Here is a 55,983-nt window from a genome sequence, read left to right on the forward strand (position 1 = left end):
AGGCGGCCGGACGCCGCCCCGTGCCGGCCGCATACGATGGCCTCATGAGCAAGCAGCGGAGTCCTTTGCGCGAGGCCCCGGAGCCCCTGGAGGCCAATGACGTGGCGACCGTCACGGTCGGCACGATCGTGTGGTTCGCGCTGTTCCTCGCGCAGCTCCCGTTCTACGGGTGGTACTCCGACCACGGCCACGCCTGGTGGATCTGGACCTGCCTGACCGGCGGCTGCCTGGGCCTGGTCGGCCTGCGGTACGTGACGGCCCGCCGGAACGCGATACGCCGGGCCGCCGCCGCCAGGACCGGGGCGGACGGCGGCCCCTCCGCCGCCTGACCCGCGGGCGGCGTCGGCACGGGCATCGACGGGCGCCCGCTCCCGGCGGCACGAGGGGTGGCGGCGGGCCCGCCCACGTACCGTCGGAGCATGGCCGAAAGCGCGGACACCCAGGTCGCCGCCCGCGGCCCGGGGCTCAGCGCGGCCGAGGTGGCCGAGCGGGTCGCCCGGGGCGAGGTCAACGACGTACCGGTGCGGTCCTCGCGGTCCACGGCGGAGATCGTCAGGGCGAACGTCTTCACCCGGTTCAACGCGATCATCGGCGTGCTGTTCCTGGTCATCCTGGTGGTCGGCCCCATCCAGGACGGGTTTTTCGGGTTCGTCGTCGTCGCCAACACCGCGATCGGCATCGTGCAGGAGCTGCGGGCGAAGCGGACGCTGGACAGCCTGGCGGTGATCGGCGAGGCGAGGCCGACGGTGCGCAGGGACGGCGTGCCGGTGCGGATTCCCACCGCCGGGATCGTGCTGGGCGACCTGGTGGAGCTCGGGCCGGGCGACAAGGTGGTGGTCGACGGCGAGACCGCCGAGGCGGCCGGGCTGGAGGTGGACGAGTCGCTGCTGACCGGGGAGCCCGACCCGGTGCTCAAGCGGCCCGGGGACCGGGTGATGTCCGGCAGCTTCGTCGTGGCGGGCGGCGGGGCCTTCACCGCGACAAAGGTGGGCCGCGAGGCGTACGCGGCACGCCTCGCGGAGGAGGCCTCGCGGTTCACCCTGGTCGACTCCGAGCTGCGCGGCGGCATCAACCTCATCCTGAAGTACGTGACGTGGGTGATGGCGCCGACCGCGGTGGGGCTGGTGATCAGCCAGTTCACGGTGGAGAGGCACGACTGGCGGGAGGCGGTGCGCCGGACGGTGGGCGGCATCACGCCGATGGTGCCCGAGGGACTGGTGCTGCTCACGTCGATCGCGTTCGCGATCGGCGTGATCCGGCTGGGCCGCAAGCAGTGCCTGGTCCAGGAACTGCCCGCGATCGAGGGCCTGGCCAGGGTCGACGTGGTGTGCCTCGACAAGACGGGCACGCTCACCGAGGGCGGCATGGACGTCGCCGAGCTGCGGCTGCTGGACGACGCCGACCGGGCTCGCGCGGCCGGGGCGCTGGCCGCGCTCGGAGCGTCGGATCCGCGGCCCAACGCCAGTCTCCAGGCCGTGATCGCCGCCTTCCCGCCGGAAGGCGCGGACGGATGGCGGTGCACGCGAGCGCTGCCGTTCAGTTCGGCGCGCAAGTACAGCGGCGCCTCCTTCACCGAGCCGGGCGGCGAGGCGAGCACCTGGCTGCTCGGCGCGCCCGACGTCCTGCTGTCGGGAGGCCATCCGGCGCTGGCGGAGTCCGACCGCCTGAGCGCGCGAGGGCTGCGGGTGCTGCTGCTCGCCCGCGGCGGGCGCGCCCTGGACGACGGCCCGCACGCCGCCGAGGGAGCCGACCCGCAGGCACTGGTCGTCCTGGAGCAGCGGCTGCGCCCCGACGCCGCGGACACCTTGCGGTACTTCGCCGAGCAGAACGTGCAGGCCAAGGTGATCTCGGGGGACAACGCGGTGTCGGTGGGGGCGGTGGCGGGCAAGCTGGGGCTGCCGGGGGCGCAGCGGCCGGTCGACGCGCGGCGGCTGCCCGGGGAGCGGGACGCGATGGGCGGCGCGCTGGAGGAGGGCTCGGTCTTCGGCCGGGTCACGCCGCGGCAGAAGCGCGACATGGTCGGCGCCCTGCAGACCCGCGGGCACACCGTGGCGATGACCGGCGACGGCGTCAACGACGTCCTCGCGCTGAAGGACGCCGACATCGGGGTGGCCATGGGCAGCGGCTCCGAGGCGACCCGGGCGGTCGCCCAGATCGTGCTGCTGGACAACAGCTTCGCGACGCTGCCCTCCGTGGTCGCCGAGGGCCGGCGGGTGATCGGCAACATCACCCGGGTCGCCACGCTGTTCCTGACCAAGACGGTGTTCTCGGTGCTGCTGGCGCTGCTGGTGGTGCTGTGGCAGCTCCCGTACCCGTTCCTGCCGAGGCACCTGACGCTGCTGTCGACGCTGACCATCGGGGTGCCGGCGTTCTTCCTGGCCCTCGCGCCCAACAAGGAGCGGGCCAGACCCCGGTTCGTCCGGCGGGTGCTGCGGTACTCCGCTCCGGCCGGGGTGATCTGCGCGGTGGCGTCCTTCACCGCCTACTTGGTGGCGAGGCACTACTACACCGGGCCGGGCTCGCTGGACGCCGAGACGAGCGCGGCGACGCTGGCGCTGTTCCTGATGGAGGTGTGGGTGCTGGCGATCGTGGCCCGCCCGTACACGTGGTGGCGGATCGCGCTGGTGCTCGCGATGATGGCGGGCTTCGGGGTGGTGCTGGTGGTGCCGTCGCTGCAGAGGTTCTTCGCGCTGCGCCTGGTGGGCGACCAGGTGCCCTGGACCACGGTGGGCATCGTGGCCGTCGCCGGCGTGGTCCTGGAGGCGTCCTGGGCGTGGGTGCGGCACCGCGAGAGGCGCGCCCCGGCCCCGCGGGGCGCCTGACCTGGGGGTACGCGGGCCGGGGGTACGCGGGGAGGCTGACCGGCGGCCGGGCCGGGCCCGGCCGAAGGTCAGCCGGCCCGGCGCGGGGTGTCCGGGCGGGCCGGTTCAGTCGAACCAGCGGGCCTCGGCGAGTTCGTCGGTGCGGGTCGGGTCCTCCAGAAGGGCGGCGAGTTCGAAGCGGCGCTGCCAGTGGCCGGTGGCCCAGGCGAGGCCGGCGGCGAGGCCTTCGACGGTGGAGGCGTGCAGGGTGCCGTCGATCCATCGCCAGTCGACCTCGACACCGCCCGTGACCAGCAGTTCCTCGTGCTCGACGTAACTGGTGGGGGCGCCGGGCAGCAGGTCGTGGACGGCGGGCAGCACTGCGTGCGGCTCGCCCTCGGACGTCACCGCGGCCTCCACCGCCTCGCTGAGCCGGCGCACCTGGAAGAGTTCGGCGAGCGCGCCCGCCAGCCTGGGAGGTACGGGCAGCAGGGCCCGGCCGGCGGTCAGCGGCAGCAGGTCGGGGGCGTCGGCGACCAGCGCGTCGGCGGCGTCCACGACGGCCGGCGCGCCGTCCACGACCGCCCGCAGCTCGTCCGGGAGCAGGCTGACCTGCTCGGGGTCGAGTTCGGCCAGGGCCGCGTACAGGCCGTGCAACTGGGCCGGGGTGACGGTGCGGGCCGGATCGGCGAGCCGGGCCAGCAGCTCGGCGGGGCCGCCCGGCTCGGACAGCAGGGCCGGGACGGAGGTGCGCACCCCCAGGGCGCGCAGCACCTGCTCGTCCACGGCGGCACCGGTCTCGGCCTCGTCGTAGAGGCCGGCCAGCAACCGGTCGCCGCCGGCCGTGCGCAGGCCGACCGGGCGGCGGCCGTCGAGGACCGGGTGGTCGCGCAGCCACCAGGCGGCGTAGGGGCGGACCGACTCGGTGGTGCCGTCCGGCAGCAGGACCCGCACCGGAGCGGTGATGGCCTCCCGCAGCGGCGGCCGCGACAGCAGGGCGAGCGCCCGCGGCCAGGCGTCGTCGTCGACCAGGTCCAGGTCGCGGACCCCGACCACCTCGGTGGCGACCGGCGGCACGTCGGTCTCGGGCAGCTGGTCGAGGACGTCCTCGCACCACACGTCGACGGCGTCGAGCAGGCCGGCGTCGTCGGGTTCGGCCCAGTCGCTGTCGCGCGGTTCGAGGTCGTCGGGGTCCAGGACCACGTCGGCGGCCCGGACCAGCGCGAACGTGGCCAGAACACCGACGGCGGTGAGCGGCTGTTCGCCCCAGCGGCGCGCCAGTTCGGGGTCGACGGCGGCGAGTTCGCCCTCGCGCAGCACGTCCTCAAGGGGGCTGCCGGGGAGCACCAGTTCACCGGCGGGCGCGAGTTCGCCGTCCTCGTCGGGCAGGGCGAGCGCGGACAGCCACGGCTCGTCGCCGGGCGCGAGACCGGCGGCGCGGGCCAGGGCCAGTACGGTGTCGGCCAGTTCGTCGGCGTCCAGGCCGGCCTCCTCGTCCCAGCCGGGGCGTTCCTCGTCGAGGGAGGCGGCGACGGCGGCGCGCACCTGGGGGCTGGTCAGAACGGCCCGGGGGGTGGCGGGGGCGGCGCCGAGCTTCTCCAGCAGCGGGTGGGCGGCGTCCGGATGCGCGACCCGCAGGCCGAGCCGGGCCAGGACCTCGGGCTCCACGTCGGCCGCGTCCTCGCCGCGCACCGGCAGCAGCACCTGCCGCGGACCGACGACCGTGCGGCCGTCTCCGAGCGGTACGGGCAGGCCGCTGAGCACGTCGGCGTCGGTGCCGGTCAGGGCGTCGTAGAGGCGGTACCACCAATCGGCGGGGCGTTCGGCGCCGGCGAGGCGGTCGACGGCATCGGCGAGGGAGAGCCGGGCGACGCCGAGCTGGCGCAGGGCGGGGCGCCGTTCCAGGGCGGACGGCACCAGGGTGGGCAGCACCTCGGCCAGTACCCGTACGGCCTCGGCGGTGGCGCCTTCCACGACCTCGGCCTCGACCGGCCGCAGGGCGCGGCCCTCGCCGGCCAGCGGCCCGCCGTCGTCCCAGGTGTCGACGGCGTCCGCACCCCCGCCCGCGGTGAACGGCGACTCGGCGGTGGTTTCGGCGGCGCGCGGCAGGAAAGCAGTGCGGGGCAGCTCGGCGAGGATGCGGCGGCGCAGTTCGGCGTCCAGCTCGCCCTTGCCGAGCGGGCCGGGCACGAGGTCCACGACGCCGGTGGAAACCGGGCGCCAGGTGGCGAGCAGCCGTACGTACGACTCGGCGGCGCGTTCCAGGAGGAAGTCGGTGAGCGGGCCGGGGGCCGTGTGCCGCCGGGTGGGATCGAGCGGGAACGTGGCCAGCAGCAGGGCGGGCAGGCCGAGCGGCTCGTCGGTCGGCGTGGGCGCGTGCACCACGTCGGCGGTGAGGGGCGCGGCCGGCGCGCCGTCGGCGTCGACGGGTACGGCCCAGGTCACCGCCCAGGCCGGGCGCAGCCGCTCCTCCACGGGCCGGTCGGCGAGGAGCTTCGCGTCCAGTGCGCCCGCCGAGGACGTCACCCGCCACCGTACGGGGGCGGTCCTGGCGGTGTCCTCGATAAGGACGTCGCCGCTCCCGGCGGCCCCGCTCCCAGTGGCCCCGCCCCCGGCGGCACCCGCGTCCTCGGCCTGACGGCGCGTCAGCGTCCTTACGCCCGCAGGGGTTTCGATCACGACCTCGGTGAGTCCGGGCAGCGCCAGCAGCAGGGCGTCGTCCACGGCCGCGAGCAGCCGGGCGGCCAGGTCCTCGGCGGAGCCGTCGCGCAGCGGGAGGATCACAACGGTGTCGTACGAGTCCGGGGCGCGGCCCTCGGCCGGGAAGGGCAGGCGCAGCAGCGGGACGTGGCCGTCGCGGCGCCGCAGTTCGTCGGCCAGGCCGGGGACGGCTGCGGCCAGTTCGCGGGCCTCGGCCAGGGACCAGCGGACCCCGCCGGTGCGGCTGACGAGCGCGGGTTCGTCGCTGACGGCGAGGACCGCGGCGAAGCCGACGCCGAAGCGGCCCACCGCCGACGGGTCGTCGTCCCGTTTGGCGGAGGCGCGCAGGGTGGACAGGGACTCGACGGCGGCCGGGTCGAGGGGGGCGCCGGTGTTGGCGGCGGCCAGGACGGCGGGACCGTCGGCCCCGGCCTCGTGGAGGGTCAGCCGCAGGCGGCCGGGGACACCGGCGCGGACGGCGGCGTCGGCGGCGTTCTGGGCGAGCTCGACCACCAGGCGGTCGCGGTAGCCGCCGAGGGCGAGGTCCTCCTCCGCGTTGGCGTCCTCCCGGAAGCGAGCGGCCGAGGCGGACCACGAGGTGAGGACCGCCTGGCGCAGCGCTGCCGTACGGAAGGGGTCGGGGTGGCCCTCCGGGGAGATGCGGGTCACGGCTGCGCGGGTCACGTACGGCCTTCCGTCGGGGGGATCCGGCCCCTCGCGGGGCCCCTGCAACGGTGACGGTACCGCCATTCGGGCCCTGCGTGATCCAGCCCTCGTGCGCCCGGCGGTCGCCGGGACCCCACGGCGGCCGGCGGGCGGCGCCCGCTGCCGTTACGAGTGCCCGAGGTCGTCCTCCGGCGCGGCCCCGGCCTCCTCCTCGGCGTCCACGGACGAGTGGCGGTCGGGGTGCAGCGGCATGGGCTCGGTGTCGTGGAACTCGTCCAGGACCATCGGGACCGGGTGCGGGGGCTTGGGCATGACGGCAGCCTCGGAGTGGGCGCCGCAGCCGTAGGCGAGCGAGACGACACGGCCGTCGGCCGGCGAGAACTCGTTGGCGCAGATGCCGAAGGCCTGGCTCAGCGAACCGGCGACGGGGACCAGGAACCCGCAGCTCACGCAGTGCGCGGGGGCGGCCTGCGCCATGGGCGCCTTCGGCCCGAACTGCTCGTCCCAGCGGTCGGCGGCGGTGTGCAGGCCGTACCGGGACAGCACCCTGGGCCGGCCCATCCCGATCTCGGCGGCGACCGAGGCGATCTCGGCGATCGCGGGCAGCTCGACCACGTACGCGGCCTGGTCGCCGGGCCCGCCCTCCTCCGACACACCGGCCTCACCGGCCTCACCGGCCCCGCCCGCCTCACCGGCTCCACCGGCTCCACCCGCAGCGCCGGCCTCACCCGCCTCGCCCGCTCCGGCGGCACCCGCACCTGCCGCGTCCGTGCCCTCCTCCGGAACCGCGCCGGCCCAAGCGGCACCCGCCACCTCGGGCGCCCCCGTCCAGCCAGGCTCCAGCCGGAGGTCGTCGGCCTCCGTCGGCAGCAGGTCGCCCGGTCCCAGGTCGCCCGGGCGCAGCCGGTCGCTCCAGGGCACCCACTCGGGGGCGAGGACGGCGTCCGGCCCGGGCAGCAGCACCGTTTCGTCGATGGTCACGTTCTTGGCCCGCGAGGCGCGGGTCAGCGTGGTGGCCCACCGCCAGCCGCGATAGGCGGGCTCCTCGCAGGCGAAGAGGTGGGTGACGACGCGGTCGCCCTCGGCGCGGACGCCGAGGTGCTCTCCGACGGAGTCGGGCCCGGCCGCCTCCTCAGTCGCGGCGAGCGCGACGTCGACCGCCTCGGCGCACAGACGGTCTGGGGTACGGCTTCGCATCGCTGGGCTCACAGATATCGTTTCTCTCTCTACGCCGTCTCACGTGTGCGCTCGCGGGCCGACGGCCCGGCGGACCGGGACGGACGAGGAGGGGCGGCGGAGCGGACCTGCGGGCCGCTTCAACGCGCGTCGTTCCTTGCATCCCCGGTCCGCCCGAGCGTCCCCGGGCGCACCTGTTGACTCCATTCTGCGCGATCGCACGCTACCGGTGCGCACCACGTGCGCAAAGGATGGGGGTGCGTACGCTCCCGATTGGGGCAGGATTGCGTCGTGGCACGAACGCTGGACGCGGGTCCCGGACCCGCACGCAGAGCCGGACGCGCCCTCGCCGGTGGCGTGGGGCGGTCGGCCCGTGCCGTGCTGCGCCGGGTCAGGCGGTCCACCCACGCGGGCGGCGCGGGCGAGTCGGGCCTGTCCAAGCTGATCGAACTGCACGCGGTGAACTCGGCCGGCGACATGCTGATCACCGTCGCGCTGGCCAGCACGGTGTTCTTCTCGGTGCCCACCGGGCAGGCGCGCGGCCGGGTGGCGCTCTACCTGCTGGTGACCATGGCGCCGTTCGCCCTGCTCGCTCCCGTGATCGGCCCGCTGCTCGACCGGCTTCAGCACGGCCGCCGGGCCGCCATGGCCGCCTCGATGATGGCCCGCGCGGTGCTGGCCTGGACGATGGCCGGGGTGGTCGCCACCGCGGGCCTGGGCCTGTACCCGGCCGCGCTGGGCGTGCTGGTGGCCTCCAAGGCGTACGGGGTGGTGCGCAGCGCCGTGGTCCCGCGGCTGCTGCCCGGCCGGACCACCCTGGTCAAGGCGAACTCGCGGGTCACTCTTGCGGGCCTGCTCGCCACCACGTTGGCGGCACCGCTGGGCGGCGGCCTGCACGCCATCGGCCCGCAGTGGCCGCTGTACGGGGCCTTCGTGGTCTACATGGGCGGCGCGCTGCTGTCGATGTCGCTGCCGCACAAGGTCGACTCGGCGCGCGGCGAGGCCGGGGCCCGGCTGTCCGCCGCCGAGGATCCCGGGGACGCCGACGGGAAGCCGGGCCGCAAGGCCGGGCTGCTGGGCGTCGGCTCCTCGGTGCTGCACGCCCTCCAGGCGAACGCGGGCCTGCGGGCGCTGTCGGGGTTCCTCACGATGTTCCTGGCGTTCATGCTGCGCGAGCACCCGCTGGGCGGTCTGACCCCGGCGATGTCGCTGGGCGTCGCGGTGGTCGCGGCCGGGGTGGGCAACGGGCTCGGCACCGCGCTCGGCTCCTGGCTCAAGACGCGCGCGCCCGAGGTGACGATCACCGCGATGCTGGTGCTGGCGCTGTCCATCACGACGGTCGCGGCCGGCTGGTTCGGCCTGATCACCGTGGCCGCGGTCACGGCGGTGGCGGGCATCTCGCAGGCCCTGTCCAAGCTGTCCCTGGACGCGCTGATCCAGCGGGACGTCCCGGAGGAGGTCCGCACCTCGGCGTTCGCCCGCTCCGAGACCGCGCTCCAGCTCTCCTGGGTGCTCGGCGGCGGCATCGGCATACTGCTGCCGCTCAACGGCTCCCTGGGCATGTCGGTGGCGGCCTGCGTGGTCCTGCTGGCGTTCGCCATCTCGGTACGCGGCCTGCTCGGGGCGGCCCGCCGCGGCAGCTCGGCCCGGGCCCGCGTGGCCTGAGCCGCGCCCCCGCACACTGACCCCCTGTCCCCCGTCCCCCCGAGGCGCTGCCCCTGAGCCCCCGGTCCTCCGACGCCCTGCCCCCTGAGCCCCCGTCCCCGCCTCCTGACACGGCGCCCACCCCCGCGCGGGCCTGCGGCAACCGCCCGGTAGCCTCACCCCATGAGCATTCGCCGCGCTGTCACCGCCATCGGTGCCCTCTCCCTCGGGCTGGTCGCCCTGACCGCCTGCGACAAGCCGACCCCGCTGGCAACGGTGACCGTGGGCACCAAGTCCGTGACGGCCGAGGCCGCCACGGCCGGCGTCAAGTGCTACGAGAACGGCAAGAAGCTGCAGCGGACGATCTTCCAGGCCTGCCTGGCCGCGGCGCCCAAGCACCACATGACGGTCGGCATCGGCGACCGGGTGCGCATCGGCGTGGACCCCAAGATCGCCAAAAAGGGGTGGCTGATCGCGGCCGACAATCAGCTCAACCCGCCCGAGGTGCTCAAGGACAAGACCTACTGGAGCCTGGACAGCACCTCGCTGTTCGAGGAGCAGGACCCGCAGACCGGGCAGACCGTCCATCTGAAGGAAGTCATCCTGAACATCGTGGAGTCCTCCGACACCTCGGGTGACAACACCTACGGCGTGTGGAAGATCAAGCTCGTCAAGGCCGGCTGACCGGCGGCGGCCCGGACGCGGCATGACGCGCAGCAGCACTCCCGCCCCCGCCCCCGCCCCCACGCGGCTCCTCGTGGTCACGGCCGTTGCGGCCGAGCGTGACGCCGTGGCGGCGGGTCTGGACGCGGCGCGCACGCCCGCGGACCGGGCGACGGTCATCGCGGCGGGTGTGGGCCCGGCGGCGGCCGCCGCGGGCACGGCCACCGCGCTGGCACTGGCGTCCGCCGGCGCGGACCCGTACACCCTGGTGGTCTCGGCCGGGATCGGCGGCGGGTTCGCGCCGCTGGCGCCGGTGGGCTCGGTGGCCGTGGCCGAGGCGATCGTGGCGGCGGACCTGGGTGTGGCCACCGACGACGGCTTCATCCCGCTCGACGAGCTGGGGTTCGGCCGGTCCCGGCACTCCCCCGCGCCGCTGAGCCGGGTGGTCGCGGACCGGCTGGGGGCCGCGTACGGGCCGGTCCTGACCGTCTCCACGGTGACCGGCACCGCCCGCCGGGCCGAGGAGCTGAGCAGGCGCCATCCCGGTGCGGTCGCGGAGGCGATGGAGGGGTTCGGGGTGGCGGAGGCTGCCGCGGCCCATGGCGTACCCGTGATGGAACTGCGTACGGTGTCGAACGCCGTCGGGCCGCGCGACCGGGCGGCGTGGCGGATCGGCGAGGCACTGGCCGCGCTGACGACGGCGTTCGGGAAGCTCCCGGCCGCGCTGGAGGTTGAGGCGGACCATGAACACCACACCGGACACAGCTGAGTCGGGCACCGGGGGCGGCGGACCCGGCGACCGGCTGCGGATCGCGTACTCCCCGTGTCCCAACGACACATTCGTCTTCCACGCCTGGGCGCACGGCCTGGTCCCGGAAGCGCCCCCGCTGGACGTGACGTTCGCGGACATCGACGTGACGAACGGCATGGCAGAGCGCGGCGAGCTGGACGTGCTGAAGGTGTCGTACGCGGTGCTGCCGTGGGTGCTGGACGAGTACGCCCTGCTGCCCTGCGGCGGCGCCCTCGGCCGCGGCTGCGGGCCGCTGGTGCTCACCCGGGAGCCGGGCGCCGATCTCACCGGCAGGACGGTGGCCGTGCCCGGCGAGCGCTCGACGGCGTACCTGCTGTTCCGGCTGTGGGCGGCGGCCGAGGTGCCGGACGGGGTCGGCCGGATCGTGGTGCTGCCGTTCCACGAGATCATGCCCGCCGTGCGCGACGGCCGGGTGGACGCCGGCCTGGTGATCCACGAGGCGCGCTTCACGTACCAGGACTACGGCCTGCACAAGCTCGCCGACATGGGTGAGCACTGGGAGTCCCGCACCGGGCTGCCCATCCCGCTGGGCGCGATCATCGCCAAGCGGTCGCTGGGCAAGGAGCGGCTGCACGCGCTGGCCGAGGCCGCGCGCGCCTCGGTGCGGATGGCCTGGGACGACCCGGACGCCTCCCGCGGCTACGTACTCGCGCACGCCCAAGAGATGGACCCGGCGGTGGCCGACCAGCACATCGGCCTGTACGTGAACGAGTTCACCGCCGACCTGGGCGAGCAGGGCTACGCGGCGGTACGGGGGCTGCTGACCCGGGCCGCCGCCGAGGGCCTGGTGCCGCCGCTCGCGGCCGATGCCCTGGCTTTCTGAGGGTTCCGGATTCCGGCCGGAATTCCACCCGGCCCATTGGCGGAAAACGCTTTACCGGAGGACCTTCCTCCGGTAAAGCGCCGCCCAAAAACCTCGTCGGGCGAAGGAGTTCAGACGTCGAGTTGGTCCGCGACCACCCGCAGCACCGAAGCGATCTTGTGGCCGTGGGCCTTGTCGGGATACCGGCCGCGCTGCAGCGAACGCGCCACGTCCTCCAGGAGGGTGGTGAGGTCCTGCACGATGGGCAGCAGCTCGTCGGGCTTTCTGCGCTGCGCCGCGGCGACCGAGGGAGCGGGGTCGAGCAGGGTCACCGAAAGCGCCTGATCACCGCGCTGACCTGCGACGACGCCGAATTCCACGCGCTGGCCGGGCTTGAGGGCCGCCACCCCGTCGGGCAGCACCGAAGAGTGCACGAAGACGTCGCCGCCGTCATCGCGGGAGAGAAAGCCGAAGCCCTTCTCGCTGTTGAACCACTTGACCTTGCCGGTTGGCAAAGCACACACCTACTTCCCATCCACAAGGCCAACAACCCTGCACAGCCTACCGGGGCTCTCCCCAGCGCAAGGGCCGAGGAAACGAGAGAGCCCCTGCAAGTCTCGGCAAGGGCTCCGAGGGGCGCAACAGAGTCCAAGTACGGGTGGCTGTGCGGTGCGGGTGACTCCGGGATCCGTGGCCGTGCCCCTCTTCCCCCTCGGGCCGCCCGGCAGCTCTTGGACGCGCCCGGCGTCAGCGGGAGGGCCGCGCGCCGCCGCCTGCGGCCCGCGGACCTACCCTGGTCCGGTGAGCAGACGAACCATGGGCGCCGGAGACCTCCTCGTGCGGACCGGCGCGATCGTGTTCATCGTCGGTGCCGTGGGCACGGTGGCGACCGTGGCGCCGCTGCTGCTGCACACGCGGCGGCTGCCGACGCCGGCGTACTTCGTGTCCATGCTGATGGGCGTCGGGTTCGCGATCGCCCTGGTGGGGCTGCTGCGGACGGCGATGGCGCAGCGCACGCCGCCGGAGAGCGGGGACGGCACGGACGGCGGGGACAGCGCGGCCAGCTGGGACAGCGGGGACGGCTCGGTGGGCTCCTCGGCCCCGACGGCCTCCGCCCCGACCGCCGCGGCCCCCGCGGTCCCCACGGTCCCCGCGGCCATTGATCCGGCCGCCGCGGACACCGTTCAGGCGGCGGCGGAGCTGTAGTCCGCGAACCACTCCGGGAACTCGGTCAGGTCGCGCAGGACGACGTCCGCGCCCGCGGCACGCAGTTCCGCCGCGCCGCACGGCCCGGTGGCCACCGCCACCGACAGCGCGCCGGCCGTGCGGGCGCCGCGCACGTCGCCTGTGTGGTCGCCGACGTAGACGGTGGCGCCGTACTCGATCAGCGCCTGTGCCTTGGCCTCCGCCCACTGATCGCCGCGCAGGTCGGCCTCGATGCCGACGTGGTCCAGGTGGAGCCGGGCGTTCGGGGCGTACTTCGCGGTGACCACCAGGGGGCGGCCGCCCGCCGCCCGTACCGCCGCGACCGCCTCGACCGCGCCCGGCATGGCGGGGGTCGGGGCGATGGCGTGCGCCGGGTAGAGGGCGCGGTACCGCTCGGCCATCTCGGCGACGAGGTGCTCGGGGAACCAGTGGGCCAGTTCCTCCTCGAGCGGCGGGCCCAGCCGCGTGACGGCCAGGGCGGAGTCGACGAAGGTGCCGGTCTCGGCGGCGAGCAGGTCGTACACCGCCTTGATCCCGGGGCGGGAGTCGATGAGGGTCATGTCGAGGTCGAACCCGACGGTCAGGCCGCCGGCGGCCGCCGGGAAGGGGGTCAGGGGGCTGAGGTCGGTGGTCACGGCAACCATTCTCGCCCGGGCGGTCAAGGGGGCCGCGGGCGGGGCCGGGCGCCGCGGGGACCGCGCCGGGCGTTCAGGCCGAGCGGCGGGCCCGGTAGAGGAGGAACAGGGCGGAGGCGCAGGCCGCGAGGCGGACGGTGCCGGGCAGGGCGTCCTGGACGGCCTGCCCCAGGTGGCCGTGCGGGACGGGGGTGCCCCACTTGCCCTGGTCACGGCCCCACAGCCAGACGAGCAGCCCCGCGGCGGCGGCACCGGGCAGGCCGAGGACGCCGAACTTCTTCTGGGCGGGGGTCAGGCGGCGGGAGAACCAGGCCAGCACCCAGCCGAGCCCCAGCGGGATCCAGGAGCCGATGACGGCCCCCGCGATCAGGAGCAGGGCGGCCAGGACGAGGCTCGGACTGCCCCAGCCCCGGGTCACGCCGCCGAGCCGGGGCAGTACGCGCCTGGGCCCACGGGCCGCGGCCGGCGCCGCCTCCTGCGGCGGCTCCTGCGCGGCCTCGTCAGCGGTCTGCTCGTCCGCGGCCTTCCTGGGCGGCTCCGGTTCGCGGCCGGCCAGTTCCTCGTCGTCGACCGGGATGAAGACACCGCCGGTCATGCCGGGCAGTCCGGCGAGTTCGTCCCCGGGCCGCAGACCGCCGAACCCGCCGGTGCCGCCGAAGCCGCCGGTGCCGCTCCCGCCGAATCCGTCGCCTCCGTCGGGGCCGGGCGAGGTCCGCCGCCACGCGCCGCCGTCGCCCTTGCGCGCGCCGCCGCCTCCCGCGCGCGGCCCGCGCGCGGCGTACGGGCCGTACGAACCCGGCGGCGGCTCGGCCCCGCCCCCCGGGGCGTCGGTGGCCGCCGTACCGCTCCCGCTTCCGCCCGCGGACGCCCCGGCCGCCGAAGGGGCCGACGAGGACGACGGGGACGACGAGGCCGCGGCCTCCACCACCTCGTCGGGGGTCCCGATGCGGCTCAGGATGCGCCGGACCGCGGCCGGGCTGTCGGCGCCGCGCCGCCCGCGTTCGCGGTCGATGTCGGTTCGCAACTGGGCGACCAGTTCCCTGCGCTCGACCGCGGGAAGGGCGGTCTGCGCCAGGTCGCCGACCCGGCTGAGGTAGTCGAACACCATCCGGTCGCTCTCGACGCCCACCGTCAAGCCCCCTTCCCCTGCCGCGTATTGGCCTCCCGCCGACGGTACCGACCGTACCCGCCCGGCGGCGGCCTGTCGTCACCCTGCGGAGGGCACGGCAGGCGTCGCCGTACGGGGAGGCCAAGGCCGGTCCGCGCCGCCCGGCGCGGGCCCGGCCCACCCCCCGTCGGGCGGCCGCTCACCCGCCGGAACGCTTCCGGCTACTGTGGGACGGATGACGGACGGGAGCCGAGGCATCTCCCCGCGCACGCTCGCGGAGGACCTGCGCGCACGTGACGACGACGCGCTGGCCCTCCTGCTGCGTGCCCGGCCCGACCTGCTCACCCCCGTGCCGCCCGACCTGACGCAGCTCGCCACGCGCGCCTCGACGCGGGCGTCGGTGCTGCGCACGCTGGACCGCCTCGACCAGTTCACCCACCAGGTCGCCGAGGCCCTCGCGGTGGCCCCCGACCCGTGCCCGTACGAGACGCTGCGCGGCCTCATGACCGGTACGGCCCCGCCGGTCCTCCCGGCGGCCGGCCCCGCGACCGACACGGACACGGGCACGGCCGCGGACACGGACACGGACACCGAAGCCGCCACGGACGCGGACGCGCGCGCCGCCGCCCGTATCGCCGGGAGCCCGGGCGTCGCGGAGGCGCTGCCGGCGGCCGTGCAGGTGCTGCGGACGCGCGGGATCGTGTGGGGCGGTGACGAGGCGCTGCACTTGGTGCGGACCGCGCGTGACGTGCTCGCACCCGCCGCCGGGGGTACGTCGGGCACGGGCCTGGGGCCGTCGGTGGGCGAGGCGACCGCCGGGATGTCGCCGTCCAGGCTGCAGGAGATCGTGGCGGACGCGGGTCTGCCCGCGACGCACGACCCGACGAGCGCGGTCCGCGCGCTGAGCGAGCTCTTCGCGGACGCGGAACGGATGCGCGATCTGCTCGCCCAGGCGCCGGAGGGCGTGACGGGGCGGCTGGAGCGGCTGGTGTGGGGGCCGCCGTACGGCGAGGTGCGCGACGCGACGGTCGCGGTGCGGGCGGCGGACGCGGTCACGCCCGTGCAGTGGCTGCTGGCCCGCGGCCTGCTGCTGCCGGCCGGCCGGCGCAATGTGCTGCTGCCGCGCGAGGCCGCCCTGACCCTGCGCGGCGGGCGGGCGCACCGGGCGCCCGAGCCGGGACCGCCGCCCGTCGAGCCGGTCGTCCGGCCGGAGCGCACGGTGGACCGTACGGCGGCGGGACAGGCGTTCACCGCCGTGCGCACCGTCATCGAGCTGCTGACGCAGTGGCAGGCGGGCGGGCCGCCCGTGCTGCGGGCGGGCGGTCTCAGCGTCCGGGACCTCAAGCGCACCGCGTCCGCGCTCGACCTGTCCGAGCCGGAGACCGCTTTCTGGCTGGAACTCGCCTACGCGGCCGGGCTGATCGCCTCCGACGGGGAGGTGGACGAGGCGTACGCCCCCACGCCCGCCTCCGACGAGTGGCTGAAGCTGCCGGCCGAGCGGCAGTGGACCGCGCTGGCGGCGGCGTGGCTGACCGCGACGCGCACGCCCGGGCTGGTCGGCACCCGCGACGCCAAGGGGCGGGCGCTGGCGGCGCTCGGGCCCGACCTGGACCGTCCCCTGGCGCCGCGGGTACGCCGCCGCACGCTGCGGCTGCTGGCGGAGCTGCCGCCGGGCTCGGCCGCGGTGCCGCGGACCCTGCTGGCCAGGCTGCGATGGCTGCGGCCGATGCGGGCGGGCGCGGACGCCCTGCGGGAGGAGCTGCTCGGCTGGACGCTGCACGACGCGGAGACGCTGGGCGTCACCGGCCGGGGGGCACTCGCCGCGCACGCCCGCCCGCTGCTGGACCCGGTGGGGCACGGCGGCCCCGAGGGGGCGGCCGCCGAGGCCGCCAGGCTGCTGGGGCCGCTGCTGCCCGAGCCCCTGGACCACGTCCTGCTCCAGGCCGACCTGACCGCGGTGGCGCCGGGGCCCCTGATCGCACCGCTCGCCGAGACGCTCGGGGTCCTGGCGGACATCGAGTCCAAGGGCGGGGCCACGGTCTACCGCTTCACGCCGGAGTCGGTACGGCGGGCCCTGGACGCCGGGCGCACCGCGGCGGAGTTGCAGCGGTTCCTGACGGAGCACTCGCGCACTCCCGTGCCGCAGCCGCTGAGCTATCTGATCGACGACGTGGCCCGCCGGCACGGCACGCTGCGGGTCGGGGCCGCCTCGGCGTATCTGCGGTGCGACGACGACGCGCTGCTCACCGAACTCCTCGCCGACCGCCGGGCCGCCTCCCTGGGCCTGCGCCGGCTCGCCCCCACCGTGGTCGCCGCCCAGGCCGACCCGTCCACGGTGCTCGAACGGCTGCGCGCGATGGGCCTGGCGCCGGCCGCCGAGTCCCCCGACGGGGACGTCCTCATCACCCGCCCCGACGCGCGCCGCACCCCTCCTCGCACGCCGCCCGTCCCCGTCAGCGACGGCCCGCCCGTCCCCGACGCCGCCCTCCTCGGCCTCGCCGTCAAGACGATCCGGGCGGGGGACCGCGCGGCGACCGCCGTCCGCCGCCCCGCCCCCGAGCGGGCCGCGGGCCCGGGCCTGCCCCGCACCAGCAGCGCCGAGACCCTCGCCACGGTCCAGGCGGCGGCCCTTGCGGGCGGAACCGTCTGGATCGGCTACGTCAACGCGGAGGGCTCCGCCAGCCAGCGCGTCATCGTCCCGGTCCGCGTCGAGGGCGGCTACGTGACCGCCTACGACCACACCGCCGACGAGGTCCGCACCTTCGCCCTCCACCGCATCACGGGCGTCGCCGAACTGGCGGAAGCGGACGACCACCCGGCCTGAGACGCGGCCCGGCCGGTACGGACGCAGGTACAGGCGCCCGTACGGCTCGGCGGGCGCGGAGCCGGCTCTCAGCCGCGCTGCGGCACGAGCGCCCCGGGGTCGACCTCGACGGCGAAGGGCTTCTCGACGAGCGTGCGGGACCCGGCGCGCGCGACCACCCGGTCCACGTATCGTCCCGCTTCCAGTGCGGCCACGACGAGAACGGGCGAGGGCTCCAACTCCAGCCGCCAGAGGTGTTCGATGCCCGCCTCGGCGTAGTACGGGGGCTTGAGCAAGCGGTCGATGCGCGAGGCCGTGGCGGACGGCGAGACGATCTCCACCACGAGGCGGACGGCATCGCTGCCGAAGGCGGTCATGTCCCGATCGGCGGCCGTGACGTCCACCACGACGATGTCCGGGACGAAGAGTCCGCCGGGAAGCACGATGTTCGCAGCGCCGAAGACCTCGACCTCCGGGGACGCCCCGGCGGCGCTCGCGGCCGATTCGAGCAGGCGCCGCAGACGCGAAAGGGCCCGCTGGTGCCTGGTGGCCGGGCGCGGCGTCACCAGCAAGGAGTCACCTATGAGTTCCCGCCGCCGCCGGCGGTCCTCGCCCAGGGACAGCACCTCGGCCTTCGTCCATGGTCCGTGGTCGTCGTCGTACGTGACACGCATGCCCCCTCCTTCGCGAAGATCCGCCCCCTGCGGCCCCCTCTCCCATGATCACCGGTTGTCCGAACATGTGGACCCATGGGAACTCCCTTTCACCCGAACGAGGGACCAGGGAGCAGGCTCATGAGCGGTGGCGCAAGCGGTGCCACCAGGTGTTGCGGCGGGGGTGGAAGGCGTGGCCGAGGCGGCGGCCGATGAGGAGGTAGCCGAGGAGCGCGCCGAGGGTGTTGAGGATGACGTCGTCGATGTCGAAGGCCCGGCCCTCGACGATCGCGCCCTGGGCGGACTCGACCAGGATCATGACCAGGGCGGTGACGGCGGCGGTGCGCACCAGGCCGCGGGCGCGGGGGAAGAGGATCGGGAGCAGGATCCCGAAGGGGACGCCGAGAAGGACGTTGCCGCCGATCTGCTTGGCCGAGTCGCGGACGGTCGGCTGGTCGAGGTAGGCGCGGATGGAGGCGCCCGGCCGCAGGTTGGTGTGCACCAGCGCGTCCGAGGAGGGCGACGGCACGAGGGTCACGCGCGCGAGGGCGACCGCGAAGGCGGTCATCGCCACCACCGCCACTGCCAGAAGTGCGGCGCGCGCCAGGACCGGGCCGAGGGTGCGGCGTTGCAGCAGCGGCGGACGCGGCTCAGGCGCACGGGGGGCCGGGCGCCCGGCCCGCGGCTTCGTGCCGGCCGCCGCCCCGGACCCGCGCCTCGCCCAGAAGCCGGACCCGGAGGTGCGCCCCGTCCTCGTCCTGGGCTGCGGCACATCCTTGGACGCGGGTTTGGCCGCGGCCTTTGTCGCGGGCTTGGCCGCCGCCTTCTTCGCGGGCTTGGCCGCGACCTTTGTCGCGGGTGTGCCCGCGCGCTTGCCCACGGCCTTGGGCAGCGGCTTGGTCCTGCCGCTCGTGGCCGCCGCCTTCGATGTGGCCGATACCGTGCGGCCCTTGGGCTTGGCCTTGCGTTCCGGGACCACCCGGAACAGCGCCGTCCGCACCGCCATGAACCGCGACCCCCTCAGGTAGGCACCGTCCTCGAATCGGCTACCCGGGTCCGGCCGCCGTACGCAATGCGGCACGTACGACGGCCGGAAATCGCCGTAAGGGCGGAGGGACTTGAGGGGCGCCTAGCTGTGCCGTCCGCGGCGCCTGGACGCGACGACCAGCGCGCCGCCCGTACCGAGCACGCCCGCCGCGGCGGCGGCCGCCCACCCCACCGACGCGCCGGTGTGCGGCAGGTGCGGCCGGTGCTCCCTGGGCGGTGCGGTGGGAGACGGCGGCGGGAACGTGGGTGACGGCGGTGGGAACGTGGGTGAGGGAGGCGGAGTGGTGGGCGGGGTCGGGTGCGTGGTCGGGGGCTTGGTGGGCGGAGTGGTCGGGGGCGTCGTCGGGGGTTTGGTGTACGTGGGCGGGCAGCTCTCGCTCGGGGTCGGCGACGTCGGGTGTCCCGTCGGCCAGGTCGGGTGGCCGGTCGGCCACGTGGGGTGCTCCGACGGCCAGGTGGAGTGCTCCGACGGCCAGGTCGGGTGCTCGGACGGCCGGCCCGCGGTCACCGTCGGCCAGTCGGTTCCGGGCCGGTGGTGACCGCCCGCGTACCCGCTCCCGGAGTGCTCGCCCTGCGCCGCGGACGAGGCGTCGTCCCCGGGCCGGACTGCGTCCTGGCCTTGGCTCTGGTCCTGGCTCTGGGCCCCGTCTTGCTCCTCGGCCTGGCTCTGGTCCTGGCTCTGGCTCTGGTCCTGGCGCTGGCTCTGGTCCTGAGCTTGGCTCTGACTCTGGCCCTGGTCCTGACCTTGGCTCTGGCTCTGGCCTCCGACCGCCTGCGGGTCCTCACCCGCCTGCTGCCGCCCATGGTCGGGCCGCCGGCCCTGACCCTGGCTCTGGCTCTGGTCCTGAGCCTGGCCCTGGCCCTGGCCCTGGCCCTGGCCCTGGCCCTGAGCCTGGCTCTGGTCCTGGCTCTGGTCCTGATCCTGGCCCTGGGCCTGATCCTGACTCTGGCCCTGAACCTCGTCCTGGCCCTGAGCCTGATCCCGGCCCGCCTGGCCCGCGGACTGGTCGTGGCCGGTGGTCAGGCCGGCGACCTGGCCGGCGACCTGGCCGGCCCAGCCGAGGTGGCCGAAGACGGTGAGGGGGCCCTGGGAGCCGGCCGGACCGTCGTGCCTCTGCGGGAATCCGGCGTTGCGCCATCCGTCATCTCTGGGCGCCGCACTCGATGGCGAGGCGGGCAGCAGCAGCCCGGCCGCGGCCAGTACGGCCGCTCCGGCGACTGCCGTGGACGCCGCGACAGCACGGGCTTTCCCCCGGCCGCGCGGCTCAGCGGGGGGAAGCGTCTCCTGAGGGTGATCCATAGGGGCAGAAAACATCAAATACGACAATCCGCCGTAGGCGCCACGGCCGGCCCGCGCCGGTTTTCCTCCGATCGGCCCCATCCCGCCGGCCCCCGCCCCCCGGGGGGACGTGATCCGCCCCACGCGTCCGCCCCGCCCGCCCGACGTACAATTCTTCGTTCCCCCGTACGCCACAAACCGCCGGAGGCACCGGGTGTCCTGCCTGATCGTCCAGAGCGACAAGACGCTTCTCCTGGAGGTGGACCACGAGGACGCCGACGCCTGCCGCCGGGCGATCGCGCCGTTCGCCGAGCTGGAGCGGGCGCCCGAGCACATCCACACCTACCGGCTGACCCCGCTGGGGCTGTGGAACGCCCGGGCGGCCGGCCACGACGCCGAGCAGGTCGTCGACGCGCTCATGGCGTACTCGCGCTACCCCGTGCCGCACGCGCTGCTGGTGGACGTCGCCGAGACGATGGCCAGGTACGGGCGGCTGCGGCTGACCAAGGACCCCGCGCACGGGCTGGTGCTGACCAGCACCGACCGCCCGGTGCTGGAGGAGGTGCTGCGCTCCAAGCGGGTGCAGCCGCTGGTGGGCGCGCGGATCGACGAGGACACCGTCGCGGTGCACCCCTCCGAGCGCGGCCAGATCAAGCAGGTGCTGCTGAAGCTGGGCTGGCCGGCCGAGGACTTCGCCGGATACGTGGACGGCGAGGCGCACCCGATCGAGCTGCGCGAGGACGGCTGGGCGCTGCGGCCCTACCAGAAGCAGGCGGTCGAGGGGTTCTGGCACGGCGGCAGCGGCGTGGTGGTGCTGCCGTGCGGCGCGGGCAAGACGCTGGTCGGGGCGGGCGCGATGGCGCAGGCCAAGGCGACGACGCTGATCCTGGTGACCAACACGGTCTCGGCCCGCCAGTGGAAGCACGAACTGGTCCGGCGCACCTCGCTGACCGAGGACGAGGTCGGCGAGTACAGCGGGACGAGGAAGGAGATCCGCCCGGTCACCATCGCCACGTACCAGGTGCTGACCACCAAGCGGAAGGGCGTCTACCCGCACCTGGAGCTGTTCGACTCCCGCGACTGGGGCCTGATCGTCTACGACGAGGTGCACCTGCTGCCGGCGCCGGTCTTCAAGTTCACCGCCGACCTGCAGGCCCGCCGCCGTCTGGGGCTGACCGCCACGCTGGTGCGGGAGGACGGGCGCGAGTCGGACGTGTTCTCGCTCATCGGCCCCAAGCGGTTCGACGCGCCCTGGAAGGAGATCGAGGCCCAGGGCTACATCGCGCCCGCCGACTGCGTCGAGGTGCGGGTCGACCTGACCGACTCCGAGCGGCTGGCGTACGCGACGGCGGAAACCGAGGAGAAGTACCGCTACTGTGCGACGACCGCGACCAAGCGCCGCGTCACGGAGGCCCTGGTCGCCAAGCACGCCGGGCAGCAGACGCTGGTCATCGGGCAGTACATCGACCAGCTCGACGAGCTGGGCGAGCACCTGGGCGCCCCGGTGATCAAGGGCGAGACGTCCAACGCCCAGCGGGAGAAACTCTTCGACGCCTTCCGCCGGGGCGAGCTGTCGGTGCTGGTCGTCTCCAAGGTCGCCAACTTCTCGATCGACCTGCCCGAGGCGACCGTCGCCATCCAGGTGTCCGGCACCTTCGGTTCCCGGCAGGAGGAGGCCCAGCGCCTCGGCCGCGTCCTGCGGCCCAAGGCCGACGGGCACGAGGCCCGCTTCTACTCCGTGGTCGCCCGCGACACCATCGACCAGGACTTCGCGGCGCACCGCCAGCGCTTCCTGGCCGAGCAGGGTTACGCCTACCGGATCGTGGACGCCGGTGACCTGCTCACGGGCGCGGGCGAGGACGTCTGAGGCGCACCGACCGACGACGGGCCCCGGACCGCGGGCTACGAGCGGCGTCCGCCCTCGGAGGAGCCCAGCAGGACCACCTCGGCGGCCGTCACCGCGAAGACGCGTATCGCGTGCAGGGCGCTGCCGAGGACGTGGCGGGGGTGCCGGCGGTCGCCGGACGCGGCGCCGTCGTGGGCGCCGGGGCCTGGGGAAACGGTGGTGGTGGTCATGTCCTCCACGGTAGGAAGCCGCCCGCCGCGAAGGCGTCGGGCTGAGGGCGTAACTCCCGGCGGCGGCCTCCGACCAGGGGCTGACCCCCGACCCTGATCCGCGTCTCGGGGTCGACCCGGAGACACGGACCGGCCGGGGCACCTCGAACGGCGGCGCCCCGGGCGAACACCGGGTGAAATTCGCTGGTGCGTCGGCGCGGCCCCGCGTATAGTCGCGCGTCTGCCCGCCTCCCCGCGGACCTCACGGTCCCCCGGCGGAGTGCCGCCGCCCGGACGGAAACCGGCCGGCTTCCACGAGAGACGATCCCCGCGTACGGGCCCCGCGCGCACGCGCCCGCCCGTCCGTACGCACCGATGTGGCCGCCGGAGGCGAACGCCGTGCCCTCGCACGTCCCCACCCAGGAACCGCAAGGCAACGATGACCCCACCAGCCCCGCGAAACCCGCCGCGAGACCCGCCTCGGGACGTCCCGCGGACGGGACCGCGCACAGGACCGTGACCGGCCCCGCGGACAGCGGCGCCGGCAGCTCCGCGGCCGGCGCCCGGGGCTCCCGGGGCACTCCCCCGGGTGCCCCCGATCCGCTCCTGCGCCGGGAGCGGGAGCACCTGGCCGCCTCGCGCGCCGCGCTGCGGGCGATGCGGCAGGACGTGGAGGCGCTCGACATCTCCGACGTCACCGGCAACTGGGTCAACGCCAAGGTGCTGGCCGCCGGCATCGACGCCCGGATCAAGGCGCTGGCCGACCTCGCCGACCTGCCGCTGTTCTTCGGCCGCCTGGACTACCTGCACGCGCCGGGCTCGGACGTGGCCGAGGGGGCCGGGGGCGAGAACTTCTACATCGGCCGCCGCCACGTGCACGACGCCGACGGCGACCCGATGGTGATCGACTGGCGTGCGCCGGTCTCGCAGCCGTTCTACCGGGCCTCGCGCAACGAGCCGATGGACGTGGCGCTGCGCCGCCGCTTCGGCTACACCGGCGGCGAGCTGACCGCGTACGAGGACGAGCACCTGAGCGATCCGGCCGAGGCCGCGACCGCCAGCCGCCTGCTGCAGGAGGAGATCGAGCGGCCGCGCGTCGGTCCCATGCGGGACATCGTGGCCACCATCCAGCCCGAGCAGCACGAGATCGTGGTCGCGGGCGTCGGCGGCACCGTCTGCGTCCAGGGGGCGCCCGGTACGGGCAAGACGGCGGTCGGTCTGCACCGGGTGGCGTACCTGCTGTACGCGCACCGCGAGCGGCTGTCCCGTACCGGCACCCTGGTCGTCGGGCCGAACGCGTCGTTCCTGCGCTACATCGAGCAGGTGCTGCCCGCGCTGGGCGAGATGCAGGTGAAGCAGGCCACCGTGGACGACCTGGTGGCCCACGTGCAGATCCGCGGCACGGATACCGCGGAGGCCGCCACGGTCAAGGGCGACGCGCGCATGGCGCAAGTGCTGCGCCGGGCGGTGCGCTCGGGCATCCGCCGGCCGTCGCAGGCGGCGGTCGTGGTGCGCGGCTCGCGGCGCTGGCGGGTGCCGGCGTACGAGCTGCAGGAGATCGTCGACGAACTGGCCGCGCGGGACATCAGGTACCAGGCGGCGCGCGAGGCCCTGCCGCAGCGGATCGCGCACGCCGTGCTGGTCCAGATGGAGCGCGCGGGCGAGGCGCCCGACGACCGCGTGCAGGACGCGGTGGCCCGCAACGCGGCGGTGAAGGCGGTCGTCAAGGAGTGCTGGCCGCCGGTCGACCCCGCCAAGGTGGTGCTGCGGCTGCTGTCCGACCCGGACTTCCTGGCCTCCTGCGCGGACGGGCTGCTGTCCGCCGACGAGCAGAAGCGGATCCTGTGGGCGAAGCCGGCTCGCGGGCTCGCGTCGGCGCCCTGGTCGGCGGCGGACGCGGTGCTCGTGGACGAGGCGGCCGACCTGGTGCAGCGCACGCCCTCGCTCGGGCACGTGGTGCTGGACGAGGCGCAGGATCTGTCGCCCATGCAGTACCGGGCGGTCGGGCGGCGCTGCTCGACGGGGTCGGCGACCGTGCTCGGGGACATCGCGCAGGGCACGACGCCGTGGGCGACCGCGTCCTGGGCGGAGGCGCTCGGGCACCTGGGCAAGCCCGAGGCGCGGGTGGAGGAGCTGACCCGGGGGTTCCGCGTGCCGCGCGAGATCATCGCGTACGCCTCCCGGCTGCTGCCCGCCATCGCGCCCGGCCTGGCGCCGGCCTCGTCCGTACGGGAGGCGGCGGGCGCGCTGTCCGTCCGGCCGGTGGCGCCCGCCGCCCTGGACGCGCAGGTGGTGGCCGCCTGCCGTGACGCGCTCGCGTACGAGGGGTCGATCGGGCTGATCGCGGCCGACCCGCGGGTGCCCTCGCTCGCGCGTGCGCTGGACGAGGCGGGCCTGCCCTTCCTCGCGCCGGGCGAGGAGACCTCGGCCGCCGCGCGCCTGACCCTGGTCCCGGCCTCCCTCGCCAAGGGTCTGGAGTACGACTACGTGGTGCTGGACGAGCCCGCCCGCGTCGTGAGCGCCGAGCCCGACGTCCGCACCGGGCTGCGCCGCCTCTACGTGGCCCTGACCCGGGCGGTCTCCGGCCTCACGGTGGTCCACGCGCAGCCGCTGCCGGCCGAGCTGGGCTGACCGCGCGCCGGGCCGGGCCGCCCTGAAGGCCGGCCGGTCCGGCTCAGCCCACGGCGACCGGGGTGTCGAGGGCGTCGCGCCAGGCGCGCACGGCGTGGACGTCGACGGGGCCGTTCCAGCCCGCGCGGCGTACGGCGCCGCCGACGTGGAAGCCGTCGAGGCCGGCCGCGCGCAGCAGGGGGACGTGGTCGAGGAGGAGCCCGCCGCCGACGAGGAGGCGGGCCTCGTAGCCGGGTTCGCCGCGGCGCGCGGCCTCCGCGCACAGCACGTCGAGGCCGTCGCGGACGCCGAGCGGGGAGCCGGCGGTGAGGTAGGTGTCGAGGCCGGGCAGGCCGGCGAGCTGCAGGCGCAGCGTGTCACGGTCGGCGGCGCGGTCGATGGCCCGGTGGAAGGTCCACGCGCAGCCGTCGAGCACGTCCACCAGCGCCTCGACGGCCGGGAGGTCGGCGTGCCCGCGCGGGTCGAGGAAGCCGAGCACGAACTCCTCGGCCCCTTCGGCCCGCAGCCCCTGGGCCGCCTCGCACAGCGCGTCGAGCCCGGCCGCGTCCCCCGCGCCGAACCCGTCGGACAGCCGCAGCATGACCCGCAGCGGGATCGTGACGGCCGCCCGTACCGCCGCGAAGGTCTCCCTGGACGGCGTGAGGCCGTCCGCGGCCATGTCGGTGACCACTTCGAGGCGGTCGGCGCCGCCTTCCTGGGCCGCGACGGCATCGTCCGCGCCGAGCGCGATCACCTCGAATATTGGTCTAGACATATAAGTCAGGGTGCCACACCGCGGCCCGCCCGCGCGAGAGGGCCCGGCCCGCGGGCACCGGCCCGTGCACGGCGCGCCACAGCGGTGGCGCAGAATAACCCGCATGTCGTCGCCATCCCGTGCCTCGTCACATCCCCGGTACAACGCCCTGCTCGCGGAGTGGGGTGAGGTGCTGCGCCGCTGCCAGACGGACCCGCGGTCGGCGCCCGACCCCGCCCCGTACGGCCGTGACCTGCTGGAACGGTGGGCCGAGCCGCAGCGCCGCTATCACACCGTGGACCACCTGATGGCCGTGCTGACCCGGATCACCGAGCTGACCGCGTACGCCGCCGACCCCGACACGGCCCTGCTGGCCGGCTGGTTCCACGACGCGGTCTACCGCCCCGACCGCGGCGAGAACGAGGAGCGCAGCGCAGCGCTGGCCGAACGGGCGCTGACCGAGGCCGGGGTGGACGCCGAGCGCACCCGTGAGGTCGCCCGGCTGGTCCGGCTGACCGTCTCCCACGACCCCGCCCCGGGCGACCGCGACGGCGAGGTGCTGTGCGACGCCGACCTCGCCGTCCTGGCCGGCGATCCCGCCGACTACGCCGCGTACGCCGCCTCCGTCCGCGACGAGTACGCCTTCGTCCCCGACGACGTCTTCCGCACCCGCCGGGCCGACGTCCTGCGCCGCCTCCTGGACCTCCCCGCCCTCTTCCGCACCCCTTACGGCCGCGAGTGCTGGGAGGACGTCGCCCGCCGCAACATGTCCACCGAGCTGGAGCTCCTGGAGGCGTGAACGGGTGCCCCGCCCCGGGGCTCGCCCGAATGGCCGAGGACGCGGAGGGGGGTTAAGGTCGGAAAGCGGCCGCTTCGCACCGGTTCGCGCACATATCGCGCGCGGGATCCCGCCGGGACCGCCCCGGCGCCGGCCCGGCGCCCAGCCCGGATCGATCGCTTTCTCACCCCGCCCCCCTGCGCAGTGGTTCACGCATGCCTTCGCGGGACGGCGGGAGGCGGGAGATGGCTATGCCGACCACCCCCCTCATCCGCTCCTTCCAGCACCTGGCCGACGGGTTGGCCGACGGCCCCGGCGACCGCCCGCCCGGCGGTCGGCGAACCGGCGGGCGAACCGGGCGGCCACCCGTGGTCACGCTGTTCAGCGGCGGCCTGGACAGCAGTTACCTGCTGCACCGGCTGCGCGACCTGGGGTTCGGCGAGGTGCACGCGCTGAGCGTCGAACTGGGCGAGGGCGAGGCCGAGGACGACCGGCGGCAGATCGCCGAGCGGCTGGGCGCCGAACTGCACGTCGTGGACGCCAGGGAGACGTTCGCGCAGGAGTTCGTGCGCCCGGCCATCGCGGCGCAGGCGGTGTACCTGGACACGCACCCGGTGAGCTCGACGCTGAGCCGGCCGCTGATCGCGCGGGTGGCCGTGGAACTGGCCCGGCAGGTGGGCGCACCGGTCGTGCTGCACACCGCCAACCGCTCGCAGAACAGCCTGCGCCGGCTCAACGGGGCGCTCGGGCAGCTCGGGTTCGCCGGGTGGTACGGCAGCCCGTACGACCTGGACCCGGTCGACCGCGGGCAGAAGATCCAGGAGCTCAAGGAGGACGGGCTGGAGGAGCTGGGCGAGCGCACGGTCAGCGGCGACTCCAACCTGTGGTGCCGGGAGTTCGAGTCCGGTGTGCTGGACGACCCGGAGAACCACGCGGTGCCCGAGCACATGTTCCGGTGGAGCGCGGTGTGCCACGGGATGCCGGGCGACACCGTCGAGATCACCTTCGCCGAAGGCGTGCCGACGTCCGTGGACGGGGTGCGCATGCCGCTGACCGAGGTGATCGACGTCCTCAACCGGCGGGCCGGCGCGTTCGGGATCGGCCGCTACTGCGGCCTGGAGCACCTGGACGACGGCAGCAAAGTGCTGGAGATACGGGAGATGCCGGCGGCCTGCCTGCTGCTGCGCTCCTACCGCCAGGTGGAGTCCGCGACGCTGGCCGCCGAGACCGTGCGCGAGAAGATGCACCTGGAGCAGCTGTGGGTGCGCGAGGCGCTCGAAGGACGCTGGTTCGGCGAACTGCGGGGCGCGGTGCAGTCGTTCGTGGACGCGTGCGCGCAGGCGGTGACCGGGTCCGTGACCTGGGCGCTGCGGCCGGGCGCGGCCGAGACCAGGGCGGTGCGCGCGGACCGGCCCACGTACATCCGCGACCGCGAGCAGTGGGAGCGGGAGTCGATCGCGGCGGAGTGCGCCGCGTACCCCGACGCGGCCGCGGGCTGACCATGCGCGAGACCGCACAGACCGCACAGGCCGTCAGGGCCGAAGCCGCCGCCTGCGCCGAGCACGCGCGCGCCACGTGCCTGAGGACGGGCCCGCCGCGCCGGGTCGGGATCGAACTGGAGTGGCTGGTACGCGACGTCCGGCATCCGTCGCTGCCCGCGGACGAGGCGCGGGTCGCGGCCGCCGCCGAACGGTTCGCACCCGGTGGGGTGTTCCCCCACGGGTCCGCGCTCAGCCGCGAGCCGGGCGGCCAGTTGGAGCTGAGCTCGCCGCCGTACGAGTCGCTGGCCGCGTGCGTGGCCGGGGTGCGCGCGGACCTGCGGGCGATGCGCGAGGAGCTCGCCGCCGCCGGGCACCGCCTGTCCGGGTACGGGATCGACCCGTGGCGCGAGCCCGCGCGGGTCTTCGTCGACCGGCCCCGGTACGCCTGCATGGAGCGGCTGTTCGACCGGTTCGGGCCGTTCGGCCGGTACATGATGGGCGCGTCCGCCTCGGTACAGGTCTGCCTGGACGCCGGTACGCAGGAGCCCGGACCGTACAACGTCCGGCGGCGCTGGTGGCTGGCCCACCGGCTCGGGCCGGTCCTCGTCGCCGCGTTCGCCAACTCGCCGATGGCGGCGGGCCGGCCGACCGGCTGGCGCTCGACCCGGCAGGTGATCTGGGCCCGGCTGGACCCGAGCAGGACCGCCGCGCCGGCCGTCCCGATGGGCACCGACCCCCGGGACGCCTGGGCGCGGTACGCCCTGGCGGCCCGCCTGATGTGCGTACGCGACCAGGACGGCGGTCCGTGGGCGAGCCCCCACACCACCACGTTCGGCCAGTGGATCGACCGCGGGTACCACGGCACCGGGGCCGCCTCCCGGCCGCCGACGATGGACGACTTCGCGTACCACCTGACCACCCTCTTCCCCCCGGTGCGCCCGCAGGGCCACCTGGAGCTGCGGATGATCGACGCCCAGCGCGGCGAGGACGGCTGGATCGTGCCGCTGGTCGTCACCACCGCGCTGTTCGAGGACCCGGAGGCCACCCGGGCCGCCGAGGACGCGGTGGCCGACCTGCCGCCGTCCGGGGGCTCGGGCCCGGCCGCCCCGGCGGACCCGCTGTGGCTGCGGGCATGCCGGCTCGGCCCGCACGACCCGGCGCTGGGACGGGCGGCGCTGCGCTGCTTCGACGCCGCGCTGGCCGCGCTGCCCCGGCTGGGCGTGCCGGAACTGCGACCGCTGGTGGACGGGTTCACGCAGCGGTACGTGGCGCGGGGCCGCTGTCCCGCCGACGACCTGACGCTGGCGGCGCGGCGCGGCCCGCGGTCGTGGTGGGACGGCACGGGGGAGGTACCGGAATGGCTCACCGCCTGACGGGGGAGGTACCGGCATGGCCCACCTGACCGTCGCCGCGCTCCAGATCGGCACCCCGCTGTTCGACACCCCGGCCACCTTGGCGAAGGCCCGGCAGTACATCGCGGACGCCGCGCACCGCGGGGCGCGGGTGATCGTCCTGCCGGAGGCGTACCTGGGCGGCTATCCGAAGGGGCTGGACTTCGGGGTGACCGTCGGGGCCCGCTCGGACCGCGGCCGGGAGGAGTTCCGCCGCTACTTCGAGTCGGCCGTGCGGGTGCCGGGCCCCGAGACGGACTCCCTGGCCGCGCTCGCCCAGGACCTCGGCGTGCACATCGTGGCGGGCGTCGTCGAACGGGCCGGCGCCACCTTGTACTGCACCGCGCTCTTCTTCGGACCGGGCGCGGGACCGGGCGGGCCGGGCGCGGGACCGGGCGGGCCGGGCGCGGGACCGGGCGGCGGGCCCGGCGGGCTGCTCGCCAAGCACCGCAAGCTGGTGCCGACCGCCGGCGAGCGGCTGCTGTGGGGGCGCGGCGACGGCTCCACGCTGCCCGTCGTCGACACCGGCGAGGTCCGGCTCGGCTCGGCCATCTGCTGGGAGAACTACATGCCGCTGCTGCGTACCGCGATGTACGCCAAGGGGGTCGACGTGTGGTGCGCGCCCTCGGTGGACCCGCGGGAGAGCTGGCAGGTGACGATGCGCCACGTCGCGCTGGAGGGGCGCTGCTTCGTGGTCTGCGCCAACCAGTACCTGCTGCGCTCCGACCTGCCGGCGGACCTGCACCCGGTGCAGGGCGAGGCGCCCGGCACGGTGCTCATCGACGGCGGCAGCGTCATCGTCTCGCCGCTCGGCGCCGTCCTGGCCGGTCCGCTGCGCGGCGGCGAGGGCATCCTCACCGCCGACCTGGACCTCGGCGACCTGGCGCGGGCCCGCTTCGACTTCGACCCGGTCGGCCACTACGCCAGGCCGGACGTGTTCACCCTGCTGGTGGACGACCGGGAACGGACGTAGCCGCCGGGTCCGGCCCCCGCTTGCGGCGGCGCAGGCCCGCCCGGGTGAGCAGCCGCACGATCTCCCGGCTGCGGACCTCGACGGCGCCGAGCCGGACGGCGTCCTCGTAGCGGGCCGCCGGTATGTCGTAGTGGTCGCGCTCGAAGGCGCGGCGCGGGGCGCCGAGGCGCGCGGCGAAGGCGTGCAGTTCGTCGTACGAGCTGTCGCTGACCAGGTGGGACCAAAGGCGGCCGTGGCCGGGCCAGGTCGGGGGGTCGATGTAGACGGCCATCGGCGGCGGCCGGTCAGGAGTCGCCGCGGCCGGGTGCCCCGAGGGCGCCCACGGGGGCGATCACGGCGGCGCCGCGTTCGCAGACCCAGTGGGGGTCGGGGCCGAGTTCGGGCTCGACGGCCAGGGCGTGCGGCTCGTCGCACCGCGGGCACAGCGGCCAGCGGCCGTGGGTCTCCATCAGGGCGTCCTGGACGTCCTGGGCGAGCAGGCCGGGGATGTACGCGGCGCCGTCCGGCCACTGCTCCAGCCACCAGCGGCGCCGGCTCAGCGCCTCCTCGACGAGGGAGACGATGTCCGCCTCCGCCGCGTCGCGGGCGGTCAGGTCGGCGAGGATCGCGGCCCGCGCCTGGTGCAGCACGGTTTCGGCGGTGGCGTCCATACGGCCCATTGTCGCAAGTCCGGCCCGGTGGGCGGCGGGCCGGCGGGGACGGCCGAGGGGCGGCCGAGGCGCGGCCGCGCAGGGCGCGCCCGCGGCCCCCGGGTGGCGCTCGCACGGCGAGTGCGCCTTGACGCCGCGCCTGCCTGAAAATAGCTTTCAGAGCGTGACCTACAGCGTGAAGGAAACTTTCCCCCCGAGCGTCCGCGCCCTCCGCGGCGTGCCGGGCGCGCCCAGCAGTTCCGTGACGCCCCCCGACCCGGGGGCCCTGGCCGCCAAGGTCCGCACCCTCGCCCCCTCGATGACCCGCTCCATGCAGCGGGTGGCGGAAGCCGTCGCCGGTGACCCGGCGGGCTGCTCCCACCTGACCGTGACCGCGCTCGCCGTCCGTACCGGGACCAGCGAGGCCACCGTCGTACGCACCGCCCGGCTGCTGGGCTACCCCGGCTACCGGGACCTGCGGCTGGCCCTGGCCGCGCTCGCCGCCCAGCAGGCGACGGGCGCGCCGCCCGCCGTCACCGCCGACATCGCCGTCGACGACCCGCTCGCCGACGTGGTCACCAAGCTCGCCCTGGAGGAGCAGCAGACCCTCGCCGACACCGCGGCCCAGCTCGACATGGCGCAACTGGAGGCCGCGGTCAACGCGCTGGCCGGGGCGCGGCGGACCGACGTCTACGGGATCGGCGCGTCCGGACTGGTCGCCCAGGACCTCGCGCAGAAGCTGCTGCGCATCGGGCTGATCGCGCACGCGCTGTCCGACCCGCACCTGGCCGTCACCAACGCCGTGCAACTGCGGCCCGGCGACGTGGCGCTGGCCATCACCCACTCCGGCTCCACGCACGACGTCATCGAGCCGCTGCGGGCCGCCTTCGACCGCGGGGCCACCACGATCGCCATCACCGGGCGCGCGGACGGCGCCGTCACCCAGTACGCCGACCTGGTGCTCACCACCTCCAGTTCCCGGGAGAGCGAGCTCAGACCCGCGGCGATGTCCAGCCGCACCAGCCAACTGCTCGTGGTGGACTGCCTGTTCATCGCGGTGGCGCAGCGGACGTACGAGGACGCCGCGCCCGCCCTTTCGGCCTCCTACGAGGCGCTGGCCCACCGGCACACCCCGCGCCGGCAGGGCGGCTCCTGACCCGCCGCCACCTCCGCCTCCACCTCCACCGCCACCTCCACCACCGCCCCGTTCCCGGCACCCGTACGGCCGGACCGCCAGGCGCCGTCCGGGCCCGGGCCCGCCCGCACCCCGCACCCCGCGCCCGTACGCGGGCCGACTCCCGTGCCCCCGCGCATCCCGCGCCGACCGCGTCACCCATCCCCCCCTTGCACCTCCCGAGAAGGATGAACGAGCCGCTTATGTCCCAGTACACCCGTCTGCGCCGCGAGCTGGAGACGCTGACCACCGAGGCGTTCCGTCCCGAGCTCGCCGAGATCGACCGGCTGCCCACGCTGGAGATCGCCCGGACCATGAACGCGGAGGACGCGACCGTGCCCGCCGCGGTGGCCGGGCAGCTGCCGGCGATCGCCGCGGCCATCGACGCGATCGCCGCGCGGATGGCGGAGGGCGGGCGGCTGGTCTACGCGGGCGCCGGCACGGCGGGCCGGCTGGGGGTGCTGGACGCGAGCGAGTGCCCGCCGACGTTCAACACGACCCCCGGGCGCGAGGTGGTGGGGATCATCGCGGGCGGCCCCGAGGCGATGGTGACCTCCGTCGAGGGGGCCGAGGACAGCAGGGAGCTGGCCGCGGCGGACCTGGACCGGCTCGGTGTGACGGCGGCCGACTGCGTCGTCGGGATCTCCGCCTCGGGCCGCACCCCGTACGCGCTCGGCGCGGTCGAGCACGCCCGGGCGCTGGGCGCGCTGACCGTCGGCCTGTCCTGCAACGCCGGCTCCCCGCTGGCCGCGGCGGCGGACCACGGCATCGAGGTCGTGGTCGGCCCCGAACTGCTGTCCGGCTCCACCCGGCTGAAGGCGGGCACCGCCCAGAAGCTCGTACTGAACATGCTCTCGACGATCACGATGATCCGGCTGGGCAAGACGTACGGCAATCTGATGGTCGACGTGCGCGCCTCCAACGAGAAGCTGCGCGCCCGCTCGCGCCGTATCGTCGCGCTGGCCACCGGGGCGGGCGAGGACGCCGTCGAGGCCGCGCTGACCGCCACCGAGGGCGAGGTCAAGCCGGCCATCCTCACCCTCCTCGCGCACGTCGACGCGCCCACCGCGGCCCGTCTGCTCACCGAGTCCGGCGGCCGGCTGCGCGCCGCCCTGGACGCCGCCCGCCCGTAGCCGGGCCGCGGGTCTCGGCTCGGCGGCCCGGGGGACGCGGTCCTGGGGCGTGGCGTAAACACGCAAAAGGGCGGCGCCCCCTCCCGGGCCGGGAGGGGGCGCCGCCTGGTGCTGGACGGATCGACCGGAGCGGAGCCCGATCAGAAGTCCATGTCACCGCCGGGCATGCCGCCGCCCTGGCCGGCCGGAGCGGCCTTCTCGGGCTTGTCGGCGATGACGGCCTCGGTGGTGAGGAACAGCGCGGCGATGGAGGCCGCGTTCTGCAGCGCGGAACGGGTCACCTTGGCCGGGTCGATGATGCCCTCGGCGATCAGGTCGACGTACTCGCCGGAGGCCGCGTTCAGGCCGTGGCCCGGGGTCAGGCCGCGCACCTTCTCCACCACGACGCCGCCTTCGAGGCCGGCGTTGACGGCGATCTGCTTCAGCGGGGCCTCCAGGGCGATCTTGACCGCGGCGGCGCCGGTGGCCTCGTCACCTTCGAGCTCCAGCTTCTCGAACACGTTGGACGCCTGCAGCAGGGCCACGCCGCCACCGGCGACGATGCCCTCCTCGACGGCGGCCTTCGCGTTGCGCACCGCGTCCTCGATACGGTGCTTGCGCTCCTTGAGCTCGACCTCGGTGGCCGCGCCGGCCTTGATGACGGCCACGCCGCCGGCCAGCTTGGCGAGGCGCTCCTGGAGCTTCTCGCGGTCGTAGTCGGAGTCGCTGTTCTCGATCTCGGCGCGGATCTGGTTCACCCGGCCGTTGACCTGGTCGCTGTCGCCGGCACCGTCGACGATGGTGGTCTCGTCCTTGGTGATGACGACCTTGCGGGCGCGGCCCAGCAGGTCCAGCCCGGCGTTCTCCAGCTTCAGGCCGACCTCCTCGGAGATGACCGTGCCGCCGGTGAGGATGGCGATGTCGCCGAGCATGGCCTTGCGGCGGTCACCGAAGCCCGGCGCCTTGACGGCGACGGACTTGAAGGTGCCGCGGATCTTGTTGACGACCAGGGTGGACAGGGCCTCGCCCTCGACGTCCTCGGCGATGATCAGCAGCGGCTTGCCGGACTGCATGACCTTCTCCAGCAGCGGGAGCAGGTCCTTCACCGCGGAGACCTTGGAGTTGACGATCAGGATGTACGGGTCCTCCAGGGACGCCTCCATCCGCTCCAGGTCCGTGGCGAAGTAGGCCGAGATGAAGCCCTTGTCGAAGCGCATGCCCTCGGTGAGCTCGAGTTCCAGCCCGAAGGTGTTGGACTCCTCGACCGTGATGACGCCTTCCTTGCCGACCTTGTCCATCGCCTCGGCGATGAGCTCGCCGATCTGGGTGTCGGCGGCGGAGATCGACGCGGTGGAGGCGATCTGCTCCTTCGTCTCCACGTCCTTCGCCTGCTCCAGCAGCGCGGCGGAGACGGCCTCGACGGCCTTCTCGATACCGCGCTTGAGGGCCATCGGGTTGGCGCCGGCGGCTACGTTGCGCAGACCCTCCTTGACCAGGGCCTGGGCCAGGACGGTCGCGGTCGTCGTGCCGTCACCGGCGACGTCGTCGGTCTTCTTCGCGACTTCCTTGACCAGCTCGGCGCCGATCTTCTCGTACGGGTCCTCAAGCTCGATCTCCTTGGCGATGGACACACCATCGTTGGTGATCGTGGGGGCGCCCCACTTCTTCTCGAGGACGACGTTCCGGCCCTTGGGGCCCAGGGTGACCTTGACGGCGTCGGCGAGCTGGTTCATCCCGCGCTCAAGGCCGCGCCGCGCCTCCTCGTCGAACGCGATGATCTTTGCCATGTGAAGTGTCCTCCGCGGACTGGGGGTTCCCCCGCCGGGGCAGGGGGCGGTGTACGGACCGTGTGGCGCCCGCGACGGACGACCCACCGGCCGCCGGTTCCTTCCCGGCGCCCGGACGGGCCTCACCGACCCGGTCCTGAGTTAGCACTCTCACCAGGAGAGCGCCAATGCCCATGATTAGCACTCCACCCCTGCGAGTGCAAGCAGACAGGCGTCCGGGCCGGTCACCGCACGTCGCACACCGGCCCGGACACACGGGAGGACCTCGGACACACGAAAGACCCCGGACGCACGGCAGACCCGCACCCCTGGCTGCGCCTGAGCCGGGGGTGCGGGTCTGCCGGGTGAAGTCGTCGCGTCGGTGGCCGAACGCGCCGGGATGTCAGCCCGCCACGCGGACCATGTCCGCCTGCGGGCCCTTCTGACCCTGCGAGATCTCGAACTCGACCCGCTGGCCTTCTTCGAGGGTGCGGTAACCGTCCATCTGGATCGCGCTGTAGTGGACGAAAACATCCGCACCACCGTCGACCGCGATGAAGCCGTAGCCCTTCTCCGCGTTGAACCACTTGACGGTGCCCTGAGCCATTCCTAACTCCCCTATTACTGGCCCTATCGCGGCCCCGCACTCCGCGGGCCCGGGTCAGACCTCACCCCCCGGAGTGGCCCTTACCTTCACGAGGTGTGAGCCCTGGGGGGCGTGCGCCGGAACGCGTCGACCGCGGCTGAATGTATCTGCACGGATGCCCACTGCAACAGGTCAATTGGACGAGAAATCTGGGAACGACCCATCGGAAATAGCCCAGGAAAAAACGATAATGCGGGGCATCTCGGGCGGAGCAAAGGGGGCCAAAAAGGAAATATCGCTCCTGAATTTGGCGATAAATCGCCGCACTGACCCCACAGGTGACATGGTTGCCCCCGGCAACTCTACCTGTGGCCGTCCGCGCCCCCGCACACAGGTGCCCCGCCCGCCGGAAAGGCGGACGGGGCACGTGATTCGGGCCGGATCGTCAGATCCGCGTCAGATCAGGACCAGTTTCCGATCGGCGGACGTCAAAGCCTGCCGGAGCCCTGCCGGATCCGTGGCGGAAGCACGAAGATCGGTGTCCATGATGTTCAGCCGCCCGCCACAGCGGGAATGATCGAGACGCTGGCGCCGTCCGGAACAACCGTGGCAAGACCCTCGGAAAAGCGGACATCGTCATCGTTCACATAAACGTTCACGAACCGACGGAGCTTTCCGGTGTCGTCCAGAACCCGAGCGGAAATACCTGCGTGATTCTTCTCCAGCGACTCGATGACCTCGGCCAGCGTCGCCCCCTCGGCCGGCACCTCGGCCAGACCGCCGGTGTAGGTGCGCAGAATGGTGGGGATTCGGACGGAAGCACTCATGCCAGACCAGCCTCTCGGAACGCGGCAAGGGTGGGACGGATCGTCGCGGTCGGCCCGGTTCCGGCCACCGCGTCCAGGGTCTTCAGGCCGTCGCCGGTGTTCAGCACGACGGTCTCTTCGGCCGGGTCGAGCTGCCCGGACTCGATCAGCTTCCTCAGCACGCCGACGGTGACCCCGCCGGCGGTCTCGGCGAAGATGCCCTCGGTGCGGGCCAGCAGCCGGATCGCGGCCACGATCTGCTCGTCGGTCACGTCCTCGACCGCCCCGCCGGTGCGCCGGGCGATGTCCAGGACGTATGGCCCGTCCGCCGGGTTGCCGATGGCCAGCGACTTGGCGATGGTGTCGGGCTTGACCGGGCGTACGACGTCGTGTCCGGCCTTGAACGCCGCCGAGACCGGGGAGCAGCCCTCGGCCTGGGCGCCGTAGATCCGGTACGGCTTGTCCGCCACCAGGCCGAGGGCGATCAGCTCCTTCAGCCCCTTGTCGATCTTGGTGAGCTGGGAGCCGGAGGCGATGGGCACGACCAGGTTGTCCGGCAGCCGCCAGCCGAGCTGCTCGGCGATCTCGTAGGCCAGGGTCTTGGAGCCCTCGCCGTAGTACGGGCGCAGGTTGACGTTGACGAAGCCCCAGCCCTCGCCGACCGGGTCGCCGATCAGTTCCGAGCAGAAGCGGTTGACGTCGTCGTACGTGCCCTCGATCGCGACCAGCTCGCCGCCGTAGACCGCGGCCATGACGACCTTGGGGGCCTCCAGGTCGGCCGGGATGAACACGCAGCTGCGCAGGCCCGCGCGGGCCGCCGCGGCGCCGACCGCGCCGGCCAGGTTGCCGGTGGACGAGCAGGACAGCGTGGTCAGGCCGAAGGCGCGGGCGGCCTCCAGGGCGATGGCCACGACCCGGTCCTTGAAGGAGTGGGTCGGGTTGCCGGAGTCGTCCTTGATGTGCAGGCCACCGGTGACGCCCAGCTCGCGGGCCAGGTTGTCGGCGCGGACCAGCTTGGTCCAGCCGGGGTTGAGGTTGGGCCGCTCCGCCACGCCGGCCGGGACCGGCAGCAGCGGGGCGTAGCGCCAGATGTTCGCCGGGCCGGCCTCGATCCGCCGGCGCAGGCCCTCGGGGTCGCCGAGCGGCAGGTCGTAGGCCACTTCCAGGGGTCCGAAACACTCCTGGCAGGCGAAGACCGGGCTCAGCGGGAAGCGGGTGCCGCACTCGCGGCAGGACAGGGCGGCGGCGGGGCCGAAGGACTTGTCCCCGGTCGCGTCCTCGTGCGGGTCCGCGGACCCGGGGGACGGCGACGCGGCGGACTGCGTCGTTCCGGCGACGGTCTGCACAGCCATGATGGCGAGGCCCTTTCTCCTCATCTTCCTCGCACGCGCGGACGCGCGGCGAGCCGGAATTGGCACCTTCCCCACCGTGACGACCTCGCGGTCGGCGGGAGGGTTGCCGGGGCTTCAACGGGCCGTTCCCTCTGCCCCTCTGGATGAGCGGTATGGCACCGAAGCGCACGGCTCCGGGCGTTTGTGACCGCATACGGCCCCCGGCGTGCCGAGGTCGTATGCGTTGTTCAAGACTGTAACCGACAATGTGCGGCGGTCGGGTCCGCCGTCCGCAACGCGAGACGCACCGCGCGCGGCGTATCTGGGCGGACCGCACGCGCCACCGGACCGCGCCCCGGGGAGAGAATCACACGTGCTCGATGAGGTGGAGGGCTGGCTGGAACGCCGGTCGTGGTCGGCGGACGACCGCCCGCTGGACGTGCTGCTGGCCGCCAAACGGGCGGCGGGCGCGGCCGGCACGGTCAGCGTCGTGCTGCCCGCGCTGGACGAGGAGGCCACGGTCGGCGACATAGTGGCGGCCGTCCGGGACGGCCTCATGACGCCCGAGGTGCCGCTGGTCGACGAGCTGGTCGTGGTCGACTCCGGGTCCACCGACGCCACCGCCGAGGTCGCCGCGGCCGCCGGCGCGCGCGTGGTGCGGCGCGACGACATCCTGCCCGCCCTGCCCGCCCTGCCCGGCAAGGGCGAGGTGCTGTGGCGCTCACTGCTGGTCACCAGCGGCGAGATCGTCTGCTTCGTGGACGCCGACCTGCGCGAGTTCGACCCGCGGTTCGTGTCGGGCATCGTCGGTCCGCTGCTGACCGATCCCCCGGTGCAGCTGGTCAAGGCGATGTACGACCGGCCGCTGGAGACCGGCGGCGCGGTCGTCCCGGCCGGCGGCGGCCGGGTCACCGAGCTCGTCGCCCGCCCGCTGCTGAACCTGCACTGGCCGCGCCTGGCCGGTTTCGTCCAGCCGCTCGGCGGCGAGTACGCGGCGCGGCGCGGCTTGCTGGAGCGGCTGCCGTTCCCGGTCGGCTACGGCGTCGAACTCGGCATGCTCATCGACGCGCTCGGCCTGGTCGGCCTCGACGCGCTCGCGCAGGTCGACGTCGGCGTCCGCCGGCACCGCCACCAGTCGGGCCAGGCGCTGGGCCGCATGGCCGCGGCCATCTACCGCACGGCCCAGTCGCGCCTGTCGCGCGGCCACCTCGTCCGCCCCCTGCTCACCCAGTTCGAACGCGCCGGCTCCGGCTTCGTCCCCAGCACCCACCCGGTGGACACCGAGGAGCGGCCGCCGATGCTCACGGTGAGCGAGTACGCGGCGCGGCGCGCGGCCTAGTGCTGTGGCCGGGAAGGTTCACCGGCGCGCGACCCCCGGCGTGGCGGCGCGCGAGGGCGCGCGGGAGCGGCTTTCCGCGGCTGCCGGTGCGCCCGGGGGCCGCGTGACGTTTGAGAACGCTTCCGCGGGGCTAGGCTCGCGGCATGGCGGATTCGCGCGCTGCCCGCATCCTGGTCGCTTCGAACAGGGGGCCGGTTTCGTACTCGGTGGCCGGTGACGGAACCCTGGAGAAGAAGCGGGGTGGGGGCGGACTCGTATCGGGGCTGAGCGCGATCGGTCCGGACGCGGACGCGGTGTGGGTGTGCGCCGCGCTGTCCGACGGCGACCGCGAGGCGGTGCGGCAGGGGGTCGGCGAGCCCGGTTCGCGGATGATCGCGGTGCCGCCCGAGGTGTTCGGCGCCGCGTACAACGGGATCGCGAACTCGGTGCTGTGGTTCGTGCACCACATGCTGTACCAGACCCCGCTGGAGCCGGTCTTCGACGAGGACTTCCGCGACCAGTGGGCGTCGTACGAGGCGTACAACGCGGCCTTCGCAGACGCGCTGGCCGAGGAGGCGGCGCGGGAAGCGGCCGTGCTGGTGCAGGACTACCACCTGGCGCTGGTGCCCGCGATGCTGCGCGAGCGCCGCCCGGACCTGCGCGTCGGGCACTTCTCGCACACCCCGTGGGCGCCGCCGGACTACTTCCGGCTGCTGCCGGACGACGTGGCCGCTCAGGTGCTGACCGGCATCCTGGGCGCGGACCGGGCCGGCTTCCTGACCCGGCGCTGGGCGGGCGCCTTCGCCGACTGCTGCGCGGCCGTGCTCGGGGCGTCGGTCTCGGACGACGGCGGGACGCTCACCGTCACCCACGAGGGCCGGACCACCGTGCTGGGGGTGCACGGCCTCGGCGCGGACGGCGACTTCCTGCGCGAGCGGGCGCACCGGCCGGACGTGGCCGAGCGGATGGAGGCGCTGCGCGCCGAGACCGGTCCCGGCCGCAGGCTGATCGTGCGGGTGGACCGTACCGAGCTGTCCAAGAACATCGTGCGCGGCCTGCTGGCGTACCGGCAGCTCCTGCACGACCACCCCGGCTGGCGCAGCCGCGTGGTGCACGTGGCCTTCGCCTACCCCTCGCGCCAGGACCTGGCCCTGTACCGGGACTACACCGCCGAGGTCTCCCGGCTGGCCGAGCGGATCAACGCGGAGTACGGCACCGCCGACTGGACCCCGGTCCTGCTCAAGGTCGACGACGACTTCCCGCGCTCGCTGGCCGCGTACCGGCTGGCCGACGTGGCCCTGGTCAACCCCATCCGCGACGGGATGAACCTGGTCGCCAAGGAGGTGCCGGTCGTCTCGGACCACGGCGTGGCCCTGGTGCTGTCGCGCGAGGCGGGCGCGTTCGCGGAGCTCGGCGAGGACGCGATCACCGTCAACCCGTACGACATCCGGGCCACCGCGGCCGCCCTCAACACGGCCCTGACCCTGCCCGAGGCCGAACGCGCCGCCCGCACCAAACGCCTCGCCGACGCGGCGACCGCCCTCCCGCCCTCCCGCTGGTTCCTCGACCAGCTGCGGGCGCTGGGGGGATGATCGAGTCCCGGCGGTATGCAGTTTTTTGTATAGTGCGGCCGTGAGCACCCCGTGGCATATCGAGATCGAGCCAGAGGTCCGCCACTGGCTGGAACTCCTGTCGGATGCCCAGTACGACAAGGCCGAACGGGCCGCGGACATGCTGGCTGCACGGCCGACGACCCTGGCGGAGCCGTACGCCCGGCATCTGGGCCGCAAGGTGCGGGAATTACGCTTCACGATGGACGGCAACGCCGTTCGGATCACCTACTGGCTCGCGCCCGATCGCCGCATCGTGCTGTTGACGGTGTTCCGCAAGACCCGGCAGCGTGAAACCGCGGAGGTCGAGCGAGCCCAGCAAGCCCAGAAGATGTGCGAGGCCGAGCACGGTCCGGCGGAGCACCGATACGAGCGGACCAAGGAGGAGGGTTCGTGAACCACTCGCAGTGGAAGACCCGCCGCACGCGCAGGCTTCTGGGCGAAACCGTGGAAGAGTCCGCCGCCTACGTCGAGGCGGGCCAGGCGTTCGCGCTCGGCCAAGCCGTTTACGACCGCCGAACCGCCCTGGGTCTTTCGCAGACCGAACTGGCCCGGCGCGCGGGAATGACCCAGCCGCAGATCTCCACCATCGAGGGCGGTGACTCGGTGCCGACCCTCACCCTGCTGACGCGCCTGGCCAAGGCACTGGACGCCTCCTTGACGATCGACCTCGACAACGACGAGTCGTCCTTCGTGTTCACCCCACACGTACCGGACGACGGCCGGCCCTCCTCGGCTGCCTGAACCGGCCCCGGCCGCAGGCCGAACGCGCCGCCCGCACCAAACGCCTCGCCGACGCGGCGACCGCCCTCCCGCCCTCCCGCTGGTTCCTCGACCAGCTGCGGGCGCTGACAGGATGATCAAAGCTTGAATTTTTCCTACCGTTGGTAGCATTTGAGGCATGAGCGGAGTCAAGAAGTACTCGATCAGCCTGCCGGAGGGTCTCGCCGAGGCTGCGCGCCGGCATGTAGGTGCCGGGGGGTTCTCGGCGTACGTCGCCGAAGCCCTCGAGCACAAGGTGGCGATGGACAAGCTCGGCGAGATCGTGGCGGATTTCGAGGTCGACAATGATCCGCTGACCGAAGAAGAGGTCGAAGCGGCTCGGGCCGTACTGCGCCACGACCACCGCAAGGCCACCGACCGGAACGCCGCTTGATGCCCGGCACGCTCATGCTGGACTGTGAAGGCCTGTCCAAGCTCTACGGTAAAGACCGATTCGTCGCATCGCTGATCCTGGCCGCGCAGCGGGAGGGCATACGTGTGGCGACCACCGCCATGACCACCCTTGAAGCGGATTACGCAAGGGTCCACCCGGCCCGCATCAAGTGGGTGCTCTCCCGCGTGGACGTCCACGACGTCACCCGCGAGAGCGCCGACCGTGCCGCCGAACTCCTGCGGGCGAACGGCCTGCACGGGCACGAGTACGCCATCGACGCCGTCTTCGCCGCGATCGCCCGCGACTGCCCGCCCCCGGTCACCGTCCTGACCTCCGACCCGCAGGACCTCACCCTCCTGTGCGGTCCCGCCGTCGAGATCGTCAAGGTCTGAGCCCGTCAGCCCAGCGCGTCCGCGAGGGCGTTCAGGAGGGCGACGATGCCCTCGGGGCCGGGGACGGCGAGGTCGGCCCGGTCCAGCAGCTCGCGGGGGGTCTCGGGGGTGCCGGCGCTGGCCACCAGCACGCCGGCCATGCCCTTGCCGCGCAGGTCCTCCACGGCCCCGTAGGCCGCGAGGTCGCCGAGGTCGTCGCCCCCGTACAGCACCGCGTCGGCGCCGACCTCCCGCAGGTAGGCGGACAGGGCGACGCCCTTGTCGACGCCGGGCGGCCGCAGTTCCAGCACGTAGCGGCCGGGCTCGACCATCAGGTCGTGGCGCCGGGCCAGCTCGGCCAGCGGCTCGCGCAGGGCCGCGAAGGCGGCGTCGGGGTCCTCGGTACGCCGGGTGTGGACGGCGACGGCCCGCCCTCCCTTGTCCTCGATCCAGGTGCCGCGCCAGGCGCCGATCCGGTCGAGGAAGCCGGGCAGTTCCGCGCGCACGGCGGTGACCCCGGGGTGGTCGCCGGGGGTGCGGACCTCGCCGGTGCGCGCGTCCCACCGCTCGGCGCCGTAGTGGCCCAGTACGACCATGTGGTCCAGCCCGGGCACCCCGGCGAAGCCGCCGTAGCGCACCGCGACCCCGGCGGGGCGGCCGGTGACCACGGCGACGGCGGCCAGGCGCGGGGCCAGGCGGGCCAGCGCGGGGGCCGCGCCCGGGAGCGCGCGGGCCTGCTCGGGGTCGGCGACGATCGGGGCGAGGGTGCCGTCGAAGTCGAGGGCGACCACCGCGCGTTCGGGGTGCGCCAGCAGTGCGGCCAGGCCCTCCTTCCCCTCGGGCGTGTGCGGGCTGAGGATGTCGGCGGGTCCCATGCCGTCGACCTTACTCGCGCGGTGCCCGGTGCACCGACGGCGCACGGTCGCAGATCCCGGCGGGCGGGCCCGAGGGCCCGGGCCGGGATCCGCCTCAGTCGCGTTCGGCCCGGCCGCGGTCGCGTTCGCGGCGCAGGCGGGCGACGGTCACGGGGTCGTACCGCAGTGCCCTGGGGTCGTCGAGCAGGGCGTTGAGGAGCTGGAAGTAGGCGGTCGGCGACAGGCCGAGCCGCTCGCGGACCGCCCGCTCGCGCGGCCCCGGGCCGGTGAAGGCGCAGGCCGCGAGGTCGAGCACGGCGCGGTCCCGCGCCGACAGTTCCTCAGCGGTCACCGCCACCTCCCGGTCGCCTTCCCGGTCGCCTCGCCACCGGGCGGCCAGCCTACTTCGCCGCGTCCGCCGACTGCGCGAACCGCTGCAGGTTGCTCAGCACCTGCTTGGGGTCGGTGTGGACGGCCTGGCCGATCGTCTTCTTGACCTGGTCGCTGACCGGACCCCACGACGTCTTGTCGACCGGGTAGAAGACGGCCTCGGGCAGCAGGTTGAGGAACTGGACGAGGTCGTGGTCCTTGGGGTTCGTGCGCATGGCCTCCGACGCGGTGGTGGTCACCGGCAGCAGCCCGTACTCGTCGAGGAACCTGACGGAGTTCTTCTCCTGGTAGACGAACGTCAGGAACTTGCCGTCGGCGTCGAGGTTGCCGTTCTGCTTGAAGGCCATCATCCAGTCGGCGACGCCCAGGGTGTCGGAGCTCGGGCCGGTCCTGCCCGGCAGCGGGACCACGCCGACCTCGATGCCGGCCGCCTTGGCCTGCGCGAGCAGGGTGGGGTGGCCGTTGATCATGCCGGCCTTGCCGGCCAGGAAGGCGGCGAAGACGTCGCGGCGGTTGGTCGCCGCCGGGTCGCCGGGGCCGACCAGCTTGGCGTCGACCAGGTTCTTCTTCACCCAGGCGAGGGCCTGGACGTTGGCGGCCGAGTCGAAGGTGTAGCTGCCGACGGTGTCGGTGTAGCCGCCCTGCGCGCCCAGCATCCACATCAGCGCCTCGGCCTGCGCCTCCTCGGGGCCCAGCGGCAGCCCGTAGGGCATCCGCACGCCGTGCGCCTTGAGTTCGACGGCGTCTTCCTTGACGTCGTGCCAGGTCTGCGGGGCCTTGGTGATGCCGGCCTTGCGGAAGAGCTTCTTGTTGTAGAAGAACATCCGGGAGCTGGAGACCCACGGTATGCCGTACTGGACGTGGTTGACCGAGCCCGCGACGGCCAGCGAGGGGATGAAGTCGGCCTGCATGCTGACCGGGAAGAGGTCGTCGGCGCTGTAGAGCTGGTCCTTGGCCGCGTAGGCCGCGTACGAGCCGATCTGAGCGATGTCGGGCGCCCGGCCGGCCTTGACCATCGCGGCGACCTTGTCGTCCACGTGGTCCCAGTCGACGACTTCCACGTCGACCTTGATGTGCGGGTTGTCCGCCTCGAAGGAACGCGCCATGTCGTCCCAGTACTTGGTGGAGCTGTTGCCGGTCTTCGGGTCGCCGTAGTCGGCGGCGACCACGTGCAGGGTGACGTTGTGGCTCAGCGGTGAACTGCCGCCGCAGCCGCTCAGGGTACCGATCGCCAGAACGGAAGAAAGGCCGGCCGCCGCCAGCCCCAGAAGTCTTCGCTGCACCCTTACCGCCTTTGTGACCGCGCCGAACCGCCTTACCCGGCACAGGGGACGTACGCATGTGGAAGCGCCGAGTCTCCCATACCTTTCCCCAAGGTCTACACCACGGGTGATATCGCTTCGGTATCGGGGGGGCACGGTTGCCCGGAGCTTCGGCCGACGAGTGGACTAGACCTTTATGGGGGTGGCACGGGAGACTGTCCCCCGTGAGACATGTCATCGCCCTCGATGTGGGCGGCACGGGGATGAAGGCCGCCCTCGTCGCCGCGGACGGCACGCTGCTGCACCGGGCACGCCGCCCCACCGGCCGGGAGCGCGGCCCGCGGGCCGTGGTGGCCGGGATCCTCGACTTCGCCGCCTCCCTGCGCGAGCACGGCCTGCGCGAGTACGGCGAGAGCGCCGCCGCGGCGGGCGTCGCCGTTCCCGGCATCGTCGACGAGGCGGACGGCGTCGCCGTGTACGCGGCCAACCTGGGCTGGCGGGACGTGCCGCTGCGTTCGGCGCTCGCCGAGCGGCTCGGCCTGCCGGTGGCGCTGGGCCACGACGTGCGCGCCGGCGGGCTCGCCGAGGGCCGGATGGGGGCGGGCCGCGGCGCGGACCGCTTCCTGTTCGTGGCGCTGGGCACCGGGATCGCCGGGGCCATCGGCATCGGCGGCCGGATCGAGGCGGGCGCGCACGGCTGCGCGGGCGAGATCGGGCACATCGTGGTGCGGCCGGACGGGCCCGCGTGCGGCTGCGGGCAGCGCGGCTGCCTGGAGGCGCTCGCCTCGGCCGGCGCGGTCTCGCGCGCCTGGGCGGCGGCCACCGGGGACCCGGACGCGGACGCCGCGGGCTGCGCGCGGGCCGTCGAGGCCGGCGACCCCCGCGCGCTGCCGGTCTGGCACGAGGCGGTGGACGCGCTCGCGGCCGGCCTGGTCACCGGTCTCACCCTGCTCGACCCCCGGGTGATCGTCGTCGGCGGCGGCCTGGCCGAGGCCGGCGACACCCTCTTCGAACCGCTGCGGGCGGCCGTCGGGGAACGGGTCACCTTCCAGCAACTGCCCCTGATCGTCCCCGCCGCTCTCGGGGACACCGCCGGCTGCCTGGGCGCGGGCCTGCTCGCCTGGGATCTCGTCTCCGTGGAGGTAAGCGCCTGATGGCCCCCGTATCGACAACGCAGCGCACGGTGCTGGCGGGGGCCCGTGTGGTCCTGCCGTCAGGCGTGGTGGAGGGCGGCCGGATCACGGTCGAGGGCACCGCGATCGTGGCCGACGAGCCGGCCGAGCGGGCCACCCACGACATGGCCGGCCGCGGGTACACGATCGTCCCCGGCTTCGTGGACATCCACAACCACGGCGGCGGCGGCGCCTCGTTCACCTCCGGCACCGCCGAGGAGGTCCTCACCGCGGTGCGCACCCACCGCGAGCACGGCACGACGACCGTGGTGGCCTCCACCGTCACCGAGTCGCCGGCCGCCCTGGCCCGCCAGGCCGGGCTGCTGTCCGAACTCGCCGAGCAGGGCGACCTGGCGGGCATCCACTACGAGGGCCCGTTCATCTCGCCGTGCCGCAAGGGCGCGCACGACGAAGGGCTGCTTCGCCACCCCGACCCGGCCGAGGTCCTGGAACTCGTCAAGGCCGCGCGCGGGCAGGCCCGGATGCTCACGCTGGCCGCGGAGCTGCCCGGCGGCATCGAGTCGGTGCGGCTGCTTGCCGGGCTCGGGGTGATCGCCGCGATCGGCCACACCGACGCCACGTACGAGCAGACCCGCGAGGCCATCGACGCGGGCGCCACCGTGGCCACCCACCTGTTCAACGCGATGCCGCCGCTCCAGCACCGGCAGCCCGGGCCGATCGCCGCGCTGCTGGAGGACGAGCGGGTCACCGTGGAGCTGATCAACGACGGCACCCACCTGCACCCCGCCGTCCTCCAGTTGGCCTGCCGGGGCGCCGGACCGGACCGGATCGCCTTCATCACCGACGCCATGGACGCGGCCGGGTTCGGCGACGGGATGTACGACCTGGGCCCGATGAAGGTCGAGGTGCGCGAGGGCGTGGCGCGGCTGGTGGAGGGCGGCTCGATCGCCGGGTCCACGCTCACCCTGGACACCGCCTTCAAGCGGGCGGTGACGCTCGACGGCATCTCCCTGGCCGACGCGGTGCGCGCCGTGTCGGCCACCCCGGCGCGGCTGCTGGGCATGGCGGACCGGATCGGCTCGCTGGAGCCGGGCAAGGACGCGGACCTGGTGGTCCTTGACGCGGCGTTCGACCTGGTGGGTGTCATGCGCAAGGGCGAGTGGGTGGTACGTCCGGCGTAGTACGCCCGCCCGGCCCCCGGCCCGCGGAAGCGGACTTCCGCCGTATTACGGGCAGTCATGTCGTCAACAGGTGGGTAAAGGCGGTCGGCCCGGTCTGGGCCGACCGCCGTGTCTTTGCCATCATCAACGGGTGATCATCACCGTCACGCTGAACGCCGCGCTGGACGTGACCTACCGGGTCGCCTCCTTGCGCCCCCATGCCACCCACCGGGTCCTCGACACCGCGGAACGGCCCGGCGGCAAAGGCATCAACGCGGCCCGGGTGCTGGCCGCGCTCGGCCGGCACGCGGTCGTCACCGGGTTCGCCGGGGGCGCGGCGGGCGACGAGCTGCGCCGCCGGCTGGCCGAGGTGCCGTACGCCGAGCGGATCACCGACGCGCTGGTGCCGATCGCCGGATCCACCCGCCGCACGGTCGGCGTGGTCGACGAGCGGACCGGGGACACCACGATGTTCAACGAGGCCGGTCCGACCGTCACGACGGCCGAGTGGGCGCGGTTCCTGGCCGCCTACCGCGAGCTGCTGGCCTCGGGCGAGGCCAGGGCGGTCGCGCTGTGCGGCAGCCTGCCGCCGGGCCTGCCGGTCGGCGCCTATGCCGAACTGGTGCGCGAGGCCCGCGCGGCCGGCGTCTACGCCCTGCTGGACACCAGCGGCGAGCCGCTGCGCCGCGGGCTGGCCGCCCGCCCGGACCTGATCAAGCCCAACGCCGAGGAACTGCGGGCGCTGACCGGCATGTCGGAGCCCGCCAGGGCCGCCCAGGTGGCCCGGCGCCGCGGCGCCCGCGCGGTGGCCGTCTCGCTGGGCCCCGACGGCATGCTCGCGGTCACCGACGAGGGCGAGTGGCAGGCCGCGCCGCCGGGCGGGCGGCTGTCCGGCAATCCCGCGGGCGCCGGCGACTCGGCGGTGGCCGGCCTGCTGTCCGGACTCGCCGACGGCCTGTCCTGGCCGGACCGCCTGGCCCGGGCGGTCGCCGTCTCGGCGGCGACGGTGCTGGCCCCGGCGGCCGGGGAGTACGACCGCGCGGCCTACGAGCGGCTGCTGACCCGGGTGCGGGTGGGGGCGCCGGTGTGAGGCCCGCGCCCCGGCCCGCCCGTACCCGGCCTGCTCCGTGACCGGGTTTACTTCGTGACCCGGCTTGCTCCGTGACCCGGCTTACTTCGTGACCCGGCCTACTTCGTGACCTGGCCCTGCTTGAGCCACACCTGGTCGAGGTTCACCCCGCACTGCTGGTTCGGCCCGCAGGCCAGGGTGAGGGTGTTGGGGCCCTTCTTCAGGTTCAGCCAGTTGTAGGTGTGGTTGTCCCACGCCTTGGACCAGTCGGTGTAGTGGCCGTAGTTCCTCAGGTTCACCGGGTCGGTGCGGGGCGTGCCGTTGACGACCAGGGTGAGGTTGGCGTCGGCGCCCGCGTTGCCGTAGCTGATGAACAGCGTGTACGGGCCGTCCTCCGGCACCGTAACGTTCCAGGTCGCCGAGGCGCCCACCGCGGTCATGTGGTCCACGTAGGTGCCGCCCGCCGCGTTGGCGCCCGGCCACTGGGTGCTGGTCTGGGCGCCGCCGGCCAGCGTGAGGGTGGCCGCGTCGACCGGCTTGGAGGCGAACGGCGTCGGCGCCGCGGACGGGGTCGGCTGCGTGCTCGGCGCGGTCGAGGTGGCGGGCGCGGTGGTGGGGTGGGTGTCCGCGGTGTTCTTCTTGCCGCTGTCGCCCGAGCCGTTCACCACCGCGACGGTGATGCCGATCGCCACGGCCGCGACGACTGCCACGGCCGCGATGAGCAGGCCCTTGCGGTTCGGGGCCGGCGGGCCGTCCTGGTACCCGCGGCGACCGCCGCCGCCGGGGGGCTGCTGCTGCGGCGCGGTGTACTCGCGGGTGCCGTACGGCTGCTCCTGCCCGTAGCCCTGCTGCTGCCCGTACTGCTGCTGCGGGTAGCCGTAACCGCCCTGCTGCTGCGGGTAGCCGTACCCGCCCTGCTGCCCGGCGCCCGGCTGCGGGACGCGGCGCTCGCCGACCCGCTGCACCTGGTTGTACGAGGTGCGCGGCACGCGCGGCGTGGCCTGGCCGGGGCCCTGCCCCTGGTACTGGGCGGGGTCGGGCTGCTCACCGCCGTCGGACCGGTAGAGATACGCGAACGGGTCGTCGTTCTCCGGGGTGCCGTCGTGTCCGGCCGTCATCCGCTGTCCACTCCCTCGTACTGCCTTGCGGACCACACACCGCGCGGATCCGCCGCGGCCTGTGGTATCCGGAACCCTACCGGCCCCGGGTGACACACCGCCCCGGTTCTGGGACGTGCCGCGGGGCGCCTCGGGTTCCCCGCGAGGGCGCCTTGTGACCGGGCCCACCCGCCGTGACCTACCGTTGGCACGGTGTCCGACCCGTACGTGCGCTGGCGCGAGGCCATGGAGCGGGCCCTGTACGGGCCCGGCGGGTTCTTCCTGCGCGAGTCCCCCGCGGCCCACTTCCGCACCTCCGTCCACGCCTCGCCGCTGTTCGCCGCCGCGGTCGCCCGCCTGCTGCTGCGCGTGGACGACGCGCTGGGCCGGCCCGGCCCCCTGGACTTCGTGGACATGGCCGCCGGGCGCGGCGAGCTGTCCGCCGCCGTCCTGGCGGCCGTCGGGCCGGGGCCGGCCGCGCGGCTGCGGGTCTTCGCCGTCGAGCGGGCGCCGCGCCCCGGCGGCCTCGACCCGCGCGTCACCTGGACCGCGCGGCCGCCGGCGGGAGTACGGGGCCTGCTGCTGGCCAACGAGTGGCTCGACAACGTGCCCCTGGACGTGGCCCGGGCCGGCCGGGACGGGACACCGCGCTACGTGCTGGTCCGGCCGGACGGCGGGGAACGGCTCGGCGGCCGCCTCGACCCGCGCGACGAGGAGTGGCTGAGCCGGTGGTGGCAGGCTCCCGCCGGGGGCGCGTGGCGGGCGGAGATCGGCGCCTCCCGCGACGACGCCTGGGGCCGCGCCCTCGGCCACGTGCGCGAGGGGCTGGCCGTCGCCGTCGACTACGGCCACACAGCGGCGGCCCGGCCCCCGTACGGCACCCTCACCGGCTACCGGGCCGGCCGCCAGGTCGCGCCCGTCCCGGACGGCTCCTGCGACCTGACCGCCCACGTGGCCCTGGACTCCCTCCCCGGCGGCGGCGCCCTCGTCCCCCAGCGCGACGCCCTGCGCGCCCTCGGCCTGTCCGCCGCCCGCCCGCCGCTCGCCCTGGCCACGACGGACCCGGCGGCCTACGTACGGGCGCTCTCAGCCGCCTCCCACGCCGCCGAGCTGACCGACCCGTCCGGCCTGGGCTCCTTCACCTGGGTCGCCACGCCGATGGGGGCCGCGTGCGCGGGGCTGCTCGGCGGGAGTACGTGAGCCGAGCGGCGGCGCCGGCGCTCCTCACAGGCGCGCCAGCACCGCCGCCTCCTTGTCACGTGCGAGGCCCGGGGCCGGGCGGTCCGGGCGCAGGGGCGGGGGGCCGGGGAGGGAGCGGAGCCAGTCCCATGTGTCGCGGACGGTCTCGGTCACGGGGCGGCACCTCAGGCCGGCCGCGAGGGCCTTGCCGACGTCGCCGCGGTGCACCGACTCGTACAGCTCGCCCGGCGGCAGCCAGACCGGCAGATCCGTCCAGCCCTCGATCCCCGCCTCCGTGATCACCTCGGGGTCCGCCCAGCGCAGGCGCGCCCCTGAGCCGGTGACGTGCGCGCACGCGTCGAGGAGGGCGCCCATGGTGGCGTGGCCCGGCTCGCTGACCAGGTTGTACGGGCCGGAGCGCCGGGCGGCGACGGCGTCGAGCGTCCAGGCGGCCAGATCGCGCACGTCGATGTACTGCAGTTCCAGCTCGCGCGGGCCGGGCGCGAGGACGTCGCCGCCCTCGGCGATGCGGCGCAGCCACCACGGCAGCCGGCCGACGTTCTCCCACGGCCCCAGGACGAGCCCGGCCCGCACCAGCAGCGCCGCGTCCCCGTACGCCTCCAGTGCCGCGAGTTCGCCGCCGCGCTTGACGGCCGCGTAGTCCCCGTCGCCGCCTTCGACGACCGGCGCGGTCTCGTCCAGAGGGGCGGGCACCGGGTAGGCGTAGACGGAGCGGCTGGAGATGTAGGCGTACCGGCCCACCCGGCGGCCGAGGACGGCCGCCGCGTCCGCGACCGCCCGGGGCGGGCCCGACCAGGTGTCGACGACCGCGTCCCACTCCCCGCGGGCCAGGGCGCCCAGGTCACCGGTCGCGCGGTCGCCCGTCAGCACCCGCACGCCCGGCGGGGCAGGGTGGCGGCCGCGGTGGAAGACCGTCACCCGCCACCCCCGCCCCAGCGCCTCCTCGACGACCGCGCGCCCCACGAATTCCGTACCGCCCAGCACCAGAAGATCCATGCCGTCCACCGTGCCCGCCGCGGCCCGTGCCGGGGAAGGCGTCACGCCCTCGGCGGATCCGCTGTGGGCGGACACCGCCGCCGTGGGGTCGGGGCACGAGCGTGCGGCACGTCCGCTTCGGCCGGCCGCGGGCCCGCGGCCGGCCGACGTGCCCGGCCCCCGTACCCGGCCGCGTATCCGCTGACCGCGGGGCGCGGGGGTGCTGAGAGGATGGGGGCATGACGCGGACCACGATCGGGATCGGCGGTGCGGCCGAGGGCACCGACATGGTGCTGAACATCGGGCCGCAGCACCCGTCGACGCACGGCGTGCTGCGGCTGCGCCTGGTGCTGGACGGGGAGCGGATCAGCAGCGCGGAGCCGGTCGTGGGCTACATGCACCGGGGCGCGGAGAAGCTGTTCGAGGCGCGGGACTACCGGCAGATCGTGATGCTGGCCAACCGGCACGACTGGCTGTCGGCGTTCTCCAACGAACTGGGCGTGGTGCTGGCGGTCGAGCGGATGCTCGGCATGGAGGTGCCGGAGCGGGCGGTGTGGCTGCGCACGCTGCTGGCCGAGCTGAACCGGGTGCTGAACCACCTGATGTTCCTGGGCTCGTACCCGCTGGAGCTGGGCGGGATCACGCCGATCTTCTACGCCTTCGCCGAGCGCGAGGAGCTGCAGCACGTGATGGAGGAGGTCTCCGGGGGCCGGATGCACTACATGTTCAACCGGGTCGGGGGGCTGAAAGAGGACCTTCCCGCCGGATGGCTCGGGCGGGCCCGGCACGCGGTCGCCTCGGTCCGGGCCCGGATGGACCGCTTCGACGACCTGGTGCTCGGCAACGAGATCTTCCGCGGCCGCACCCGCGGCATCGGCGTGCTCACGGCCCGGGACGTGCACGGCTTCGGCGTCAGCGGCCCCATCGCCCGCGCCTGCGGCGTCGACTTCGACCTGCGGCGGGACGAGCCGTACCTGGCGTACGGGGAGCTGGGCGGCGTGCTGAAGGTCGCCACCCGTGAGGAGGGCGACTGCCTCGCCCGGTTCGAGGTCCTGCTCGACCAGACGCACAATGCCCTGGACCTGGCCGCCGCCTGCCTGGACCGGCTCGCGGAGCTCCCGCCGGGGCCGGTCAACCAGCGGCTGCCGAAGGTCCTCAAGGCCCCCGAGGGCCACACCTACGCCTGGACCGAGAACCCGCTGGGCATCAACGGCTACTACCTGGTCTCGAAGGGCGACAAGACCCCGTACCGCCTCAAGCTCCGCTCGGCCTCGTTCAACAACGTCCAGGCCCTGACCGTGCTGCTGCCGGGGACCCTCGTGGCGGACATGGTGGCGATCCTGGGCTCGATGTTCTTCGTGGTCGGCGACATCGACAAGTAGCCCCCGGGACGTGCCCGGGGGCGCCGAGAACCGGGCGGCGTGAAGGGCTACGCCTTGGCCCGCAGTTCCCGCATGTCGAGCTGCTCGGTGTCGTCGTGGGCCGTCAGGTCGATGACCTCGGAGGCGGTCGCCTCGGGAGCGGCGGCCCGGTCGTGCTCCCGGGCCGGGCCGGGGGCCGGGCCGCGGTCCTCGGGGCGGGCGGGCCGGGCCCCGGCCTCGGCACCTGGCCCGGTCTCGGCCCCGTCCCCGGCCTCGGCCTCGGGCGCCGGTGCGGGTCCGTCCGTCCCACCGGAGAGGGCGGGCAGTGCGGGGCGCTTGTGGGTGCCGAAGAAGTCGAAGCCGCCGATCGCCCGGTTGCCGGAGGCGTTCGCGGGGCGGGCGGGCTGGGCGTAGGGCAGGACGGCGGCGGCCACCGCCGGGACCAGCCGGTGCTCGCGTACGGGCAGGCCGGCCGGGGTCTTCTGCGCGGCGCCCGGGTCCGGCGCGGCGGGGGCGGCGCCGTCGGCGGCGTGGCGTCCCTGGGGCTCCTCGGGGGCGGCGGCCTCGCGGCGCCGCGCCTCCTCGACGGTCCGCTGGGCCTGCTGCCTCGCCCCGTTGCGCGACAGCGACTTGAGTGCCTCGGCCGCCTTGAGGTACGCGGCGGGCCCGACCGGCTTGGCGCCCGTGGTGAGGGCGAGCTGCTGCCCCGCCGCGCCCTCGATCTGCAGCCTGCGGCGGGCCTCCAGGGCCCGCGCCCGCTCGCTCTCCGCGGTGGCGTACCGCCGCAGCAGGTCCGCGTGCTCGGTGCGCAGCCGGGCCAGCTCCGCCCGCTTGCCGCGCAGCTTCTTCTCCAGCCGCCCGCGGATCTCCCGGGACTCCTCCAGGTCCGTCTCCAGCTCGGCGACCCGCTCGTCGGTGCGCCACTCGTCGCGCACCCGGGCCGCCGTCAGATCGGCGACCTCACGGCCGGCCGACCGGTCCCAGGTGCGGGCCAGCGCCGCGCCCACGCACGCGGCGACCGCCGTGGCCGCGGTGAGCGCGCGGATCACGCCCGTATCACCGAGGAGGAAGGCGGCGGCGGCGAATGCCACGGCGCAGGCCGCGACGGTCAACGGCGGCAGCAACCGGTGCAGTGGCTGGGAATGGCGGTGGCGTCCTCGGGGCATGGCCAGAAATTTAGCGTGCGTCACGCGGCCGTGGGGCGCCGGGGCGGCTTTATTTTCGGGGCCTTTGACCGCCGGACGAGCCGGGGCCCGAATTCCCGCCGCCGCTTCCCCGCGACCGCGTGAGCCCCTTTGACCTCAGGTAGCCGGCCGCGGCGTCGGCGGGCTTGCGCCGCTCGGCGTCCACCTGCTCGTCGAGTGCGGCGAGATCGGCGGTGGTGAGCACGGCGGTGAGCCGGCCGAGGGCGGCGGCGACCTCGGGGGCGCCCGCGTGCGCGGCGTTGACCACGGGCAGCACGTAGTCCGCGTTCTGCAGGTGCTTGTCGTCGGCGAGAGTCACGAGGCCGTACTGGCCGAGGGTGGCGTCGGTGGTCGTGGTGAGCGCCATCTGGTCGGTGCCGTCCTTCACGGCCTGCTTGGCCAGCGGGGTGCCGACGCCTTTGGGGTCGATTCCGGTGATGTCGATGCCGTAGACCGACTTCAACCCCGGTTCACAGAACGGCCGTTCGACGCATTCGTCGCCCGCGGCCAATGTGATCCCGATCTTGGCCGCGCCAAGATCGGAAAGGGTGGTGAGGTGATGGCGCCGGGCGAAGTCCTTGCGTACCGCGAAGGCATTTTGGTCGACGGCTTTGCCCGCCGGGAGAACGCGCAGTCCGCGTGCCGAGGCCAGCCGGGTCAGCGCGGTCACGGTGGCGCGCAGGTCCGGGGAGGCGACCGGCCGCGCGTGCGGTCCGTTCACCTTGGCGCCGAGGAAGTCGGCGAACGTGGCCGCGTACTCCGGCACCACGTCGATCCGCCCCTGCTCCAGCGCCGGTTCGTACAGCTCGCGGTCCTGGAGGGTCCGTACGGAGGTGCGGTAGCCGGCGGCTGCCAGCAGCTTGGCGTACAACTGGGCGAGCACGGCGCTCTCGGTGAACCCGGCGGAGCCGATCACCAGGCTCCCGCGTCCGCCGCCCGCGCCGGGCGAGGCGGAACCGGCGGCCCTGCTCTCCAGGCTGGGGCCCCCGCATCCGGCCGCGGCGGCGGCGCCCGCTCCCGCGGTGAGCACCAGGGCCGCGGCCAGGACCCGCGGCAGGCGGCGCCGCGCCCGCCCGCCGCCTGCGTGCCAACCCGAGGCCCCGCCACCGCGACCGCTTCCGCGTCTCTGGTCGCTCGCGCTCATGGCCTCACGCTCCTCGCGGCGGGGAGTACGGACCGGCGGCGCGGTCGCCGCATCGGGTCGAGCAGCCGCTGCAGGGCCAGGCAGGCCGCCTCGACCAGCAGCGCCAGGACGGCGACCAGCACCGCGCCCGCGACCACCTGGGCGGTGGTCTGCCGGGCGAAACCGGCCGTGATGACGCGGCCGAGTCCGCCGAACCCGGCCATCGCGGCGAGTGTGGCGGTGGCCACCACCTGGACGGTGGCGGATCTGACGCCGGTCCAGATCAGCGGGAAGGCCAGCGGCAGTTCGACGCGCAGCAGCACCTGGCCGCCCGTCATGCCCGCCGCGCGCGCCGCCTCCACCACGTCGGGGTCCACCTCGCGCATCCCCACGTAGGCGTTGGTGAGCAGCGGCGGCACGGCGAACAGCACCAGCGCCGCGATCACCGGCCAGTCGCTGCCGGAGCCGAAGGCGATCAGCAGCAGGGTCAGTACGGCGAAGGTGGGTACGGCGCGGCCGGCGTGGGCGAGGGTGACGGCGACGGCGCCGCCCCTGCCGTAGTGGCCGAGGACGAGGGCGACGGGCAGCGCGATCGCCAGCGCGAGGCCGAGCGAGACGCCGGTGAAGTACAGGTGCTCGCCCAGCCGGTGCGTCACGCCGTCGGTCCCCGACCAGTGGGCGCGGGTGGTGAGCCAGTGCCAGGCCCCGCCGGCCGCGTTCACGGCGCCACCGCCCCTTCGGCAGCGTCGGCACCGTCGGCCTCCGCCGCGCGGCCCGGTGCCGCGGGCCCGGCCTCCGCCGTACGGCCGCGGCGGCGGTGGGTCCACGGGGTCAGCAGCCACTGGACGCCGAGCAGCAGCGCGTCGGCCGCCAGCGCCAGGACGACGCAGAGCACGGAGGCGGCCAGTACCTGCGCCCTGAAATTCCGGTTGATGCCGTCGACCAGGAGATTGCCGAGCCCCCCGTAATCGATGATCGCCCCGACCGTGGTGAGGGCGACGGTGGAAACGGTGGCGATACGCACTCCGGCCATCACGGCGGGCAGGGCGAGCGGGAGTTCGACGGCGAACAGCAGCCGGGTCGGCCCGTATCCAAGCGCCCGAGCGGATTCGGTGACATCGGCGGGAACCGCGCGCAGCCCGGCCAGGACATTGCGCACCAGAATGGTCAGGGAATACAGCACCAGCCCGGTGACGACGAGCGAGGGCGAGATTCCGTAGACCGGGAGCAGCAGCGAGAACATCGCCAGGGACGGAATGGTGTAGAGCACGGTCGTGACC

At 74.6% G+C, this 55,983-nt stretch carries 52 protein-coding genes and 1 riboswitch (1 of these 53 running past the window's edge); of the genes, 27 read left to right on the top strand and 25 right to left on the bottom strand.

All coding sequences use genetic code 11. The features are described 5' to 3' along the window. The first annotated feature begins 44 nt into the window (after positions 1-44). Both K7G61_RS05295 and K7G61_RS05300 read left to right on the top strand, forming a co-directional pair. Positions 45-329 carry a DUF2530 domain-containing protein gene (locus K7G61_RS05295; RefSeq protein WP_225845423.1) on the top strand — a complete coding sequence of 95 codons (285 nt, stop codon included), beginning with the start codon at positions 45-47 and terminating at the stop codon, positions 327-329. Positions 330-419: 90 nt separating this feature from the next. Further along, on the top strand, positions 420-2,822 hold the full coding sequence (locus K7G61_RS05300; RefSeq protein ID WP_225845424.1) for an HAD-IC family P-type ATPase: 2,403 nt from the start codon (positions 420-422) through the stop codon (positions 2,820-2,822). 105 nt (positions 2,823-2,927) lie between these two features. Here K7G61_RS05300 and K7G61_RS05305 read toward each other — a convergent pair whose 3' ends face one another. Together K7G61_RS05305 and K7G61_RS05310 are read right to left on the bottom strand one after the other, a co-directional pair. After that, positions 2,928-6,185 carry a sacsin N-terminal ATP-binding-like domain-containing protein gene (locus K7G61_RS05305; protein WP_374204060.1) on the bottom strand — a complete coding sequence of 1,086 codons (3,258 nt, stop codon included), beginning with the start codon at positions 6,183-6,185 and terminating at the stop codon, positions 2,928-2,930. A gap of 147 nt (positions 6,186-6,332) precedes the next feature. Next, the gene (locus K7G61_RS05310; protein ID WP_225845425.1) at positions 6,333-7,364 is read right to left on the bottom strand and encodes a DUF3027 domain-containing protein; all 1,032 of its coding nucleotides are present in this window, start codon (positions 7,362-7,364) and stop codon (positions 6,333-6,335) included. Between the two features lie 270 nt (positions 7,365-7,634). On the opposite strand from K7G61_RS05310, the gene K7G61_RS05315 reads away from it, so the two are divergent. The 4 genes from K7G61_RS05315 (at position 7,635) to K7G61_RS05330 (ending at position 11,284) form a co-directional block, all read left to right on the top strand. Then, the gene (locus K7G61_RS05315; RefSeq protein ID WP_225845426.1) at positions 7,635-9,008 is read left to right on the top strand and encodes an MFS transporter; all 1,374 of its coding nucleotides are present in this window, start codon (positions 7,635-7,637) and stop codon (positions 9,006-9,008) included. Positions 9,009-9,170: 162 nt separating this feature from the next. Then, positions 9,171-9,671: a hypothetical protein gene (locus K7G61_RS05320; RefSeq protein WP_225845427.1), complete on the top strand. Its 501-nt coding sequence runs from the start codon at positions 9,171-9,173 to the stop codon at positions 9,669-9,671. Between the two features lie 22 nt (positions 9,672-9,693). Then, positions 9,694-10,419, top strand: coding sequence for a futalosine hydrolase (locus K7G61_RS05325; RefSeq protein ID WP_225845428.1), 726 nt, complete (start codon positions 9,694-9,696; stop codon positions 10,417-10,419). Beyond that, positions 10,394-11,284: a 1,4-dihydroxy-6-naphthoate synthase gene (locus tag K7G61_RS05330; RefSeq protein ID WP_225845430.1), complete on the top strand. Its 891-nt coding sequence runs from the start codon at positions 10,394-10,396 to the stop codon at positions 11,282-11,284. The genes K7G61_RS05325 and K7G61_RS05330 overlap by 26 nt, the downstream gene beginning before the upstream one ends. 110 nt (positions 11,285-11,394) lie before the next feature. Here K7G61_RS05330 and K7G61_RS36855 read toward each other — a convergent pair whose 3' ends face one another. Beyond that, entirely contained in the window at positions 11,395-11,778 is a 384-nt protein-coding gene (locus tag K7G61_RS36855; RefSeq protein ID WP_033173507.1) for a cold-shock protein, read from the bottom strand. Between the two features lie 286 nt (positions 11,779-12,064). On the opposite strand from K7G61_RS36855, the gene K7G61_RS36860 reads away from it, so the two are divergent. Continuing rightward, entirely contained in the window at positions 12,065-12,469 is a 405-nt protein-coding gene (locus tag K7G61_RS36860; protein WP_308190588.1) for a hypothetical protein, read from the top strand. Here the strand turns inward: K7G61_RS36860 and K7G61_RS05345 are convergent. Together K7G61_RS05345 and K7G61_RS05350 are read right to left on the bottom strand one after the other, a co-directional pair. Beyond that, a complete protein-coding gene (locus tag K7G61_RS05345) occupies positions 12,448-13,113 on the bottom strand; it encodes an HAD family hydrolase (protein WP_225845431.1) in 666 nt (221 codons plus the stop codon). The genes K7G61_RS36860 and K7G61_RS05345 overlap by 22 nt on opposite strands. 64 nt (positions 13,114-13,177) lie before the next feature. Next, positions 13,178-14,233 carry a hypothetical protein gene (locus K7G61_RS05350; RefSeq protein ID WP_225845432.1) on the bottom strand — a complete coding sequence of 352 codons (1,056 nt, stop codon included), beginning with the start codon at positions 14,231-14,233 and terminating at the stop codon, positions 13,178-13,180. Positions 14,234-14,447: 214 nt separating this feature from the next. Between K7G61_RS05350 and K7G61_RS05355 the strand changes: the two genes are divergently transcribed. After that, positions 14,448-17,036, top strand: coding sequence for a helicase C-terminal domain-containing protein (locus tag K7G61_RS05355; protein WP_225845433.1), 2,589 nt, complete (start codon positions 14,448-14,450; stop codon positions 17,034-17,036). Positions 17,037-17,104: 68 nt separating this feature from the next. Here K7G61_RS05355 and K7G61_RS05360 read toward each other — a convergent pair whose 3' ends face one another. The 3 genes from K7G61_RS05360 to K7G61_RS05370 all read right to left on the bottom strand — a co-directional run bounded on the left by K7G61_RS05360 (position 17,105) and on the right by K7G61_RS05370 (position 20,015). Continuing rightward, complete coding sequence (locus K7G61_RS05360; protein WP_225845434.1) at positions 17,105-17,689, bottom strand: Uma2 family endonuclease; 585 nt, start codon at positions 17,687-17,689, stop codon at positions 17,105-17,107. A gap of 118 nt (positions 17,690-17,807) precedes the next feature. Further along, positions 17,808-18,674, bottom strand: a complete 867-nt coding sequence (locus K7G61_RS37245; RefSeq protein WP_374204061.1) for a VanZ family protein — start codon at positions 18,672-18,674, stop codon at positions 17,808-17,810. A 123-nt stretch (positions 18,675-18,797) separates the two neighbouring features. Then, complete coding sequence (locus K7G61_RS05370; RefSeq protein WP_225845435.1) at positions 18,798-20,015, bottom strand: LPXTG cell wall anchor domain-containing protein; 1,218 nt, start codon at positions 20,013-20,015, stop codon at positions 18,798-18,800. Between the two features lie 193 nt (positions 20,016-20,208). Here K7G61_RS05370 and K7G61_RS05375 point away from each other — a divergent pair, with 193 nt between their 5' ends. Then, the gene (locus K7G61_RS05375) at positions 20,209-21,861 is read left to right on the top strand and encodes a DNA repair helicase XPB (protein WP_225845436.1); all 1,653 of its coding nucleotides are present in this window, start codon (positions 20,209-20,211) and stop codon (positions 21,859-21,861) included. Between the two features lie 35 nt (positions 21,862-21,896). On the opposite strand, the gene K7G61_RS05380 is transcribed toward K7G61_RS05375, so the two are convergent. Continuing rightward, entirely contained in the window at positions 21,897-22,070 is a 174-nt protein-coding gene (locus K7G61_RS05380) for a hypothetical protein (RefSeq protein ID WP_225845437.1), read from the bottom strand. A 585-nt stretch (positions 22,071-22,655) separates the two neighbouring features. On the opposite strand from K7G61_RS05380, the gene K7G61_RS05385 reads away from it, so the two are divergent. Further along, a complete protein-coding gene (locus K7G61_RS05385; RefSeq protein WP_225845579.1) occupies positions 22,656-24,680 on the top strand; it encodes an ATP-binding domain-containing protein in 2,025 nt (674 codons plus the stop codon). 43 nt (positions 24,681-24,723) lie between these two features. On the opposite strand, the gene K7G61_RS05390 is transcribed toward K7G61_RS05385, so the two are convergent. Next, on the bottom strand, positions 24,724-25,434 hold the full coding sequence (locus K7G61_RS05390) for a copper homeostasis protein CutC (protein WP_225845438.1): 711 nt from the start codon (positions 25,432-25,434) through the stop codon (positions 24,724-24,726). A 103-nt stretch (positions 25,435-25,537) separates the two neighbouring features. On the opposite strand from K7G61_RS05390, the gene K7G61_RS05395 reads away from it, so the two are divergent. From K7G61_RS05395 to K7G61_RS05410, 4 genes are all read left to right on the top strand, one after another. Further along, positions 25,538-26,212: a hypothetical protein gene (locus K7G61_RS05395; protein ID WP_225845439.1), complete on the top strand. Its 675-nt coding sequence runs from the start codon at positions 25,538-25,540 to the stop codon at positions 26,210-26,212. Positions 26,213-26,442: 230 nt separating this feature from the next. Next, complete coding sequence (locus K7G61_RS05400; protein WP_225845440.1) at positions 26,443-27,690, top strand: argininosuccinate synthase-related protein; 1,248 nt, start codon at positions 26,443-26,445, stop codon at positions 27,688-27,690. 2 nt (positions 27,691-27,692) lie between these two features. Next, a complete protein-coding gene (gene egtA / locus K7G61_RS05405) occupies positions 27,693-29,045 on the top strand; it encodes an ergothioneine biosynthesis glutamate--cysteine ligase EgtA (RefSeq protein ID WP_225845441.1) in 1,353 nt (450 codons plus the stop codon). A gap of 16 nt (positions 29,046-29,061) precedes the next feature. After that, on the top strand, positions 29,062-30,036 hold the full coding sequence (locus K7G61_RS05410) for a nitrilase-related carbon-nitrogen hydrolase (RefSeq protein ID WP_225845442.1): 975 nt from the start codon (positions 29,062-29,064) through the stop codon (positions 30,034-30,036). Here the strand turns inward: K7G61_RS05410 and K7G61_RS05415 are convergent. Continuing rightward, positions 30,002-30,307 carry a DUF4031 domain-containing protein gene (locus K7G61_RS05415; RefSeq protein ID WP_225845443.1) on the bottom strand — a complete coding sequence of 102 codons (306 nt, stop codon included), beginning with the start codon at positions 30,305-30,307 and terminating at the stop codon, positions 30,002-30,004. The genes K7G61_RS05410 and K7G61_RS05415 overlap by 35 nt on opposite strands. A 13-nt stretch (positions 30,308-30,320) precedes the next feature. Next, positions 30,321-30,686, bottom strand: coding sequence for a hypothetical protein (locus K7G61_RS05420; protein ID WP_225845444.1), 366 nt, complete (start codon positions 30,684-30,686; stop codon positions 30,321-30,323). A gap of 163 nt (positions 30,687-30,849) precedes the next feature. Between K7G61_RS05420 and K7G61_RS05425 the strand changes: the two genes are divergently transcribed. Further along, complete coding sequence (locus K7G61_RS05425) at positions 30,850-31,821, top strand: MurR/RpiR family transcriptional regulator (RefSeq protein WP_374204062.1); 972 nt, start codon at positions 30,850-30,852, stop codon at positions 31,819-31,821. A 221-nt stretch (positions 31,822-32,042) separates the two neighbouring features. Next, the gene (gene murQ, locus K7G61_RS05430) at positions 32,043-32,972 is read left to right on the top strand and encodes an N-acetylmuramic acid 6-phosphate etherase (protein WP_225845445.1); all 930 of its coding nucleotides are present in this window, start codon (positions 32,043-32,045) and stop codon (positions 32,970-32,972) included. A gap of 140 nt (positions 32,973-33,112) precedes the next feature. Here the strand turns inward: murQ and groL are convergent, their stop codons facing one another. From groL to thrC, 4 genes are all read right to left on the bottom strand, one after another. Continuing rightward, the gene (gene groL / locus K7G61_RS05435) at positions 33,113-34,738 is read right to left on the bottom strand and encodes a chaperonin GroEL (RefSeq protein ID WP_225845446.1); all 1,626 of its coding nucleotides are present in this window, start codon (positions 34,736-34,738) and stop codon (positions 33,113-33,115) included. 382 nt (positions 34,739-35,120) lie between these two features. Next, entirely contained in the window at positions 35,121-35,324 is a 204-nt protein-coding gene (locus K7G61_RS05440; protein WP_003986833.1) for a cold-shock protein, read from the bottom strand. A 530-nt stretch (positions 35,325-35,854) separates the two neighbouring features. Further along, positions 35,855-36,130 carry a MoaD/ThiS family protein gene (locus K7G61_RS05445; RefSeq protein WP_225845447.1) on the bottom strand — a complete coding sequence of 92 codons (276 nt, stop codon included), beginning with the start codon at positions 36,128-36,130 and terminating at the stop codon, positions 35,855-35,857. After that, complete coding sequence (gene thrC / locus K7G61_RS05450) at positions 36,127-37,461, bottom strand: threonine synthase (RefSeq protein WP_225845448.1); 1,335 nt, start codon at positions 37,459-37,461, stop codon at positions 36,127-36,129. Before thrC ends, K7G61_RS05445 begins: the two co-directional genes overlap by 4 nt. Before the next feature lie 17 nt (positions 37,462-37,478). Next, positions 37,479-37,611, bottom strand: a riboswitch (SAM riboswitch). Between the two features lie 202 nt (positions 37,612-37,813). On the opposite strand from thrC, the gene K7G61_RS05455 reads away from it, so the two are divergent. The 6 genes from K7G61_RS05455 to K7G61_RS05480 all read left to right on the top strand — a co-directional run bounded on the left by K7G61_RS05455 (position 37,814) and on the right by K7G61_RS05480 (position 41,916). Further along, positions 37,814-38,779: a glucosyl-3-phosphoglycerate synthase gene (locus K7G61_RS05455; protein ID WP_225845449.1), complete on the top strand. Its 966-nt coding sequence runs from the start codon at positions 37,814-37,816 to the stop codon at positions 38,777-38,779. Between the two features lie 143 nt (positions 38,780-38,922). Next, positions 38,923-40,350 (top strand): trehalose-6-phosphate synthase, encoded by a 1,428-nt coding sequence (locus K7G61_RS05460; protein WP_225845450.1) that lies wholly within the window; start codon positions 38,923-38,925, stop codon positions 40,348-40,350. 40 nt (positions 40,351-40,390) lie between these two features. Further along, on the top strand, positions 40,391-40,765 hold the full coding sequence (locus K7G61_RS05465) for a type II toxin-antitoxin system RelE/ParE family toxin (protein WP_225845451.1): 375 nt from the start codon (positions 40,391-40,393) through the stop codon (positions 40,763-40,765). Beyond that, positions 40,762-41,112, top strand: coding sequence for a helix-turn-helix domain-containing protein (locus K7G61_RS05470; protein WP_225845452.1), 351 nt, complete (start codon positions 40,762-40,764; stop codon positions 41,110-41,112). Before K7G61_RS05465 ends, K7G61_RS05470 begins: the two co-directional genes overlap by 4 nt. 157 nt (positions 41,113-41,269) lie before the next feature. After that, positions 41,270-41,524, top strand: a complete 255-nt coding sequence (locus K7G61_RS05475) for a hypothetical protein (protein ID WP_225845453.1) — start codon at positions 41,270-41,272, stop codon at positions 41,522-41,524. Beyond that, positions 41,524-41,916, top strand: a complete 393-nt coding sequence (locus K7G61_RS05480; RefSeq protein WP_225845454.1) for a DNA-binding protein — start codon at positions 41,524-41,526, stop codon at positions 41,914-41,916. The genes K7G61_RS05475 and K7G61_RS05480 overlap by 1 nt, the downstream gene beginning before the upstream one ends. A 5-nt stretch (positions 41,917-41,921) precedes the next feature. Here the strand turns inward: K7G61_RS05480 and otsB are convergent, their stop codons facing one another. The 3 genes from otsB to K7G61_RS05495 form a co-directional block, all read right to left on the bottom strand. Further along, a complete protein-coding gene (gene otsB, locus K7G61_RS05485) occupies positions 41,922-42,770 on the bottom strand; it encodes a trehalose-phosphatase (protein ID WP_225845455.1) in 849 nt (282 codons plus the stop codon). 94 nt (positions 42,771-42,864) lie between these two features. Then, positions 42,865-43,101: a DUF3263 domain-containing protein gene (locus tag K7G61_RS05490; RefSeq protein WP_225845456.1), complete on the bottom strand. Its 237-nt coding sequence runs from the start codon at positions 43,099-43,101 to the stop codon at positions 42,865-42,867. Positions 43,102-43,150: 49 nt separating this feature from the next. Then, positions 43,151-44,422: an extracellular solute-binding protein gene (locus tag K7G61_RS05495; protein ID WP_225845458.1), complete on the bottom strand. Its 1,272-nt coding sequence runs from the start codon at positions 44,420-44,422 to the stop codon at positions 43,151-43,153. A gap of 203 nt (positions 44,423-44,625) precedes the next feature. On the opposite strand from K7G61_RS05495, the gene K7G61_RS05500 reads away from it, so the two are divergent. From K7G61_RS05500 to K7G61_RS05510, 3 genes are all read left to right on the top strand, one after another. Further along, entirely contained in the window at positions 44,626-45,555 is a 930-nt protein-coding gene (locus K7G61_RS05500; RefSeq protein ID WP_225845460.1) for an ROK family protein, read from the top strand. After that, positions 45,555-46,715, top strand: coding sequence for an N-acetylglucosamine-6-phosphate deacetylase (gene nagA / locus K7G61_RS05505; protein ID WP_225845461.1), 1,161 nt, complete (start codon positions 45,555-45,557; stop codon positions 46,713-46,715). The genes K7G61_RS05500 and nagA overlap by 1 nt, the downstream gene beginning before the upstream one ends. A gap of 130 nt (positions 46,716-46,845) precedes the next feature. Then, positions 46,846-47,784 carry a 1-phosphofructokinase family hexose kinase gene (locus K7G61_RS05510; protein WP_225845462.1) on the top strand — a complete coding sequence of 313 codons (939 nt, stop codon included), beginning with the start codon at positions 46,846-46,848 and terminating at the stop codon, positions 47,782-47,784. Between the two features lie 98 nt (positions 47,785-47,882). Here K7G61_RS05510 and K7G61_RS05515 read toward each other — a convergent pair whose 3' ends face one another. Next, a complete protein-coding gene (locus K7G61_RS05515) occupies positions 47,883-48,881 on the bottom strand; it encodes a CBM35 domain-containing protein (RefSeq protein WP_225845464.1) in 999 nt (332 codons plus the stop codon). 225 nt (positions 48,882-49,106) lie between these two features. Between K7G61_RS05515 and K7G61_RS05520 the strand changes: the two genes are divergently transcribed. Continuing rightward, a complete protein-coding gene (locus K7G61_RS05520; protein WP_225845581.1) occupies positions 49,107-50,060 on the top strand; it encodes an SAM-dependent methyltransferase in 954 nt (317 codons plus the stop codon). A gap of 24 nt (positions 50,061-50,084) precedes the next feature. On the opposite strand, the gene K7G61_RS05525 is transcribed toward K7G61_RS05520, so the two are convergent. Next, positions 50,085-51,056, bottom strand: coding sequence for an NAD-dependent epimerase/dehydratase family protein (locus K7G61_RS05525; protein WP_225845465.1), 972 nt, complete (start codon positions 51,054-51,056; stop codon positions 50,085-50,087). Positions 51,057-51,274: 218 nt separating this feature from the next. On the opposite strand from K7G61_RS05525, the gene K7G61_RS05530 reads away from it, so the two are divergent. Then, positions 51,275-52,417 (top strand): NADH-quinone oxidoreductase subunit D, encoded by a 1,143-nt coding sequence (locus tag K7G61_RS05530; RefSeq protein ID WP_225845467.1) that lies wholly within the window; start codon positions 51,275-51,277, stop codon positions 52,415-52,417. 47 nt (positions 52,418-52,464) lie between these two features. On the opposite strand, the gene K7G61_RS05535 is transcribed toward K7G61_RS05530, so the two are convergent. The 4 genes in view from K7G61_RS05535 to K7G61_RS05550 are tightly spaced (at most 49 nt apart) and all read right to left on the bottom strand, a layout consistent with a single transcriptional unit that may run on beyond the window. Beyond that, the gene (locus tag K7G61_RS05535) at positions 52,465-53,562 is read right to left on the bottom strand and encodes a hypothetical protein (protein WP_225845469.1); all 1,098 of its coding nucleotides are present in this window, start codon (positions 53,560-53,562) and stop codon (positions 52,465-52,467) included. Between the two features lie 49 nt (positions 53,563-53,611). Further along, the gene (locus tag K7G61_RS05540; RefSeq protein WP_225845471.1) at positions 53,612-54,724 is read right to left on the bottom strand and encodes an ABC transporter substrate-binding protein; all 1,113 of its coding nucleotides are present in this window, start codon (positions 54,722-54,724) and stop codon (positions 53,612-53,614) included. Beyond that, positions 54,721-55,425, bottom strand: a complete 705-nt coding sequence (locus tag K7G61_RS05545) for an ABC transporter permease (RefSeq protein WP_225845472.1) — start codon at positions 55,423-55,425, stop codon at positions 54,721-54,723. Before K7G61_RS05545 ends, K7G61_RS05540 begins: the two co-directional genes overlap by 4 nt. Further along, positions 55,422-55,983, bottom strand: the 3' portion of a protein-coding gene (locus K7G61_RS05550; protein WP_225845473.1) for an ABC transporter permease. The gene runs 347 nt beyond the window's last position; 562 of the gene's 909 nt are visible here — the last part of the coding sequence; the start codon falls outside the window, past its right edge — the gene reads right to left on this strand; its stop codon occupies positions 55,422-55,424. The genes K7G61_RS05545 and K7G61_RS05550 overlap by 4 nt, the downstream gene beginning before the upstream one ends.

The organism is Streptomyces sp. HPF1205, assembly GCF_020400825.1.
Lineage (GTDB): Bacteria > Actinomycetota > Actinomycetes > Streptomycetales > Streptomycetaceae > Actinacidiphila.

Coding starts and splice junctions, on each gene's coding strand:
- nagA (WP_225845461.1), top strand. CDS start 45,555: ATGGCCCCCGTATCGACAACGCAGCGCACGGTGCTGGCGGGGGCCCGT.
- K7G61_RS05410 (WP_225845442.1), top strand. CDS start 29,062: ATGGCCCACCTGACCGTCGCCGCGCTCCAGATCGGCACCCCGCTGTTC.
- K7G61_RS05420 (WP_225845444.1), bottom strand. CDS start 30,686: ATGGACGCCACCGCCGAAACCGTGCTGCACCAGGCGCGGGCCGCGATC.
- K7G61_RS05325 (WP_225845428.1), top strand. CDS start 9,694: ATGACGCGCAGCAGCACTCCCGCCCCCGCCCCCGCCCCCACGCGGCTC.
- K7G61_RS05440 (WP_003986833.1), bottom strand. CDS start 35,324: ATGGCTCAGGGCACCGTCAAGTGGTTCAACGCGGAGAAGGGCTACGGC.
- K7G61_RS05520 (WP_225845581.1), top strand. CDS start 49,107: ATGGAGCGGGCCCTGTACGGGCCCGGCGGGTTCTTCCTGCGCGAGTCC.
- K7G61_RS05320 (WP_225845427.1), top strand. CDS start 9,171: ATGAGCATTCGCCGCGCTGTCACCGCCATCGGTGCCCTCTCCCTCGGG.
- K7G61_RS05460 (WP_225845450.1), top strand. CDS start 38,923: ATGGCGGATTCGCGCGCTGCCCGCATCCTGGTCGCTTCGAACAGGGGG.
- K7G61_RS05380 (WP_225845437.1), bottom strand. CDS start 22,070: ATGACCACCACCACCGTTTCCCCAGGCCCCGGCGCCCACGACGGCGCC.
- K7G61_RS05400 (WP_225845440.1), top strand. CDS start 26,443: ATGCCGACCACCCCCCTCATCCGCTCCTTCCAGCACCTGGCCGACGGG.
- K7G61_RS05300 (WP_225845424.1), top strand. CDS start 420: ATGGCCGAAAGCGCGGACACCCAGGTCGCCGCCCGCGGCCCGGGGCTC.
- K7G61_RS05330 (WP_225845430.1), top strand. CDS start 10,394: ATGAACACCACACCGGACACAGCTGAGTCGGGCACCGGGGGCGGCGGA.
- K7G61_RS05310 (WP_225845425.1), bottom strand. CDS start 7,364: ATGCGAAGCCGTACCCCAGACCGTCTGTGCGCCGAGGCGGTCGACGTC.
- K7G61_RS05475 (WP_225845453.1), top strand. CDS start 41,270: ATGAGCGGAGTCAAGAAGTACTCGATCAGCCTGCCGGAGGGTCTCGCC.
- thrC (WP_225845448.1), bottom strand. CDS start 37,461: ATGGCTGTGCAGACCGTCGCCGGAACGACGCAGTCCGCCGCGTCGCCG.
- K7G61_RS05395 (WP_225845439.1), top strand. CDS start 25,538: ATGTCGTCGCCATCCCGTGCCTCGTCACATCCCCGGTACAACGCCCTG.
- K7G61_RS05530 (WP_225845467.1), top strand. CDS start 51,275: ATGACGCGGACCACGATCGGGATCGGCGGTGCGGCCGAGGGCACCGAC.
- K7G61_RS05370 (WP_225845435.1), bottom strand. CDS start 20,015: ATGGATCACCCTCAGGAGACGCTTCCCCCCGCTGAGCCGCGCGGCCGG.
- otsB (WP_225845455.1), bottom strand. CDS start 42,770: ATGGGACCCGCCGACATCCTCAGCCCGCACACGCCCGAGGGGAAGGAG.
- K7G61_RS05515 (WP_225845464.1), bottom strand. CDS start 48,881: ATGACGGCCGGACACGACGGCACCCCGGAGAACGACGACCCGTTCGCG.
- groL (WP_225845446.1), bottom strand. CDS start 34,738: ATGGCAAAGATCATCGCGTTCGACGAGGAGGCGCGGCGCGGCCTTGAG.
- K7G61_RS37245 (WP_374204061.1), bottom strand. CDS start 18,674: ATGGCGGTGCGGACGGCGCTGTTCCGGGTGGTCCCGGAACGCAAGGCC.
- K7G61_RS05295 (WP_225845423.1), top strand. CDS start 45: ATGAGCAAGCAGCGGAGTCCTTTGCGCGAGGCCCCGGAGCCCCTGGAG.
- K7G61_RS05360 (WP_225845434.1), bottom strand. CDS start 17,689: ATGCGTGTCACGTACGACGACGACCACGGACCATGGACGAAGGCCGAG.
- K7G61_RS05355 (WP_225845433.1), top strand. CDS start 14,448: ATGACGGACGGGAGCCGAGGCATCTCCCCGCGCACGCTCGCGGAGGAC.
- K7G61_RS05480 (WP_225845454.1), top strand. CDS start 41,524: ATGCCCGGCACGCTCATGCTGGACTGTGAAGGCCTGTCCAAGCTCTAC.
- K7G61_RS05345 (WP_225845431.1), bottom strand. CDS start 13,113: ATGGTTGCCGTGACCACCGACCTCAGCCCCCTGACCCCCTTCCCGGCG.
- K7G61_RS05525 (WP_225845465.1), bottom strand. CDS start 51,056: ATGGATCTTCTGGTGCTGGGCGGTACGGAATTCGTGGGGCGCGCGGTC.
- K7G61_RS05445 (WP_225845447.1), bottom strand. CDS start 36,130: ATGAGTGCTTCCGTCCGAATCCCCACCATTCTGCGCACCTACACCGGC.
- K7G61_RS05540 (WP_225845471.1), bottom strand. CDS start 54,724: ATGAGCGCGAGCGACCAGAGACGCGGAAGCGGTCGCGGTGGCGGGGCC.
- K7G61_RS05390 (WP_225845438.1), bottom strand. CDS start 25,434: ATGTCTAGACCAATATTCGAGGTGATCGCGCTCGGCGCGGACGATGCC.
- murQ (WP_225845445.1), top strand. CDS start 32,043: ATGTCCCAGTACACCCGTCTGCGCCGCGAGCTGGAGACGCTGACCACC.
- egtA (WP_225845441.1), top strand. CDS start 27,693: ATGCGCGAGACCGCACAGACCGCACAGGCCGTCAGGGCCGAAGCCGCC.
- K7G61_RS05415 (WP_225845443.1), bottom strand. CDS start 30,307: ATGGCCGTCTACATCGACCCCCCGACCTGGCCCGGCCACGGCCGCCTT.
- K7G61_RS05535 (WP_225845469.1), bottom strand. CDS start 53,562: ATGCCCCGAGGACGCCACCGCCATTCCCAGCCACTGCACCGGTTGCTG.